Here is a 57,671-nt window from a genome sequence, read left to right as displayed (position 1 = left end):
TGTATCCAAGCTTCGATCGCTTCCCGGATTACGCCTTCTTTGAGAACCGCCAGAATAGCGACGGTTTTGAAACCGAGCTGGAAGACCGAACCACCAACGAGCAGGGCGTGGCGAATATCCCACTGGATCTGAAGTCCTATGCGGATGCCACCTATCAGCTACAACTGCTGTCAGAAGCCTTTGTAGCGGGTGGCGGGCGTTCCGTTGCCGCCACCGCTCGGGTGCTGGTATCGCCGTATGACTATCTGGTGGGCGTGAAGCCAGACGGTGATTTAGGCTATATCAACCGGGGTTCAGCGAGAAATCTGAACGTGATTGCCGTCGATCCTTCCCTGAAACAGATTGCACTCGCCGATCTGAAGCAGGTGTTGATCGAGCAGAAATACATCTCGGTGCTGACCAAGCAAGATTCTGGCGTTTATAAATACCAGTCGAAGATGAAAGAGGTGCAGTTGTCCGAGCAGCCGTTGGCGCTGAGCGAGCAGGGCACCGATCTGACCTTGGCAACCGACACCCCGGGTGACTTTGTTCTGGTGATCGAAGATGCACAGGGCAAGGTGCTCAACCGTATCGCCTATAGCGTGGCGGGCAATGCCAACCTCAGCCGTTCGCTGGATCGCAATGCCGAACTGAAGCTGAAACTGAACCAGGCGGAATATCAGCCGGGTGAAGAAATTGAAGTGGCGATCAACGCGCCTTATACCGGCAGCGGTTTGATCACCATCGAAAAAGACCGTGTCTATGCCTGGCAGTGGTTCCACACCGATACCACCAGCTCGGTGCAGAAAATCCGGGTTCCGGCCGGGATGGAAGGCAACGGGTATATCAACGTGCAGTTTGTGCGCGACGTGAACTCCAGCGAGATCTTTATGAGCCCGCTGAGCTATGGCGTCATGCCGTTTAAAATCAGCACCAAAGCCCGGCAAAACGGCCTGGAAATAGTGACGCCTGAGGTAATTAAGCCGGGTGATAACCTGACGATGACGGTGAAAACCGATGGTCCACAGCAGGTGGCACTGTTTGCCGTAGATGAAGGGATTTTGCAGGTAGCGCGTTACCGCCTGAAAGATCCGCTGGAGTACTTCTTCCGTAAGCGTGAGCTGAGTGTGGAAAGCTCGCAGATCCTCGATCTGATCCTGCCGGAATTCAGCAAGCTGATGGCGCTTTCTGCGGCACCGGGCGGTGATGCGGGTGAAGGGCTGGATCTCAACCTGAATCCGTTCAAGCGCAAGCGCGACAAGCCGGTGGCCTATTGGTCTGGCATTACCGAAGTGAACGGCGAGAAGCAGTTTACCTATCCGGTGCCGGATTACTTCAACGGCAAGATCCGCGTGATGGCCATTTCGGTTACGCCAAGCAAAATCGGCAAGGCCCAAACCTCCGCGACGGTACGTGACAACTTCATCATGACGCCGAATGTGCCTTATATGGTGGCACCGGGGGATGAGTTTGATGTCAGCGTAGGGGTTAGCAATAACCTCGAAGGGTTGAACGGAAAGCCTGTGGCGATCGCCGTGCAGTTGACGCCGCCACCGCAGTTGGAAGTGGTGGGTAAGGCCGAGCAAAGCCTGTCATTGGCGGAGAAGCGTGAAGGCGTGATCAACTTCCGCCTGCGTGCCAAGGCGGCACTGGGTGATGCTCCGTTGGTGTTTGATGCGCGTTACGGTGATAAAACCAGCCGCCGTACCGTTAGCACCTCGGTACGCCCGGCAATGCCTTACCGCACCCAGACGGTGATGGGCCGGATGAGCGGTAGCAGCCAGAATATTGATAATCTGCGGCAGATGTTTGATGCCTATGCGCAGCGTAGCGCGGCGGTATCTCACTCCCCGTTGGTGCTGACCAACGGCCTGGCGCAGTATCTGGCGGATTATCCGTACTACTGTTCTGAGCAGATCGTCAGCCGTTCCATTCCGCTGATCATGCAAAGCCAGCATCCGGAAATGAAAAGCAGCCTGAGCCAGGCCGAAGTCAGCAAACAGCTGAAAAACCTGCTCGGCGTACTGCGTTCCCGCCAGAACGACAGCGGGGCCATTGGTGCCTGGCGTTCATCGCCGGAAACCGATCCTTTCGTCACGCCATACGTGGTGCAATACCTGCTGGAAGCCAAAGCGGCGGGTTATGCCTTGCCGGTGGGGATGCTGGAAGATGCCAACGGTGCGCTGCGTGAACTGGCAGCCAACCGTTATGATGATATGTACCATCTGCGTCTGCGTACCTGGGCGGTCTACCTGCTGACCTTGCAGGGCGAAATTACCACCAACTCGCTGGCCTCGGTGCAGGATACGTTGCAGAAACTGTATCCAGACAGCTGGAAAACCGATCTGAGCGCCCTGTATCTGGCATCGTCTTACCGTCTGCTGAAAATGGACGATGAGGCGAATGCCTTGCTGCAACCTAGCTGGAAGCAACTGAGCAAAGCCTATGACAAAGGCTGGTGGACGCAGAATTACTTCGATCCGCTGGTGCAGGACGCAACGCGTCTGTACCTGATCGCCCGCCACTTCCCGGAGAAGGTGTCTTCCATCCCTCCGCAGGTGCTGGAGAACATGGTCAAGGCGTTGAAAGAAGAGCGCTACACCACCTATTCTTCGGCGATGAGTATCCTGGCGCTGGAAAGCTACTCGGCTCAGGTGGCGGCGCAGGCCAATGCTAGCGATTCGCTGACGATTGCGCAGATCGGCAGGCAAGGTAACGTCGATCCGCAGGTGATTTCAGAGATGATAGGGCTGTTTGCCAAAGGCCAGTTTACGGCCGAGGCCAAGGCTATCCGCTTTACCAACAGCGCCGACGCTCCGGCCTGGTATGTGGTCACTCAGGCCGGTTACGATCTGGCTGCTCCACAGAAAGCCATTGCTCGCGGTTTGGAAATTACCCGTGATTACACCGATGAACAGGGCAAACCGGTCACTCAGGTAACGTTAGGACAGAAGATCAACGTTCATCTGAAAATCCGCGCCAATTCGAAAGAAGGGCAGAGCAACCTGGCGATTGTCGATCTGCTGCCTGGCGGATTTGAAGTGGTGCAGCAAACGGCACCAGAGCCAGAATCGACCGGCGAAGACGGTGAAGCCAGCGAGAATACGGATGCAGGGTGGCAGTCACCACTGGCTGCCTCGGGCTCCACTTGGGCACCTGATTACAGTGATATCCGCGAAGACCGGGTGATTATCTATGGTAGCGCCAGCACCGATGTGCAGGAGTTTGTCTACCAGATTAAAGCGACCAACACCGGTAGCTTTGTGATCCCTCCGGCTTATGGCGAAGCCATGTACGATCGTGAAGTGCAGGCCATGTCGGCCAGCAGCGGTAAACTGGTGGTTGTACCGGCGGAAAGTCAATAAGCCATCGCGATGCCCCGCAGCGTTGAGCTGCGGGGTTCGTGGGTATCGAGACTCCATGAAAATCCTTCCTGTACCTACTGTGGCAAAACGCTGGCTGCAAAATATCCTGATGGCGGTATTTCTGCTGGCGCTGGGCCTGGTAGGTGCCCGGCTGTGGCCGCATCCTCCTCTTTCGCAGGGCGTGCCCTTCTCTACGGTTTACTACGATCGCCACGGGACGCTGATGCGCCTCACGTTGGCCAATGACGACCGTTATCGCCTGTGGACGCCGTTGGAAAAGATCTCGCCGTTGGCGGTGCAGGGTATTTTGCTGCATGAAGATCGCTGGTTCTATTACAACCCCGGATTTAACCCCGTCAGTCTGCTGCGTGGCTTTTGGCGCAGCTACGTAGCCGGCGGCAAAATGCAGGGCGGTTCGACCATCACCATGCAGCTGGCGCGCATGCATTGGCATCTGAATACCCGTACACCCGGCGGTAAACTGATGCAGGTTCTGCGGGCCGTGCAGTTGGAACTCAGCTACTCCAAGCACGATATTCTGGAAGCCTATCTCAATTACGCCCCCTATGGCCGCAATATTGAAAGCATCGGTGCGGCCAGCCTGATCTATTTTGCCAAGGCACCGCAGGATCTGACCTTGCCGGAGGCGCTGACGCTCTCGGTGTTACCACAGTCACCCAGCTATCGTATCGATCCTAAAACCGGCGTGTTGGGGCAAGCCCTGACGCAGGCCCGTAACCGCCTGTTTCAACGCTGGCAGGGCGTGTATAGCACCGACAGTAGTCAGCGTGCCTTGTTTCAACTCCCTTTGGCACTGCGCCAACCAGAACGGATGCCGTACATTGCTCCACACTTTATCGAACAGTTGCGTCAACAGACCCAGCAGTTAGTGCAGTTGGATACCCGTGTGGATACCACGTTGGATGCCGGGCTCCAGCGGCTGATCGAAAGGCAGGTGAACGCGTTTATCGTCCGTAACCAGAGCCGGGGGATCCATAATGCCTCGGTGCTGTTGGTGGATAGCCGTGATATGGGGATAAGGGCGCTGGTAGGCTCTGCCGATTATTACAACCGTGAGATCCAGGGGCAGGTGAACGGGACCAATGCCAAGCGCTCCCCTGGTTCGACCCTCAAGCCCTTTATTTATGCTTTGGGGATGGAGCAGGGCGTACTGCATCCGATGACCATCCTGAAGGACGTGCCTTCATCCTTTGGCGCCTATGCGCCAGAAAACTTTGACCGACGTTTCCTGGGGCCGGTAACGGCGACGGACGCGTTGAATTTCAGCCGTAATATTCCAGCGGTGTACGTAGCTTCACAACTACGGCAACCGACGTTTTACCAGTTTTTAAGCCTGTCCGGCATCGCCAACCTGGCCAGTGAAAATCATTATGGATTGTCGCTGGTGTTGGGGGGCGGTGAAATCACTGCTCAGGAACTGGCGAAGCTGTATGCGCTGTTGGCTAACCGGGGCGCATTGCGCCCATTACGGATGCAAAAGAGTGATGCCTATCCGCCACCAATCCGTTTGCTCAGCGAAGAAGCCAGCTTTACTACGCTGGATATGCTGCGCCAGCACCGCCGGCCTGGTGATACTTTGGCACAACGCTCGTCATCCCTGCCGGTCTATTGGAAAACAGGGACCTCCTGGGGCTTCCGCGATGCCTGGAGCGTCGGGATCTTCGGGCCTTACGTGCTGGTGGTATGGGAAGGGAATTTCGACAGCAGAGGCAACAACGTGTTTGTGGGGGCCGATGCGGCAGCCCCGCTATTTTTCAATATTATCGACAGCATTAACGCCAGCTATCCGGCCTTGCAGGAGCCGAAACACCCCTTCCCGAAACAGTTGAAGCGGGTGGATATTTGCTTGGCCAGCGGCAACCTGCCGACGCAGTGGTGCCAGCAGAAAGGCAAAGCCTGGTTTATCCCCGGCAAGTCGCCGATCAAGGTCGATACCGTCTATCGCCCGGTGGTGTTGGATATTCACAGCGGTGAGGTGGCCTGCCCGCCGTATGATGAAACACAAACCCGCACCGAAGTGTTTGAGTTCTGGCCTTCCGATCTGGCTAACGTGTTTGCGCAGGCTGGATTACCCAAGCGAGCTCCGCCGGTAAACCATTGCAAGGATAATGCGGTGGCGATGGGGGGCAGCCCGCCGCGCATTACCTCGCCGCTGAAAAATACCACCTATACCTTGCGGCAATCGCAGCAGGGGCGTGACAAAATCTCCTTCAATGCGGTGACGGATGCGGACAGTAAAATGGTGTATTGGTTTGTCGATGATATTTATCTTGGCAGCAGCGGCAGTAAAACCGCCATCGATTGGCGGCCGGTCAACAATGGCCAGTATCGCATCCGGGCGGTGGACGATCATGGCCGGGCCGATAGCCGCCTGATCACCATTGAGCTGGTGAACTAAGATGCCTCTCCCCTCACCCTAACCCTCTCCCACAGGGAGAGGGACAGAACGAGCGTGTTTGAAATGGTAGTGACTTACCTTGGATAAAGAAGGTTATTGAGTTTGCTTCTACTTCCAAAACAGCTTTAGAGTTTGCTTGAGATTTTCTCTTTACTGCCAAAAGAGCAGGGCCATCAGCTCGCTATCCTTGCGAAAGAGGGTTGGGATGAGGGGGCGTAAATGCCCGCTTTCTGCGCCATCGTCTGCAAATGACCAAAAACATTACCAACGCGTAAGCCGTTATGCTCATACTCGTTGGTGATCCACGGCGTCAAATTACCCACCTGTTGCGCCGTCGCCAGCGAGAGCTGCAAATCGACATACATATCGCTGAAATAAATGGCGGCGAATACCGGTACCCGATTGTCGAGCAGGCGATCGCTGTTATACAGCGGTGACCACACGCGGCGATCGGCCAGCAACTTAACGGGTTCATTGAAGGGGCGCAGAGCGGCGATCTCGGTGAACATCCAGGGATAGATCATTTCCCCGGTCAGGTAAAGCGGGCGCCGATCTTCGGCGAAAGCATCGAAGTTGCCCCGTTGCCGCTGGGCTGCCCAATTGGTGGCCTTATCCTGTGCGTAGATACTTTCATGCAGCGCGGCAAACAGCGGATTCTCCGCGTAGCTGGTCAACGCCATCACCTGTGACAAAAAGGTGTCGCTGAATTCACCGTCCGGGTTGAAGGCTTCGTCAAACAGCCAAAGTAGCCGCTCGTAACCTTCACTCATGCCAAGATCGATCCCCAGGCTTTGCAGGCGGCGTATGGTCAGTCGGTCGCCATCGGGCAACAACACCTCTTCCTGCTCCAGCTTGTCGGCAATCTGACCGATAAGCGGCTCCAGATGTGGGTAACGCTGATAGAAGATGCGATTTTTGGCGATCACCTGCGGATAGGTATGAGCGTAGACTTCATCGGCATCGGGCTGCAGGCTTGCCAGGCCGCCGGTCATAAAGCAGCAGTGCAGGCCTTCCGGAGCCTGAGAAAGATAGGTCAGCGTGATAAAGCCGCCATAGCTTTGCCCCAGCGTGCTCCACGGGCGATCGCCAAAGCAGTTTTTACGCAGATATTCGGCATCGCTCACTATCGAGTCGGCGCGGAAGCAGGCCAGGTAATCTGCCGCCTGGTGGGCGCTTAGCCCGGCCAGACTCTTACCTTCAATGCGGCTACTGCGCCCGGTGCCACGCTGATCGAGCAGGATCACCCGATAGCTTTTGAGGGCTTCGGCGATCCAACTGCTGCGTGCCGTAGGGCGTGGGCTTTTCCCTCCGGGACCACCTTGTAAAAACAGCAGACAAGGGAGTTGTTCATCACGGCGTAACGGGTCAACCAACTCACGGGCAAAGATCTCAATGGTGCGGGTATCCTTGTTATTGAACCAATTCAGCGGGACCTGGACCAGGTGTTCACGCACCCAGATCGCTGGCAACAAATATTCTCGTTCAACGCTCATGTTTTTCTCTCCCTATTATGGTGTTCTCTTTTTTCTGCCGGTTATTTTAATGCCATATCGGTGTTTACCCGGAGCGTTCAGATCTACTCTATTTTATCGATAAGCAACAATAGTCCGGAGTTTGAAGAGTGAACATCAGCGTAACAGGAGGAATGAACTTAGCAAATGCATGAGTGATTAAATTTTAGTCAAAATGTGCAAGAGTGTGACTGAATAAGTATTCTTGACTGATGAATATAAAGGGAGTGCTGGTGGCAGTGGGAGCCACCAGTCAACATCGAGCGGGCTCAGCCGTTATCTATGACGTCGGCAGCAAGGAACTCAAAGGGAGGGCTGGTTTTAAACTCAGCGGAAACTTCACCGGTAAAATCTGCCATCTCATCTTTACCCAGCGTCAGCTTTTTAACCGGAGCGCCGGCAGCAAAGTTGACCCGTTTCAGGTCTACCCAAAAAGTACTGCTGCCCAGTGCCGATTCAAAGTAGTACAGCTTGTTCTTTTGATCGGCCAGGGTGCGCCAACGAGTGGAAGAAATATTAGGTTCTTCAGGGGTCGTGATGCCAAAGGGCACAGAAACATTGCGCATAACGCTCAGCACGCTAGAGGCTGCCAGCCTGGCCTGATGATATTTCGGGATAGCGTCGATATAAAACTGTGCGCGTACAAAACGGTCGGCAGCACGGTTTGTGCCAGGCAGCATGACGTTACCCCCAATCCCTTGCCAGTATTTGGTGATGGCCAACTGCTGATCGAAGGTAGGGGAATTGGTCAGGACCTGATAGTCGCGGCTATGGTGAATCACTAATTTGCCGTTAATGTATTCGAAAATGGCACTGTCCCCACTGGCATCGGACAACGACAAATGAAGGGAGGCCAAACGTTCCTGGCCAGGCACACCGCCGGTCACAACGATAAAAGGGGCCTTTTCCAGTGAGTTAACCGCTTCTTGCACCGTGGCGAAGTTATCCAACGCATACTGTGCCCATGCTGCCAATGATAAGGTTGGCTGCTCGCCATCGAATGCCGGGTATTGAGATTCCACCAACCACAGCATATTGGCCACCAGACCTTTTTCATTCATACCATCGGTGGTTGCAACACCATAGGCGGAAGTCACGACGCTGCCGTATTTAGATGTCCATTTGATCGAGTTGCTGCCTGCATTACCACTGCGCTCCATTCCTTGCGGGAAAATCCACAGGTCAGAGTGCAGCTGTTCTTTCCAGTCCATAGTGCGGCCGGTGATCACCAGATTACCTTCGCCGTGGTAGACCGCGCGAGTACAGGCCATTGCCAACTGTGGTGAAAACAGAATGCCGCACATGGACAATAAAAGGGGGGTTATCAAAAGCGTTATATTCCAACTCACCGTTATCTCTCCTTGCTACTTTTTGTACAGTGTAGGCACTACTGACCCGTGGGGCAAAAACGAGAGCGCCAAACGGGATTTTCGTTTCGTTATTATTTATGTTTGACGATAGAATCAATCAATTACCTATCTCCTTGCCCCTGCAAACCGGCCAGCAGGCTGCAGCTTGCAGGGGCAAGGAGATAAAATGCATGATTAATCTATGGAAAAAATCACTCTATGAAGGTGTTGTACCAGGACGAACATCTGATCGCCGTTAACAAACCCTCAGGTTGGCTGGTGCATCGTAGCTGGCTGGATCGTCACGAGACGAGGTTTGTCATGCAAACCGTGCGCGATCAGATTGGTCAGCACGTATTTACCGTACACCGTCTGGATCGTCCTACTTCCGGCATATTGCTGATGGCGTTGTCCAGCGATGTGGCTCGGTTATTATCGCAACAGTTTGAACTGCATCAGGTACAGAAAACCTATCACGCGGTGGTGCGGGGCTATGTTTTAGAGGGCGGCACCGTTGACTATGCGCTGACGGAAGAGCTGGATAAGTTGGCGGATAAACATGCCAACCCGGATAAAGCTCCAAAACCGGCGGTAAGTCATTATCAGCCCTTGGCAACGGTGGAGATGCCGGTGGCGATTGGCCGCTATGACACCTCGCGCTATAGCCTGGTTGAGCTGAAACCAGAGACCGGGCGTAAGCATCAGCTGCGTCGTCATATGGTGCACCTGCGCCATCCGATTATTGGTGATACCGCTCACGGCGATCTGCGGCAAAACCGCGGGATGGCCGAACATTTTGGTTGTTCACGCCTGATGCTGCACGCCAGCCATCTTCAACTTACTCATCCGGTCAGCGGCCAACCACTGCATATTTCCGCGCCCTGGGAAGCGGATTGGCAAGGTGTCATGTCACAATTTGGCTGGCATAACGTGCTGCCAGAACTTGAGTTTCCGCAGGCTAACGGTCAGGATAGCTAATCATTTTTTAACGGTCATAAGGGAGCAGCAACGATGGCTCAGGTCGGCATTTTCGTTGGAACGGTCTACGGTAACTCTTTGTTAGTGGCGGAAGAGGCAGAAAATATCCTGCAACAACAGGGCCATGAGGTCAAAGTGTTTGAGGAAGGGACGCTGGCAGAGTGGCAGTTTTACCGCCAGCATTATGCGCTGGTCGTGACTTCCACCACCGGGCAAGGGGACTTGCCTGACAGTATTGCCCCCCTGTTCCAGGCCATTCGCGACCAGGTGGGCTATCAGCCGGAGCTGCGTTATGGCTTGATTGCTCTGGGCGATAGTAGCTATGACAATTTCTGCGGTGCCGGGCGTACCTTTGATGCTTTGCTGCAGGAGCAGGGAGCGACGCGCGTAGGTGAAGTGCTGGAGATTGATGCGATCGAACAACCTGAACCAGAAGTGGTTTCCTGCCCGTGGGTAGAGCAGTGGGGCGCACTGCTGAAAATAACCTCTTGATGCCTGGTGGCGAGCGGCCAGGCATGATTTTATTCCTGCTATCTCCTGTGGTGAAGCTTAAGCAAAAAAAAACCTAATCCCTTACGCACTCAAGGCCGCAGCCAGCAAGCGTTAAAGAATTAGGTTTTGCCTGCCGGAGCAGTAACTACCCTATCGATTACCGATTTACCCTATCACACGGAAAACCGGCAAAATGTGACTCCCCTCACCCTAACCCTCTCCCATAGGGAGAGGGGACTGAACGTGCCACAATTTACCACCTGTACCTGCCTGCGACTCCGGGCTTGCTCCCTCTCCCAATCTCTGTGTTTATGCGATCCCTGGACTCTACAGTGGGAGAGGGCAGGGGAGAGGGGACTTAACGTGCCACAATTTACCACCTATACTTGCCTGCGACTCCGGGCTCGCTCCCTCTCCCAATCTCTGTGTTTATGCGATCCCTGGACTCTACAGTGGGAGAGGGCAGGGGAGAGGGGACTTAACGTGCCACAATTTACCACCTGTACTTGCCTGCGACTCCGGGCTCGCTCCCTCTCCCAATCTCTGTGTTTATGAGATCCCTGGACTCTACAGTGGGAGAGGGCAGGGGTGAGGGGCGACCAATCGTCCTAAACTGACAAATACTAGACTGAGGGTGGCGGTTATTTACCGCGCGTCAGCTTTTCCAGATCGGATTCGATCTCGGCAATCTTGTTGGTGACCACGTTTTGCAGATGCTGCAGGTCATCAAGGATCTTGCGTTTCAGATCCACTTCCACCTGATCGCGCTGGCAGAGTTGATCCAGTTCATCGATCACGTAGCGCAGGTTAGGGTTGATCTCATGGATCTCTTTGTAACCCTGGCCGGCATTGTCTGCCACCACGGTTTTGCGCTGGCGTGGATACTTGAACTTCACGCTCTTGGCAAAGAACTCGCCCTTATCTTTGCGGAAGTAAATCTTGAGGATGTCGTTATTGGCCTCCTGACGCAGGCTATAGCGATCGATATCTTCCGGTTGATTGATACCTAAACTTTTCAGGTTGTCATACATAATAGCGCCACCTTTTAATCAACTATATTTGCCTGATTAGCCAATATGCAGTGTTGTGAGCTGCAAATCGAAACACATCAGGAATATTTCACTGCCAGAGAGTATGGCCAAAACGCCCGACACAGACTGTGACGGCCCGCGTATTGAAGGCAAAAAAATGGCGGGTGATGCACCCGCCGTTCAAGCTTAGTCGATAGTGCGCAATAACTCATTAATCCCGACTTTGCCACGGGTCTTGGCGTCCACTTTCTTGACGATCACAGCGCAATACAGGCTGTAGGAACCATCTTTGGAAGGCAGGTTGCCGGATACGACCACGGAGCCAGCAGGTACGCGGCCATAGTGCACTTCACCGGTTTCACGATCGTAGATGCGGGTGCTTTGGCCCAGATAAACGCCCATTGAGATCACGGAACCTTCTTCCACGATCACGCCTTCAACCACTTCTGAACGCGCGCCGATAAAGCAGTTGTCTTCGATGATGGTTGGGTTGGCCTGCAACGGCTCCAGCACGCCACCGATGCCGACGCCGCCGGACAGGTGAACGTTTTTGCCGATCTGTGCACAAGAGCCTACGGTGGCCCAGGTATCTACCATGGTGCCTTCGTCGACGTAGGCACCGATGTTGACGTAAGAAGGCATCAGCACGGTGTTACGAGCGATAAATGCCCCCTGACGCACGGTAGCCGGTGGCACTACGCGGAAGCCTTCCTTCTGGAAGCGAGCTTCATCGTAGTCAGCGAATTTCATCGGCACTTTGTCGTAATAGCGGGTTTCTGCACCGTCCATTACCTTGTTGTCGTTGATACGGAAAGACAGCAGGACGGCTTTTTTCAGCCACTGATGGGTAACCCATTGCCCCTCGATCTTCTCGGCAACGCGCAGGGCGCCGCTGTCCAGCAGGGCGATCACCTGGTTTACCGCTTCACGCGTTACGGTGTCTACGTTGGCCGGGGTAATATCCGCGCGGCGTTCGAAGGCGCTTTCAATAACGTTCTGTAATTGCTGCATGCTGTTCTCTGTCCTGATTTTATTTACGAAAGGTTACTTTTATCACATTTTATCGGTTGGATTGAGTGCCTCTGTCAACCGTTGTTCTAATTTTCTGCGTGTTTGCGGATCCAGCGCCCGGCGATCGGCATCGGCCAAAATAAACAAATCCTCGACCCGTTCGCCGATGGTGGAGATACGTGCGCCGTGCAGCGACAGGCCCAGATCGGCGAAAACCTCACCCACGCGTGCCAGCAGGCCGGGCTGATCGAGGGCAATTAGCTCCAGATAGCTGCGGCGATCGGTATGAGTTGGCAGGAAGCTGACCTCTGTCGGTACGCTGAAATGGCGTAGTTTGGACGACGGACGCCGAGCGCGCGGCGGTAGATAATCTCGCTGGGTGATAGCTTGCTCCAGCGCATGGCGGATCGCGGCATGACGATCCTGGGCCAGCGGGCTGCCATCCGGCTCCAGCACGATAAAGGTGTCCATGGCCATGCCGTCGCGGTTGGTGAAGATCTGGGCGTCATGCACGCTGAGATTGCGCCGATCCAGCTCACCGGCAACGGCGGCGAACAGGTAAGGGCGGTCCGGGCTCCAGATAAAGATCTCGGTGCCGCCACGCGTGGCCTGGTGGCTGACCAGCACCAGTGGCTTGGTTGAGTCATGGGCCAGCAGGTGGCGGGCGTGCCAGGCGAGCTGATTCGGCGAGTGACGCAGGAAATAGTCGGCGCGGCAGCGGCTCCAGATATGGTGCAGCGCTTCTTCATCGATATTATCCATACGCAACAATGCCAGCGCCTGTAAACGATGGTGGCGCACCCGCTCGCGCAGATCCGGGCTGTTCTGCATACCACGGCGCAGTTGCTTCTCGGTGGCGAAATACAGCTCGCGCAACAGGCTCTGTTTCCAACTGTTCCACAAGGTCTCGTTGGTGGCACAGATATCGGCGACCGTCAGGCAAACCAGGTAGCGTAGACGGGTTTCGCTTTGCACTTCGCTACTGAACTGCTGGATCACGGTCGGGTCCTGAATGTCACGTCGTTGCGCGGTAACCGACATCAGCAGGTGGCAGCGTACCAGCCAGGCAACCAGCTGTGCTTCGCGTGAGTTCAAGCCATGCAATGCAGCAAACTCCAGGGCGTCTTGGGCGCCTAAAATGGAGTGATCGCCCCCGCGCCCTTTGGCGATATCGTGGAACAGCGCCGCTAGCAACAGCAATTCTGGGTGAGGCAGGCGAGGATAAAGCTCCACGCACAGCGGATGGCGTGGGCGAGTTTCCTCATCGGAGAAGCTTTCCAGCTTTTGCAGCACACGCACGGTATGTTCATCGACGGTATAGGCATGGAACAGGTCAAACTGCATCTGGCCGACGATGCTGCCCCATTGCGGCATATAGGCCCACAGCACGCTGTGGCGATGCATTGGCACCAACGCCCGTGAGACCGCGCCTGGGTGTCGCAGAATGACCATAAACAGCTCTCTGGCCTCGGGAATGTTGCACAGTGGCTGTTTCAGGTGGCGGCGCGCATGGCGCAACTGGCGTACGGTGGTGGAGTAGATGCCTTTTATTTCGCGGTTGCGTACCATCAGGTAGAACATGCGCATGATGGCTTCTGGCTGGCGGATAAACAGCGTTTCGTCGCGCAAATCGATCAGATCGCCACGCAGCTGAAAATCATCGTTCAGCGGGCGGGGTTTCTCCGTGGCGTCCAATGCCAGGATCGCTTCATCGAACAGCTGTAGCAGCATGTGGTTCAGCTCGCCGACGCGGCGCGTCATGCGATAGAAATCCTTCATCATGCGCTCTACCGGTTCATTGCCTTCCCCCTCGTAGCGCAACAGCTGGGCCACGCTGAGCTGGCGATCGAACAGCAGGCGGTTGTCATAACGCGGCAGCGCCAGGTGCAGGGCAAAACGAATACGCCACAGGAAGCTTTGGCATTCGTTCAATTCGTTGCGCTCGGCCTGAGTCAGGAAGCCAAAACCGACCATCTCATCGAGCGAGGTGGCGCCGAAATGGCGGCGGGCCACCCACATCAGCGTATGAATATCACGCAGGCCACCGGGGCTGCTCTTGATATCCGGCTCCAGGTTGTAGCTGGTACCGTGATAGCGCTGGTGGCGTTGCTGCTGTTCGATCAGCTTGGCGTCAAAGAATTTGGGCGAAGGCCAGAAGCCGTCGCTGAAAATGTGCTTTTGCAATTGCAGGAACAGGGCGACGTCGCCGCAGATCATGCGGGATTCGATCAGGTTAGTGGCAACGGTCAGGTCCGCCAAGCCTTCCAGCAGGCACTCTTCGAGCGTGCGCACGCTGTGGCCGACTTCCAGTTTGAGATCCCACAGCAGGGTAATGAATTCACCGACGCGAGCGGCCTGTTCATCGTTCAGGCGAGTCTGGCTGAGTACCAGCACGTCGATATCAGACAGCGGGTGCAGTTCACCACGGCCATAGCCGCCGACGGCCAGCAGCGCCGTTTCGGGGATAGTGTCAAAGCCGTAAAACAGCCACAGCCGCCGCAATAGTCGATCGATAAACTTGCTGCGCGCCGCCACCAGGCTTTCGGCACTGGCACCAGCATTGAAGGCCGCTGCCAGCCACTGCTGAAACTGCTCAAGCCGCTGTTTGAGGGCCAGGCAATTGATCTCGTCATCGGCATAGGTGCTGGGAGCGTCCGGCTTCTTGGGTACGGCCGGGGTTTCTAGCTCACGATAATTTTCAGACATGTTTCGCCGCCCATAAAAAAAGCCGGCATAGGCCGGCTTGTCACAAGAACCCTGCGGTTCTTACATCTCGTGCGTAATGATGTTGGGGATGGTGTCATCCTTGCGCAACGTCATTATCTCGCAGCCGTTATCAGTCACCACAATAGTATGCTCATACTGTGCCGACAAGCTGCGATCTTTGGTTTTCACCGTCCAGCCGTCTTTCATGGTGCGGATGCGGTAATCACCGGCGTTGACCATAGGCTCGATGGTGAAGGCCATACCGGCCTGCAGCACCACGCCGCCGTCATCGGCATCGTAATGCAGTACCTGCGGCTCTTCGTGGAAACCTTCGCCGATGCCGTGGCCGCAATATTCGCGCACGACGGAGAACTTCTCTGCTTCAACAAACTGCTGGATGGCTTTACCCAGAGTGCGCAGGCGGATACCCGGTTTGACCATCTTCAAGGCCAGATACAGGCTTTCCTGGGTGATACGGCACAGGCGCTCGCCCAGAATGGTGGGTTTACCGACGATGAACATCTTGGAGGTGTCGCCGTGGAAGCCGTCTTTGATAACGGTCACATCGATATTGACGATATCCCCGTCTTTCAGCACCTTGTCGTCACTTGGGATGCCGTGGCACACCACTTCGTTCACCGAGATACAGACCGATTTTGGGAAGCCGTGGTAGCCCAGGCAGGCCGAGATCGCCTGCTGTTCATTGGTGATATGCTCGTGGCAGATCCTGTCCAGCTCGCCGGTGGTGACGCCGGGTTTAACGTGGGGCTCGATGATTTCCAGCACTTCTGCGGCCAGGCGGCCCGCAACGCGCATCTTTTGAATGTCATCAGGTGTTTTAATTGAAATTGCCATGAAAGTTAGTCCGCAGGTGTCGTTATGGTCGACAAGGTAGAAAGATAAGGCATTGAGTTATGGTATCAGCCCGGCTTGAGGCTGCCAAATTTCATTTGTGAAGGGCCAGGCCAACTGCAACAAAAGTTGGTGTCTGGGGCGGGTTTATGGTATAAAGCGCGCCGGCAGATCCGCATTCGGCCTTGAGTGCCAATGAGGAAATGACCGAAGTAGTTTTAACTGCACTCACATTGTGTAAATAACACACACGTATCGACACATCCGCCGGGGTGCCTTGAGATGGCTCACGTCATTGTCCGGGTCGGCGTTATGGGATACGTGGAGGCATAACCCCAATCAACTCTAATAGAGGTTTTAATCATGGCAACTGTTTCCATGCGCGACATGCTCCAGGCTGGTGTACACTTTGGTCACCAGACCCGTTACTGGAACCCGAAAATGAAGCCTTTCATCTTCGGCGCACGTAACAAGGTTCACATCATCAACCTGGAAAAAACCGTACCAATGGCCAACCTGGCTTTGGCTGAACTGACCAAGATCTCTTCCCGCAAAGGTAAGATCCTGTTCGTTGGTACCAAGCGCGCAGCAAGCGAAGCGGTAAAAGAATATGCTAACGGCTGCGATCAGTTCTTCGTGAACCATCGCTGGTTGGGCGGCATGCTGACTAACTGGAAAACCGTTCGTCAGTCAATCAAACGTTTGAAAGATCTGGAAATCCAGTCCCAAGACGGCACCTTCGACAAGCTGACCAAGAAAGAAGCGCTGATGCGCACTCGTGAACTGGCCAAGCTGGAAAACTCCCTGGGTGGTATCAAGGACATGGGTGGTCTGCCAGACGCTCTGTTTGTTATCGATGCCGATCACGAACACATCGCGATCAAAGAAGCCAACAACCTGGGTATCCCGGTATTCTCTATCGTTGATACCAACTCCGATCCAGACGGCGTTGACTTCATCATCCCTGGTAACGACGACGCAATCCGTGCAATCAAATTGTACCTGACCGCCGTTTCTGCCGCCATCCGTGAAGGTCGTTCTCAAGATCTGGTCGTTCAGGCGGAAGAAAGCTTCGTAGAAGCTGAATAATAAGGTCAAGCCCTTATTAACCAGGTATTGAATATGTTGGTTAGGGGGGCCTTTAAGGGCCCCCTTTGCTTATCTGAATGAGAACTATCTCCGAGCGAGATAACCGAGGAAAAAGAAATGGCTGATATTACCGCTGCCCTGGTAAAAGAACTGCGTGAGCGTACCAGCGCAGGTATGATGGATTGCAAAAAAGCGCTGATCGAATCTAACGGCGACATCGAGCTGGCAATCGAAAACATGCGTAAATCTGGCGCGATCAAAGCGGCGAAAAAAGCAGGCAACGTAGCTGCTGACGGCGTGATCAAAACCAAGATCGAAGGCAACTTCGGCATGATCGTGGAAGTTAACTGCCAGACCGACTTCGTTGCTAAAGACGGCGGTTTCCAGGCTTTCGCTGACAAAGTGTTGGATGCGGCTTTTGCTGGCAAAATCACTGACGTTGACGTGCTGAAAGCGCAGTTCGAAGAAGAGCGCGTTGCTCTGGTGGCAAAAATCGGTGAGAACATCAACATTCGCCGCATTGCTGCCCTGGAAGGCGACGTGTTGGGTAGCTACCTGCACGGTGCTCGCATCGGTGTTCTGGTTGCCGCTACCAAAGGCGCGGATGAAGAGCTGGTTAAGCAGCTGGCAATGCACGTTGCCGCTAGCAAGCCTGAATTCGTCAAGCCTGAAGATGTGTCTGCTGAAGTGGTAGAGAAAGAGTACCAAGTTCAGTTGGACATCGCCATGCAGTCTGGCAAACCGAAAGAAATCGCAGAGAAGATGGTTGAAGGCCGCATGAAGAAATTCACCGGCGAAGTCTCTCTGACCGGTCAGCCTTTCGTGATCGAACCAAGCAAGAGCGTTGCTCAGGTGCTGAAAGAGCACAACACTGACGTAACCAATTTCATCCGCTTTGAAGTGGGTGAAGGCATCGAGAAAGTTGAAGCTGACTTTGCTGCTGAAGTTGCAGCAATGAGCAAACAGTCTTAATGCTGTTAATGGAGCCGCCGCGAGGCGGCTCCATTTTATCCAGCCAGAGAAACGCCGATGATGGGCCCCGCGTGCCCAGGCTAATCGGTTGAAAACCCCAATACTATTACTACTGCTTCTTAGGACAGAACACCATGGCAACCAATGCAAAACCCGTTTATCAGCGTATCCTGCTCAAACTGAGTGGTGAAGCCCTGCAAGGTGCAGAAGGCTTTGGGATCGACGCTAGCGTTTTGGATCGCATGGCTCAGGAAGTAAAAGAGCTGGTCGAGCTGGGCATCCAGGTCGGTGTAGTTATTGGCGGTGGCAATCTTTTCCGTGGTGCAGGTCTGGCACAAGCCGGCATGAACCGCGTAGTGGGCGACCACATGGGAATGCTGGCTACCGTGATGAACGGCCTGGCTATGCGTGATGCACTGCACCGTGCCTATGTGAACGCCCGCCTGATGTCTGCCATTCCGTTGAATGGCGTATGTGACAACTACAGCTGGGCAGAGGCGATCAGCCTGCTGCGTAACAACCGCGTGGTGATTTTCTCCGCCGGTACGGGTAACCCGTTCTTTACCACGGATTCTGCGGCCTGCCTGCGCGGCATCGAAATTGAAGCCGATGTGGTATTGAAAGCGACTAAAGTGGATGGTGTATACTCCGCTGACCCGGTGAAAAACCCGGACGCAACGCTGTACGAACAGATCACCTACCAGGACGTGTTGGAGCGTGAGTTAAAAGTGATGGATCTGGCGGCGTTTACGCTGGCCCGCGATCATGGCTTGCCGATCCGCGTATTCAACATGAACAAGCCGGGCGCACTGCGTCGCGTGGTGATGGGTGAGAACGAAGGTACTCTGATCACCAAATAACGGCTGTTTGGCCAAATTTCGCAGGAGTGGGTAACGCCAGGCGTTGTGTGCTTCTGATAAGTAAAATTCACGGGCTATACTTTTCAGTACAGCCTGCCAAGTAACCAGCTTCCAAGGGTTCGCAACGTGATTAATGAAATCAGAAAAGATGCTGATTCACGCATGGAAAAAAGCGTCGAAGCATTTAAAAACCAAATCAGCAAGATCCGTACTGGCCGTGCTTCTCCAAGCATCCTGGACGGCATCATGGTGGAATACTACGGTACAGCAACGCCGCTGCGCCAACTGGCCAACGTCACGGTAGAAGATTCCCGTACGCTGGCGATCAACCTGTTTGACCGTTCTCTGGGGTCGGCGGTAGAAAAAGCCATTATGTCTTCCGATCTGGGCCTGAACCCAAGCTCGGCTGGCACCGTGATCCGCGTTCCGCTTCCTCCGTTGACGGAAGAGCGCCGTAAGGATCTGATCAAGGTCGTACGTGGTGAAGCCGAGCAGGGCCGTGTGGCCGTGCGTAACGTGCGCCGCGATGCCAACGATAAAGTGAAGGCACTGCTGAAAGACAAAGAAATCAGCGAAGATGAAGATCGCCGTTCACAAGACGATATCCAGAAAATGACCGATGCCTACATCAAACTGCTTGATGCGGCATTGGCCGATAAAGAAAAAGAACTGATGGATTTCTAATCTCCATCGCCTTGAAATAAAGCGTCGCCTTGGCGGCGCTTTATTTTTTGTGGTGCAGATCTCGTTTTATCGTACGCACAGAGCGTAAACCAGCCGTGATGCAAGTTACACTGTGGTGTACATCCGATCTCATCACGCAGTAGATTCAGAGCGATCTCATGAAGCAACTGACAATTCTGGGTTCCACCGGTTCCGTGGGCACCAGCACCCTGGCCGTGGTCAGGGAAAATCCCGACCTTTTCGCGATCAAGGCACTGGTAGCTGGCCGTAATGTAGCGGTCATGGCGCAGCAGTGCATAGAGTTCCGCCCGAGTTATGCGGCAATGGCCGATGAGCAGGCCGCCAATGAGTTACGCGCCGTGCTGGCAGAAAACGGTGTGAAAACCGACGTGTTGGCCGGTGAAAAGGCAGCCTGCGAGCTGGCCGCATTAGACGACGTCGATCAGGTGACGGCCGCTATCGTCGGGGCCGCTGGGCTGTTGCCCACCCTGGCCGCTATTCGTGCCGGTAAGCAGGTGCTGCTGGCGAACAAAGAGTCTCTGGTCACCTGTGGCCGCCTGTTTATGGACGCGGTGCAAAAGAGCCAGGCACAGTTGCTGCCGCTGGACAGCGAGCACAACGCCATCTTCCAGAGCCTGCCAGAAAGCATCCAACGCCAACTGGGGTATAGCTCGCTGGAAGCCCACGGCGTTTCGCGCATCGTGCTGACCGGTTCCGGTGGCCCGTTCCGTACTACGCCGATGGAACAGTTCGCCACTATGACGCCGGATCAGGCCTGTGCGCATCCCAACTGGTCTATGGGGCGCAAAATCTCGGTAGATTCCGCCACCATGATGAACAAGGGGCTGGAGTATATCGAGGCTCGCTGGCTGTTCAACGCCTCGGCAGAGCAGATGGAAGTGATCCTCCATCCGCAGTCGGTGATCCACTCCATGGTGCGCTATGCCGATGGTAGCGTGCTGGCCCAACTGGGTACGCCGGATATGCGCACGCCTATTGCCCATGCCATGGCTTACCCGCAGAGGGTCCACTCCGGGGTGGCTGCACTCGATTTCTGCCGTATCGGGGCGCTGACCTTCTCCGAGCCGGAGCGTGAGCGCTATCCTTGCCTGTATTTGGCGATCGAAGCCTTCGATGCGGGCCAGGCGGCGACCACCGCGCTCAACGCGGCCAATGAAATTGCCGTAGCGGCATTTTTGCAGCAACAAATTCGTTTCACTGATATTTCAGCCGTGAACCAAAAGGTTGTTGAATGTATGGCGCTGGCGGAGCCAACCAGTATTGAGATGGTGTTGGAGATCGATCGTCAGGCGCGTGAGGTGGCTCGAGGTCTGGTTCATAACCTGCGGGTTTAATCACTTGGGCGGGGTGTACCGAGGGCAAATTCGGCTCTGCTACATTGTCTGAATTTGCTGGTAAACTCGCCAGGCCGCCGTGTGGCCGTTTGTTCAGGCTTCACGGAGGTGTTATAGTCTGCGCCATAATCACCGGTTATACCGTTGAATAATGGCCGGATTGGCAGCTCTTTTTACCTGACAAACGCGGCCAATAGGGCAGTGCCAAGCCAGAAGACGGGGAAAACTTACGCCAATCTTTGCCGGGAGCCCCTTGGGGCACCAGGCAGGCAGACTGAAAAGCTGTGTCAGGCACACGGCTTTTTTTGCGCGTAAGGTCCGATATTCCGGCAAGGCTGTGGTGTTTCTACCGAGGAAATAAGTACGAGTTATGTCGTCCGCAAACCAACAAGAAGCTAATCTTTCTGCTCATGGGCCACGTCATGTCGCGATCATTATGGACGGCAATGGGCGTTGGGCTAAACGCCAGGGCAAGTTACGTGTCTTCGGTCATAAAGCAGGGGTGAAATCGTTACGCCGCGCGGTCAGTTTTGCCGCCAGTCACCATTTAGATGCACTCACGCTTTATGCCTTCAGCAGCGAAAACTGGAACCGTCCGGCGCAGGAAGTCTCCGCGCTGATGGAGCTTTTTGTCCGCGCACTGGACAGCGAAGTAAAAAGCCTGCATAAACATAATGTCAGGTTGCGTGTGATCGGCGATGTCAGCCGGTTCAGCGCACGTTTGCAAGAGCGTATCCGCCGCTCGGAGCAACTGACAGAAAATAACGATGGCCTGACGCTTAACGTTGCCGCCAATTACGGTGGCCGTTGGGATATTATTCAGGGAGTGAAGGATCTGGCTGAGCAAGTGCAGCAGGGTACGCTGTGCGTGGACCAGATCAGCGAGGAGTTACTGGGTGAGCGCGTCTGCATGAGCGATTTGTCTCCGGTGGATCTGGTGATCCGTACCGGTGGCGAACATCGCATCAGTAACTTTTTGTTGTGGCAAATTGCGTACGCCGAGCTTTACTTTACTGATGTACTCTGGCCAGATTTTGATGAACTTGTCTTTGAAGGTGCGCTGAATGCATTTGCACAACGCGAGCGTCGCTTCGGAGGAACAACACCTATCGACGCCAATGCGTCCTAGGGGGAACTTTTGCTGAAGTCTCGCATCATAACGGCTCTGATTTTAATTCCGATTGTTATCGCAGCGCTGTTCTTACTGCCGCCGATGGGCTTTGCCCTGGTAACACTCGCTGTGTGCATGTTAGCCGCCTGGGAATGGGGGCAGTTGGCTGGCTTTGCTGCCCGCCCCCAACGTATCTGGCTGGCGATATTGTGCGGTTTCCTATTGGCGCTGATGATGCTCAGCGTGCCTGCCTACCATCAGTCTGTTCACCAATTGCAGATCGCTGGCCCGCTATGGTTGTCGCTGGGATGGTGGCTGGTGGCTCTGCTGCTGGTGCTGTTCTATCCAGGCTCGGCGGCGCTGTGGCGAAATTCGCGCACCTTGCGGCTGGTCTTTGGCCTGTTGACCATCGTGCCGTTTTTCTGGGGCATGCTGGCACTGCGTCAGTTCGGCTATGAAGAGAATCATTTTACCGGTGCCTGGTGGTTGCTGTACGTTATGCTGCTGGTCTGGGGCGCTGATTCCGGCGCCTACATGTTCGGCAAGCTGTTTGGCAAACACAAGCTGGCACCGAAGGTCTCCCCAGGCAAAACCTGGGAAGGGCTGGTCGGTGGGCTGGTCACGTCTGCCGTGATTTCGTGGCTGTTTGGCCGCTATGCGCCGCTGAACGTGGTGCCTATGACCCTATTGGTCTGTTCGGTAATTGCGGCCCTGGCTTCGGTGTTGGGCGATCTGACGGAAAGCATGTTCAAACGTGAAGCCGGTATCAAGGACAGTGGTCATCTGATCCCGGGGCACGGCGGCATTCTGGATCGTATCGATAGCCTGACCGCAGCGGTACCGGTATTTGCCTGCTTGATGCTGTTAGTGTTTTAATCCGTCATCGGCGGGGGGAGTAAAGGGATTCTATGGTCAGCGTACTCTGGAACTTGGTCGCGTTTATTATCGCTCTGGGTATATTGATCACCGTGCATGAGTTCGGGCACTTTTGGGTGGCCCGCCGCTGTGGCGTCCGCGTGGAGCGCTTCTCTATCGGCTTTGGCCGTGCGCTATGGCGCCGCACCGATCGCCAGGGCACCGAATATGTCGTCGCCATGATCCCCCTTGGCGGCTATGTCAAAATGCTCGATGAGCGCGTCGAAACGGTAGCTCCCGAGCTGCGTCATGAGGCGTTCAATAATAAAACCGTCTGGCAGCACGCGGCGATTGTCAGCGCGGGCCCCATTGCCAATTTCCTGTTTGCCATTCTTGCCTATTGGGTCGTCTTTATCATCGGCGTGCCGAGTTACCGCCCGGTCATCGGTGAAATTACTCCGCAATCCATTGCCGCTCATGCCGAAATTTCTCCGGGAATGGAACTTAAGTCCGTTGACGGTATCGAAACGCCTGATTGGGAATCTGTTCGTCTGGCGTTGGTGACCAAAATCGGTGATGCGCAAACCGAGGTAGAAATTGCTCCGTTTGGTACCTCACAAAAGGTGAGCAAGACCCTGGATTTGCGCCACTGGAGCTTTGAGCCGGACAAAGAAGATCCCGTGCGTTCTCTAGGCATGATCCCGCGTGGCCCGCAGATTGAATCCGTGCTGGCGGAAGTCCAGACCGGGTCGGCTGCGCAAAAGGCAGGTTTACAAGCGGGGGACAGGATCGTTAAAGTCGATGGTCAGCCACTTGGTCGTTGGGTTACGTTGGTTAAACGTATCCACAATGCTCCAGGGCTTCCGCTGGTTTTAGAGATAGAAAGAAACGGCGCCCCCTTGTCTTTAACGCTGATACCAGATACAAAGCCGGTGGGAAAAGACAAAGCGGTGGGGTTTGCCGGGATTATACCTAAAGTTATCCCTCTGCCGGATGAGTACAAGACCATCCGTCAATATGGGCCGTTCTCTGCGCTGTATCAGGCGGGGGACAAAACCTGGCAGCTGATGCACCTTACGGTCAGCATGATAGGTAAATTAATTACCGGTGATGTAAAGCTGAACAACCTGAGTGGCCCGATTTCCATTGCACAGGGAGCAGGGGCATCAGCAGAGGTGGGTTTTGTGTATTATATGATGTTCCTGGCGTTGATTAGCGTCAACTTAGGGATCATCAACCTCTTCCCATTACCGGTATTAGATGGTGGGCATCTCCTCTTCCTGGCGATAGAAAAGCTGAAGGGGGGGCCAGTTTCTGAGCGAGTACAGGACTACAGCTACCGCATTGGTTCGATCTTGTTGGTACTGCTGATGGGTCTTGCACTTTTCAATGATTTTTCTCGTCTTTAGGGGCGGGGACAGGTTAGGAAGAACGCATAACAACGATGGCGATGAAAAAGTTGCTCATAGCGTCGCTGCTGTTTGGCAGCGCCACCGTATACGGTGCAGACGGGTTCGTAGTGAAGGATATTCATTTCGAAGGCCTGCAACGAGTCGCCGTCGGTGCGGCGTTACTCAACATGCCGGTTCGCGTAGGCGATACCGTCTCTGATGATGATATCGGTAATACCATCCGTGCGTTGTTTGCCACTGGCAACTTCGAGGACGTTCGCGTCCTGCGCGATGGTGATACGCTGATTGTTCAGGTTAAGGAACGCCCTACCATTGCCAGCATCACTTTCTCCGGTAACAAATCGGTGAAAGATGACATGCTCAAGCAAAACCTGGAGGCCTCTGGCGTCCGGGTTGGTGAAGCACTCGACCGCACCACCTTATCCAGCATTGAAAAAGGGTTGGAAGACTTCTACTACAGCGTCGGTAAATACAGTGCCTCGGTGAAAGCCGTTGTCACGCCGTTGCCGCGCAACCGTGTTGACCTGAAACTGGTGTTCACGGAAGGGGTTTCCGCCAAGATTCAACAAATCAACATTGTCGGCAACCATGCCTTCACCAACGATGAGCTGATCGCGCACTTCCAGTTGCGTGATGATGTGCCGTGGTGGAACGTAGTGGCCGATCGCAAATACCAGAAGCAAAAGCTGGCGGGGGACCTTGAAAGCCTGCGCAGCTTCTATCTGGATCGCGGCTATGCCCGTTTCAATATCGATTCGACGCAGGTCAGCCTGACGCCAGATAAAAAAGGCATCTATATCACCGTTAACATCACCGAAGGCGATCAGTACAAGCTTTCCGGCGTGGTGGTCAATGGCAACCTGGCCGGTCATTCGGCCGAGGTGGCCCAGTTGACCAAGATTGAGCCAGGTGAGCTGTTTAACGGCACCAAAGTGACCAAAATGGAAGATAACATCAAGAAGATGTTTGGCCGTTATGGTTACGCCTATCCTCGCGTACAGACTCAGCCTGAAATCAACGATGCGGATAAGACCGTGAAGCTGAACGTCAACATCGACGCGGGTAACCGTTTCTATGTGCGTCGCATCAAGTTCGAAGGCAACGACACCAGTAAAGATTCCGTTCTGCGCCGCGAAATGCGCCAGATGGAAGGGGCGTGGCTGGGTAACGATCAGGTCGAGCAGGGTAAAGAGCGTCTGAACCGACTGGGTTACTTCGAGACGGTCGACGTTGAAACCCAACGTGTACCGGGTTCCCCCGATCAGGTTGATATCACCTATAAGGTGAAAGAACGTAACACCGGGACGCTGAACTTTGGTGTGGGTTACGGTACCGAAAGTGGCGTCAGCTTCCAGGCGGGTGTACAGCAGGATAACTGGCTGGGCACGGGCTACTCTGTTGGCATCAGCGGTACCAAGAACGACTACCAGACCTATACCGAGCTGTCGGTGACCAACCCGTACTTCACCGTTGACGGTGTGAGTCTGGGCGGCCGTATCTTCTATAACGACTTTAAAGCGAATAATGCCGATCTGTCTGACTATACCAACAGCAGTTATGGTGTTGACGGCACGCTGGGCTTCCCAATCAACGAGAACAACTCGCTGCGAGCTGGCCTGGGTTACGTCCATAACTCCCTGTCAGAAATGCAGCCGCAGATTGCCATGTGGCGCTATCTGAACTCGATGGGCGATTATCCTGACTTTAAGGATCGCGCCAGCTTTACAGCCGATGACTTCACGCTGAACCTGGGCTGGACCTATAATAATCTGGACCGTGGCTATTTCCCTACCCAGGGTAACCGCACTACGTTCAACACCAAGGTGACCGTGCCGGGTTCCGACAACTCATACTACAAGATGACGTTGGACACCGCGCAGTATATGCCGCTTAACGATGACAAGACCTGGGTGTTGCTGGGTCGTGGCCGTGTGGGCTATGCCGATGGATTGGGCGGTAAAGAAATGCCGTTCTATGAAAACTTCTATGCGGGTGGTTCAAGTACCGTACGTGGCTTCCAGTCCAACACCATTGGTCCAAAAGCCGTGTACTACAACTCCAACTCGTATCAGTGTCAGTTTAAAGTCGGTAGCACAACGGATCGTCAGGATATCTGTAATTCGAACGATGCGGTGGGCGGGAACGCCATGGCCGTGGCAAGTATGGAGTTGATCACGCCTACGCCGTTCCTTAGCGAGAAATACGCCAACTCGGTACGTACTTCACTGTTTATCGATGCCGGTACCGTGTGGGATACCCACTGGGAAAACACCGATCAGACGCTGATGTACGGGGTACCAGACTACAGCAAAGCGAGCAACATTCGCGTGTCTGCCGGTCTTGCGCTGCAGTGGATGTCTCCACTGGGGCCGTTGGTCTTCTCCTATGCGGATCCGATCAAGAAATACGACGGCGACAGGTCGGAGCAGTTCCAGTTTAACATCGGTAAAACCTGGTAATAACCGGTTTCACCCGTGGGCATAGCGGTACAAGAATCGCAAATGCCAGGCTTAAACCCGCTCATAGCGAGAGAAATCTCATTGTGTAATGTGATAAGTCTGGCAGATTGTGTACTTTCAAAAGTGTCATGTGACACAAATGGGTGATGGTAAGGAGTTTATAGTGAAAAAGTGGTTATGTGCCGCAGGCCTCGGTTTAGCAATGGCTGCTTCTGCAGGCGTTCAGGCAGCTGACAAAATTGCTGTTGTTAACGTTTCTAGCATTTTCCAACAGTTGCCAGCTCGTGAAACCGTAGCCAAGCAATTGGAAAGCGAATTCAAAGGCCGTGCAAGCGAACTCCAGAACATGGAACGCGATCTGCAAACCAAAATGCAGAAACTGCAGCGTGATGGTTCTACCATGAAAGCCAGCGATCGCACCAAGATGGAAAAAGACGTGATGGCTCAGCGTGAGCAGTTCTCTCAGAAAGCGCAGGCTTTCGAGCAGGACAATCGTCGTCGCCAGATGGAAGAGCGTAACAAGATACTGAGCCGTATTCAGGATGCAGTGAAAGTCGTTGCCAGCAAAGAAGGCTATGACGTCGTCGTCGATGTTAACGCTACTGCTTACTTCGCGGCAGGCAAAGATATTACTGCAGACGTGCTGAAACAGGTTAAATAACGCCATGCCTTCAATTCGACTGGCTGATTTAGCGCAGCAGTTGGATGCACAATTGCACGGTGATGGCGATCTCGTCATCACCGGCATTGCTTCTATGCATTCCGCACAGCCTGGCCAAATCACGTTTTTGTCAAACAGCCGCTACCAAGAGCAGTTGTCTTCCTGCCAAGCGAGTGCCGTGGTACTTACCGAAGCAGACCTATCACACTGCCGTAGCGCAGCGCTGGTGGTGAAAAACCCTTACCTGACCTATGCGCGTATGGCGCAGTTGATGGACACCACGCCAGCACCCGCAGCAGATATCGCGCCAAGCGCGGTGATCTCTCCGCAGGCCAAGCTGGGACAGAACGTTGCTATTGGGGCGAACGCGGTTATCGAATCCGGTGTTGAACTGGGTGATAACGTGGTCATCGGCCCGGGTTGCTTTATCGGCAAGCAGGCACGCATCGGCGCAGGTACGCGTCTGTGGGCCAACGTGACGATTTATCATGAAGTGGAAATCGGCCAGCACTGCCTGATCCAATCGGGAACGGTGATTGGTGCGGACGGTTTCGGCTACGCCAACGAGCGTGGCAACTGGATCAAGATCCCGCAGCTTGGCACGGTGATTATTGGCGATCGCGTTGAGATTGGGGCCTGTACCACCATCGATCGCGGCGCGTTGGATAACACCCAGATTGGGAATGGTGTTATCATAGATAACCAGTGTCAGATTGCACACAACGTGGTGATTGGCGAGAATACCGCCGTCGCGGGCGGTGTGATCATGGCGGGTAGCCTGAAAATCGGGCGCTATTGCCAAATTGGCGGCGCCAGTGTGATCAATGGTCACATGGAGATTGCTGACCAGGTAGTTGTCACCGGGATGGGAATGGTTATGCGACCAATCACCGAACCTGGGGTATACTCCTCTGGCATTCCGTTACAACCCAACAAAGTTTGGCGTAAAACCGCGGCGTTGGTGATGAATATCGATGAGATTAGCAAGCGCTTGAAAGCTGTCGAACGAAAAGTCGGAAAAGACTAATCACCACGGCCCGGGATGCTGGGTATAAAACGAAACGCGTTGGCAATGATGCCAAAAGCGCAAAGAGTTGTTAATTTGCGGCCTGCCTGATGATCTCCTTTTTGGGGTCAACGCAGGCCGTGTTGTTGATGCCATCAGTTTTTAGAGACAGGAAGAGTATTTTGACTACTGACACTCATACTCTAGATATTGCAGAAATTCTGGAACTGCTTCCTCACCGTTATCCATTCTTGCTGGTTGACCGTGTATTGGATTTCGAAGAGCATAAATATCTGCGTGCAGTGAAGAACGTATCCGTTAATGAGCCGTTTTTCCAGGGGCATTTCCCTGGTAAACCGATTTTTCCAGGCGTGCTGATTTTGGAAGCTATGGCTCAGGCCACGGGTATCCTGGCATTTAAGAGCGTGGGTAAACTGGAACCGGGCGAGCTGTACTATTTCGCCGGTATTGACGAGGCTCGCTTCAAGCGCCCTGTGGTGCCTGGCGATCAGATGATTATGGAAGTCACTTTCGAAAAAACCCGTCGTGGTTTAACCCGCTTTAAAGGCGTGGCGACCGTCGACGGAAAAATTGTCTGCGAAGCAACCATGATGTGTGCCCGCAGCCGGGAGGCATAATCCGTGATTGATAAAACCGCCTTTATCCATCCAAGTGCGATCGTTGAAGAAGGCGCCGTCATCGGCGCTGGTGCGCATATAGGTCCCTTCTGCTACGTCGGCTCCCAGGTGGAAATCGGCGCGGGTACGGTCCTCAAATCGCATGTGGTGGTGAACGGTATCACCAAGATTGGCCGCGATAACGAGATCTATCAGTTTGCCTCTATCGGTGAAGTGAATCAGGATCTGAAATACGCTGGCGAACCGACTCGGGTTGAAGTCGGCGATCGTAACCGCATTCGTGAGAGCGTCACCATTCATCGCGGTACTGCGCAGGGAACGGGCCTGACCAAAGTCGGTAATGACAACCTGCTGATGGTCAACGTGCACGTTGCTCATGACTGCGTGGTGGGTAATTCCTGCGTGTTGGCCAACAACGCCACGCTGGCTGGTCACGTGGAGATCGACGATTTCGCCATCATTGGCGGCATGACCGCGATCCACCAATTCTGTGTGATTGGTGCCCATGTGATGGTCGGTGGTTGCTCCGGTGTCGCTCAGGACGTACCGCCTTTTGTCATCGCGCAGGGTAACCACGCAACGCCATTTGGTATTAACGCCGTAGGCCTGAAACGCCGTGGTTTTGATAAGGATGAAATGCAGGCGATCCGCAACGCCTACAAAATCCTCTATCGCAGCGAGAAGACCTTCGACGAGGCTAAAGCAGAGATCGAAACCCTGGCGCAACAGCAGCCCGTGGTGCAGCAGTTCCTCGATTTCTTTGCGCGTTCTACCCGTGGGATTATTCGCTGAGTTATGCCAAATCGTCCATTGACTATCGGATTGGTCGCCGGGGAAACTTCCGGTGATATTCTGGGTGCCGGTTTAATTCGTGCGCTTAAGACGCACTATCCAAGCGCCCGCTTTGTCGGTGTCGCTGGCCCGCTGATGCAGGCCGAAGGGTGTGAAACCTGGTACGAAATGGAAGAGCTGGCGGTGATGGGCGTGGTAGAGGTGCTTGAGCGTCTGCCACGCCTGTTGAAGATCCGCAAGGATCTGACCCGCCGGTTCAGTGAGCTGAAGCCTGACGTGTTTGTCGGTATTGATGCGCCAGACTTCAACCTCACGCTGGAAGGCCGCCTGAAACAGCGCGGTATCCGCACTATTCACTATGTCAGCCCGTCCGTATGGGCCTGGCGTCAGAAACGCGTTTTCAAAATTGGTAAAGCGACCGACCTGGTGTTGGCGTTCCTCCCTTTCGAAAAAGCGTTTTACGATCGTTTCAACGTCCCTTGCCGCTTTATCGGTCATACCATGGCCGATGCGATGCCATTGCAGGCGGATAAGCTGGCCGCACGCGCTACGCTGGGCATTGCCCCGGGCGCTCGCTGTTTGGCATTGCTACCCGGCAGCCGTAATGCCGAAGTGGAAATGCTCAGTGGTGACTTCCTGCGTACCGCACAACTGCTACGCGAGCATTATCCCGATCTGGAAGTGGTGGTGCCTTTGGTCAATGCCAAGCGCCGTGAGCAGTTTGAGCGCATCAAGGCCGAGGTTGCGCCGGAGCTCAAGGTTCACCTGCTGGATGGCAAAGGGCGTGAGGCAATGGTGGCCAGCGATGCGGCACTGTTGGCTTCCGGCACCGCAGCGCTGGAATGCATGTTGGCAAAATGCCCGATGGTGGTGGGCTACCGCATGAAGCCATTTACCTTCTGGCTGGCGGAGCGGCTGGTGAAAACCCCGTATGTCTCATTGCCTAACCTGCTGGCGGGGCGTGAAATCGTCACCGAACTGCTGCAACACGATTGTGTACCGGATAAGCTGGCCGCGGCGTTATTGCCGTTGCTGGAAGACAGCCCGCAGACGGAGCTGTTGAAACAGACCTTCCTTGAACTGCATCAGAGCATTCGCTGTGGTGCCGATGAACAGGCCGCTCAGGCTGTATTGGAGCTGGCGAAAGCATGATGGAACCCTTTGTTTACCCTGCCGCCCGGCTGTTTGCCGGTGTGGATGAAGTGGGGCGCGGGCCTTTGGTGGGCGCCGTTGTGACCGCAGCAGTGATCCTCGATCCTGCACGGCCGATTGTTGGCCTGGCGGATTCCAAAAAGCTCAGTGAGAAGCGCCGCCTGGCGTTATACGACGAGATCCTGGAAAAGGCGCTGTCCTGGAGCCTGGGGCGGGCTGAACCGGTCGAGATCGACCAACTGAATATCCTGCATGCCACCATGCTGGCGATGCAGCGTGCGGTGGCGGGTTTGCATATCGCACCGGACATGGTGTTGATTGACGGCAACCGTTGCCCCAAATTGCCGATGCGTTCGTTAGCGGTGGTGAAAGGGGATAGCCGGGTAGCGGAAATCAGTGCTGCATCGATTCTGGCGAAGGTGACCCGCGATCGCGAGATGACCGAGCTGGATGCGATTTTCCCGGATTACGGTTTTGCCCAACACAAGGGCTATCCCACCGCGTTCCATCTGGAAAAGCTGGCCGTACTGGGGGCTACCGAGCATCATCGCCGCAGTTTTGCCCCTGTCGCAAGAGTGCTGGAGCAGTAATTACCTCTTGGCCTCGTTGGGCTACATAAGTTGAGTTAACCCTGGTCCAGCTTGCTGGACCCCAACACGTTGGTATCTGGATATGGCCGAACCTCGTTTTATTCATCTGCGCGTCCACAGTGACTACTCCATGATTGATGGATTGGCCAAGATCGGCCCGTTGGTGAAAAGAGCTGCCGCGTTAGCCATGCCAGCCTTGGCCGTCACTGACTTCACCAATATGTGTGGTCTGGTGAAGTTTTATGGCAGTGCGCACGGTGCCGGGATCAAACCGATCATCGGTGCGGATTTCCATGTGCAAAGCGAAGAGCTGGGCGATGAGCTGGCACAGCTTACCGTGCTGGCAGCCGATAACGTTGGCTATCAAAATCTCACCCTATTAATCTCCAGGGCGTATCAGCGCGGCTATGGCCCGGCCGGTCCGGTGATCGATCGCGACTGGCTGATAGAACACCGCAGCGGGTTGATCCTGCTTTCCGGTGCACGCATGGGCGACGTCGGCAAGTTTCTGCTGCGTGGCAACCAGGCCCTGGTCGATCAATGCCTGGAGTTTTACCAGCAGCATTTCCCGGACAGCTATTATCTCGAACTGATCCGCACCGGCCGTGCGGATGAAGAAAACTATCTGCACGCCGCCGTAGCCCTGGCGACCGAACGTGGGTTGCCGGTAGTTGCCACCAACGACGTCCGTTTCCTGGTGGAAGATGACTTTGATGCCCATGAGATCCGCGTAGCGATCCATGATGGCTTTACGCTCGACGATCCCAAACGCCCGAAAAACTACAGCCCGCAACAGTACATGCGCAGCGAAGAGGAAATGTGCGAGCTGTTTGCCGACATCCCGGAAGCGTTGCTAAACAGTGTGGAAATTGCCAAGCGCTGTAACGTCACCATCCGTTTGGGCGAATATTTCCTGCCACAGTTCCCCACCGGCGATATGACCACCGAAGATTTCCTGGTGCTCAAGTCCAAAGAGGGGTTGGAAGAACGTCTGGAGTTCCTGTTCCCAGATCCGGAGGTCCGTGCCGAGCGCCGCCCTGAATACGATGAGCGTCTGGATCTGGAACTGAAAGTGATCAACCAGATGGGATTCCCGGGTTACTTCCTGATCGTCATGGAATTCATCCAGTGGTCGAAAGATAACGACGTGCCGGTAGGCCCGGGGCGTGGTTCCGGTGCCGGTTCGCTGGTGGCCTATGCGCTGAAAATCACCGATCTCGACCCGTTGGAGTTTGACCTTCTGTTCGAACGCTTCCTGAACCCGGAACGTGTCTCGATGCCCGACTTCGACGTCGACTTCTGCATGGAAAAGCGTGACCTGGTCATCGAGCACGTGGCGGACATGTATGGCCGTGAGGCGGTATCGCAGATCATCACCTTCGGTACCATGGCGGCGAAAGCGGTGATCCGCGACGTGGGTCGCGTGCTGGGGCATCCTTATGGCTTCGTTGACCGTATCTCCAAGCTGGTGCCGCCCGATCCGGGCATGACGCTGGAAAAAGCCTTTGCCGCAGAGCCGCAGCTGCCAGAAATCTATGAGGCAGACGAAGAGGTCAAAGCGCTGATCGACATGGCGCGCAAGCTGGAAGGCGTGACGCGTAACGCCGGTAAGCACGCCGGGGGCGTGGTGATTGCGCCAACCAAGATCACCGACTTTGCCCCGCTTTATTGCGATGCCGAAGGTAACCACCCGGTCACCCAGTTTGACAAGAACGACGTGGAATACGCCGGGCTGGTGAAGTTCGACTTCCTCGGTCTGCGTACCCTGACCATCATCGACTGGGCGTTGGAGATGATTAACGCCCGTCGCGCCAAGACCGGGTTGGAACCGATAGATATCGCGGCCATTCCGCTCGATGACAAGAAAAGCTTCGACATGTTGCAACGCTCGGAAACCACTGCGGTATTCCAGCTTGAATCGCGCGGCATGAAGGATTTGATCAAACGTCTGAAGCCTGACTGCTTCGAAGACATGATCGCACTGGTAGCGCTGTTCCGCCCCGGCCCGTTGCAGTCCGGCATGGTAGATAACTTTATCGACCGTAAGCACGGGCGCGAAGAGATCTCCTATCCTGATATCCAGTGGCAGCATGAATCGTTGAAACCGGTGCTGGAGCCGACGTATGGCATCATCCTGTACCAAGAACAGGTAATGCAGATCGCTCAGGTATTAGCTGGCTATACGCTGGGCGGTGCGGACATGCTGCGTCGCGCCATGGGTAAAAAGAACCCGGTCGAGATGGCCAAGCAGCGCGGCGGTTTTGAAGATGGTGCGAAATCGCGCGGCATTGACGGCGAACTGTCGGTAAAAATCTTCGATCTGGTAGAGAAGTTCGCGGGTTATGGCTTTAACAAATCGCACTCCGCTGCCTATGCGTTGGTGTCTTACCAGACGCTGTGGCTGAAGGCCCACTATCCGGCCGAATTTATGGCCGCGGTTATGACCGCCGATATGGATAATACCGATAAGGTGGTGGGGCTGGTGGATGAGTGCTGGCGCATGGGCCTGAAAATCCTGCCGCCGGACATCAACAGCGGGCAGTATCACTTCCACGTTAATGATGAGGGCGAGATCGTCTATGGCATCGGCGCCATCAAGGGCGTGGGGGAAGGGCCGATCGAAGCAATTATCGAAGCGCGTAATTCCGGCGAGCAGGGGTATTTCAAAGATCTGTTCGACCTGTGCGCCCGCTCCGATATTAAAAAGCTCAACCGCCGTATCCTGGAAAAGCTGATCATGTCTGGGGCGTTCGATCGCCTGGGGCCACACCGCGCCGCGTTGATGAACTCCCTGGGGGATGCGCTTAAAGCGGCCGATCAGCACGCCAAAGCCGAAGCCATCGGCCAGGCGGATATGTTTGGCGTGCTGGCGGAAGCGCCGGAACAGGTGGAGCAATCCTACGCCAACGTTCCCCCTTGGCAGGAACAGGTGGTGCTGGATGGTGAACGGGAAACGCTGGGGCTGTATCTTACCGGCCACCCGATCACTCAGTACCTCAAAGAAATCGAGCGCTATGCCGGTGGCCAGCGCCTGAAAGATATGCATCCGACGGATCGCGGCAAGATGACTACTGCCGTCGGGTTGGTGATTGCTTCCAAGATCATGATGACCAAACGCGGCAACCGCATCGGCATTTGTACGCTGGATGACCGTTCTGGGCGTCTGGACATTATGTTATTCACCGATGCCTTGGAAAAATACCAGCATTTGTTGGAAAAAGACCGTATCCTGATCGCGACTGGACAGGTCAGCTTTGATGACTTTAACGGCGGGCTTAAAATGACCGCTCGTGAATTAATGGACATCAGTGAAGCACGTGAAAAATACGCTCGCGGGCTTGCTATCTCGCTGACGGACAGGCAAATTGATGACCAGCTTTTGAACCGTCTCCGTCAGTCTTTGGAACCCCATCGCTCGGGGACGATTCCAGTGCATCTCTACTATCAACGGGAAGATGCACGGGCAAGATTGCGCTTTGGTGCAACTTGGCGCGTGACGCCGACCGACCGCTTGTTGATAGATTTGCGGACCTTGGTAGGTAATGAGCAGGTGGAACTGGAATTTGACTAAAATAGGAATGCTATGAGTCTGAATTTTCTTGATTTTGAACAGCCGATTGCAGAGCTGGAAGCGAAAATTGACTCGCTGACCGCAGTCAGCCGTCAAGACGAAAAATTAGATATTAATCTGGACGAAGAGGTTCAGCGCCTGCGTGAGAAGAGCGTTGAGCTGACGCGCAAGATTTTTTCCGATCTTGGGGCCTGGCAGATTGCCCAATTGGCACGCCACCCGCGCCGTCCTTATACCCTGGATTATATCAAACACATCTTTACCGACTTTGAAGAGCTGGCAGGCGATCGCGCCTATGCCGATGACAAAGCCATTGTCGGTGGTATTGCGCGCCTCGATGGCCGCCCGGTGATGATCATTGGTCATCAGAAAGGGCGTGAAACCAAAGAGAAAATCCGCCGCAACTTCGGTATGCCAGCACCGGAAGGCTATCGCAAAGCGCTGCGCCTGATGGAAATGGCCTCCCGCTTCAAGATGCCGCTGATCACCTTCATCGATACCCCAGGTGCTTATCCTGGCGTGGGTGCGGAAGAGCGTGGCCAGTCTGAGGCGATCGCCCGCAACCTGCGTGAAATGTCTCGCCTGAATATCCCGGTGATCTGCACCGTGATCGGCGAAGGCGGCTCCGGCGGGGCATTGGCGATCGGCGTGGGCGATAAAGTGAATATGCTGCAGTACAGCACCTATTCGGTGATCTCGCCGGAGGGCTGTGCCTCGATCCTGTGGAAAAGTGCCGATAAGGCACCGATTGCCGCAGAAGCGATGGGCATCACTGCACCGCGTCTGAAAGAGCTGAAGCTGATCGATTCTGTGATCCCAGAGCCTTTGGGCTCCGCTCACCGCGACGTACCGGCAATGGCGGCTTCGTTGAAAGCCCAACTGTTGGCGGATCTGGCGGATCTGGATGGTCTGAACAACGAAGAGTTGCTCAACCGTCGCTATCAACGGCTGATGAACTACGGTTACTGCTGAGTTTGTTCGCCTGATGACTAACCGCCTTTCGGGGCGGTTTTTTTATGCGCGTAAGACAGCCCCGGCTTTTTATGTTGTTATAAGCTATTGGTAGTTAACTGAAGGATAGCTGCGATGAATATCATTGCGATCATGAGCCCGATGGGCGTGTATTACAAAGACGAGCCTATCCGCGAACTGCACGTGGCGCTGGCCTCAATGGGTTTCCAACTGGTGTTCCCGAAGAACAGTGGTGACCTGCTCAAGCTGATCGAACACAATGCGCGTATCTGTGGGGTGATCTTCGACTGGGATGAATACAGCCTGGAGCTGTGCAGCGAAATCAATGAGCTGAATGAATACCTGCCGCTGTATGCGTTTATCAACACTCACTCCACCTTTGACGTCCACCTGCACGAAATGCGTATGGTGCTCTATTTCTTCGAGTATGGTCTGAACGCTGCCGACGATATCGCCCAGCGCATTCGCCAGTATACCGATGAATATATGGATACCATCACTCCTCCGCTGACCAAGGCGCTGTTCACCTATGTGAAGGAGGGGAAATATACCTTCTGTACGCCGGGCCATATGGCGGGCACCGCGTTCCAGAAAAGCCCGGTGGGCTGCCTGTTCTACGATTTCTTTGGTGCCAACACCCTGAAGGCGGATATTTCCATCTCGGTGACGGAGCTCGGCTCGCTGCTGGATCACACTGGCCCGCATCTGGAGGCGGAGGAGTACATTGCCCGCACGTTCAACGCGGAGCAAAGCTATCTGGTGACCAACGGCACCTCTACCGCCAACAAGATTGTCGGCATGTATTCGGCACCTGCCGGAAGTACGGTACTGATTGACCGTAACTGCCATAAGTCGCTGTGTCACCTGCTGATGATGTGTGACATCGTGCCGATTTATCTGCGCCCGTTGCGAAATGCGTACGGTATTTTAGGCGGCATTCCCCAGCGCGAATTTACCCGCGACAGCATTGCCAAGCGGGTGGAAGACACAGCCAACGCCAGCTGGCCGGTGCATGCGGTGATCACCAACTCCACCTATGATGGCCTGCTGTATAACACCGATTACATCAAGCAAACGCTGGACGTGGCGTCGATCCACTTCGATTCGGCCTGGGTGCCTTACACCAATTTCCACCCGATTTATGACGGCAAAAGCGGCATGAGTGGCGATCGCATCCCAGGCAAGGTGATCTATGAAACTCAATCAACCCACAAGCTGCTGGCGGCGTTCTCTCAGGCTTCGATGATCCACATTAAAGGGGATTATGATGAGAACACCTTTAACGAAGCTTACATGATGCACACCACCACTTCGCCGCATTATGGCATTGTGGCTTCAATGGAAACCGCTGCGGCGATGCTGCGTGGCAATCCAGGGCGGCGCATGATTAACCGTTCGGTGGAGCGAGCCCTGCATTTTCGTCGTGAAGTGCAACGCCTGCGCGCTGAGAGTGATACCTGGTTCTTCGATATCTGGCAGCCGGAAGAGATTGATGAAGCACGGTGCTGGCCGCTGAATCCGGACGACAACTGGCATGGCTTTGGCCAGACCGACAGCGATCATATGTATCTGGATCCGATCAAGGTCACCATTTTGACGCCGGGGATGAACGAACTGGGTGAGCTGGAGGAAAGTGGGATCCCTGCCGCGCTGGTAGCGAAATACCTGGATGAGCGTGGGATCGTAGTGGAGAAAACCGGCCCGTACAACTTGCTGTTCCTGTTTAGCATTGGTATCGACAAGACCAAGGCGATGAGCCTGCTGCGCAGCCTGACGGATTTCAAACGAGCTTACGATCTTAACCTGCGGGTGAAGAACATGCTGCCGGATCTGTATGCTGAAGATCCGGACTTCTACCGCCATATGCGCATTCAGGATCTGGCCGCCGGGATCCACCAACTGATCCGCCAGCACGATTTACCGGGCCTGATGTTGCGTGCGTTTGACGTATTGCCAGAAATGAAGCTGACGCCTTATGAGATGTTCCAGCAGCAGGTACGCGGCAATGTGGAAACCTGCGAGATCGATCAGTTGATCGGCAAGGTGGCGGCGAACATGATCCTGCCTTATCCGCCGGGCGTACCGGTCGTGATGCCGGGGGAGATGATCACCGAAGAGAGCCGCGCGGTGCTCGATTTCCTGCTGATGCTGTGCTCGATCGGTGAACACTATCCAGGTTTTGAAACCGATATCCACGGCGCTAAACTGACCGAGGATGGGCGCTATCTGGTGAAGGTGCTGAAAACCAGTTAGGTAATAATGGCCCCTCACCCTAGCCCTCTCCCACTGGGAGAGGGGACCGATCGTGCCACATCCTGACTTTGGTATCTGGCTGCGACTCAGGGATCGGAGGGGAAATAAAACGGGCTACAGATCAACTCTTCAACCTGATTACGGCTCTGAATCAGCTCCCTCTCCCTGTGGGAGAGGGTTGGGGTGAGGGGTCACTAAATAACTTACGGAGTCCATCCATGTTGGCATTACGACAGGTTCACCATATAGCGGTGATTGGTTCTGATTACGTCGCCAGTAAGCGCTTTTACTGCGATATCCTGGGGTTCACCCTGTTAGCGGAATATTACCGTGAAGAACGCGACTCCTGGAAAGCCGATCTGGCGCTGAATGGCCAATACGTCATTGAACTGTTTTCTTTCCCATCCCCTCCAGCCAGGCCGAGCCGCCCGGAAGCCTGTGGCCTGCGTCACCTGGCATTCAGCGTAGAGGATATCGAGGCATCGATCGCGCATTTACAGGCGGCAGGGGTCGTTTGCGAGCCGGTTCGGGTCGATCCCTATACCCAATCCCGCTTTACCTTTTTCAGCGATCCTGACGGATTACCGCTCGAATTATATGAACTATGAATGCTTAATCTGCTGAGAACGGCCCAAGTTATGGGTCGTTATGCTATCATCGCGCCCTTGCCCTCAGTGTCCACAGAGTTATTTCCGCCATGCAAGAGCCTGTTTTCCGCGTCGGGGAGTGGCTGATCACCCCGGCCGACAACCGCATAAGCCGTGATGGGCGTCAACCGACGCTGGAACCGCGCCTGATCGATATGTTGCAGTACTTTGCTCAGCACCCGGACGTGGTGCTCAGCCGCGACGAGCTGATTGATAACATCTGGAAGCGCAATATCGTCACCAACCATGTGGTGACCCAATGCATTTCCGAACTGCGCAAATATCTGAAAGACGGCGATCCAGACAGCCCCGAATACATCATCACCGTCCCCAAACGCGGTTATAAACTAACGGCACCGGTCATGTGGTGTGAAGAGGGGGAGGACGCGCCGCCGTTGCTACCCCAGGTGGCCGTGGTAATGCATGAGCCGGAAGATGGCAGCGAGGAAGAGGCTCCCGCCTATATACCGCCGCGCCCGCCCACCAAGCCAAAGACCCTGTTACCTAGTGCGGCAGGTCGTTTTTATCAACGCTCACCCTTTTGGGTGTGGCTGGCTTTCCTGGCGGCGCTGTCTGCCTGCGTCGCCTTTGTTGGCATTGCGACCCTGTCTCAGCGCATACCGGTGTCCACTATGCCGGTGTTGCTCAACCCACGTGATATCGATATTCGTATACAGGGTGGCAACAGCTGCAGCAACTGGACGCCACAGCTCTCTTACGTAGTTGGCGTGAGTGAGCTGGTTACCGACGCGCTGAATACCTATTCCACGTTTCTGGTACACGATCAGACCAACTATAACTTTGCCGGGCCGAGCAGCTCCGGCAAGTCGCTGTATATCGAGTTCGTTAACCAACGCCATTACCGTGCCCAGCAATGCTTCCTGTCGGTGCGGCTGGTGGATAATGCCGACAGCTCGATCATGCTGGATAAGCGCTACTTTATTACCACCGATAATCAGCTAAAAATTCAGCAGGATTTCCTTGCCAGCCTGTCGGCGGCGCTGAAACAGCCTTGGCCGCAGCAACTGGCGCAGCGTTTGGCGCAGCTGCTGCCGCAAAATGGCCCGGCGCTGCAGCGTTTCTATCAGGCACATCAGTTGCTGGTACAGGGAGATGCGGACTCACTGACCCGCGCCAGCAGCCAATTGGAGGCAATAATCAAAGCCTCGCCGGACTTTGAGTATGCCGTTGCCGAAAAAGTGCTGGTGGATTTGTTGCGTAACTCCTACCAACCCCTTGATGCGGCCGAACTCGCACAGCTACGAACGGATATTACCCGGCTGGGGACGTTACCAGCATTGGTAAATTCACCCATCTTGCAGCAGATAGTTACCGTCGATGCCTTGTCGCAAGGAAAAACCGATGAGGCTTATCGCGCCATTAATAAAGCTATCGATCTACAGATGTCATGGTTGAACTATGTATTACTGGGCAAAGTCTACGAAATGCAGGGCCATAACCATCAGGCTGCGGATTCTTATATTACGGCTTTCAACCTTCGCCCCGGTGAAAACACGCTGCATTGGATCCGTAATGGCGTATTCCAAACCTCAGTCACCGCCGTTGTTCCTTATTTGGACAATTACGACACCCAAAAATAGCCCCATTACCGACCCGTGGCATAAATATAGCGACACCAAAAGCTTGATACCGGAGGGAGTCATACAGGTTAGCCGACCGTTGAGCGCAGGGATGCGCGATTGCGAGCCCCCAGGGACGGGTTTACGGCGTGTCGGCGTTCTGTATGGCTCCCTCCGGTTACATCACTGATTACAGCTATTTTATAAATTTATATTATTGTTTTTAAATGATATTTATCTTTTCTTTAGCTTATCCTGCCTTCTTGATAAGTGAGTCAAAAACCTCCGGATATCATTTGTAAGATCATGAGCGTAATTTCACCTTATCTTTAGGACTTTATTTTGGCCGATCGTTAGCATCCTGATTATCAAGTCTGTTCATTAATCTCGCCTCTTAATGCTCAGCACTTACCAGCATCGATAATCAGGAGAAACTGACCATGGCTTCATCCAAGAAAATAGGGCTTATTGCCTGCACCGGCGTCGTCGCCGGTAATATGATGGGGAGCGGGATTGCCTTATTACCGGCAAACCTGGCAAGTCTGGGATCTATCGCCATCTGGGGATGGGTAATTTCTATCATCGGCGCGATGTCATTGGCTTATGTTTACGCCCGCCTGGCGACCAAAAACCCGCAGCAGGGTGGGCCAATTGCCTATGCGGGGGAAATCTCCCCGGCGTTCGGTTTCCAGACTGGCGTACTTTACTACCATGCCAACTGGATCGGTAACCTGGCAATCGGCATTACCGCCGTTTCTTATCTCTCTACTTTCTTCCCCGCGTTGAATAATCCGGTACCGGCCGGGATTGCCTGTATCGCCATCGTCTGGATATTCACCTTTGTCAATCTGCTGGGGGGCACCTGGGTCAGCCGCTTGACCACGCTGGGCCTGGTACTGGTCTTGATCCCGGTAGTGGTCACCGCCGTGGCCGGTTGGCACTGGTTTGATGTTGCCACCTATCAAGCCAACTGGAATACCTCGGGTACCACCGACAGCCATGCCGTGGTGAAAAGTATCCTGCTCTGCCTGTGGGCGTTTATCGGCGTTGAATCCGCCGCCGTAAGCACCGGGATGGTAAAAAACCCTAAACGTACCGTACCACTGGCTACCATGCTGGGTACCGGCCTGGCTGGGATTATCTACATTGCCGCCACTCAGGTGATGAGCGGGATGTTCCCAGCGGCGCAAATGGCCGCCAGCGGTGCGCCATTCGCCATCAGCGCTTCCGCCATTATGGGTAACTGGGCCGCTCCGATGGTATCCGCCTTCACCGCCTTTGCCTGCCTGACCTCGTTGGGTTCCTGGATGATGCTGGTAGGCCAGGCCGGGGTGCGTGCGGCCAACGACGGCAACTTCCCGAAAGTGTATGGCGAACTGGATAAAAACGGCATTCCGAAGAAGGGCCTGCTGTTGGCAAGCTGCAAAATGACCGCGCTGATGGTGTTGATCACCGTGATGAACTCCAGCGGTGGCAAGGCTTCCGACCTGTTCGGCGAACTGACCGGTATCGCGGTGCTGCTGACCATGCTGCCTTACTTCTACTCCTGCGTTGACCTGATCCGCTTTGAAGGCGTCAACGTGCGTAACCTGCTGAGCCTGGTGGCGTCGGTACTGGGCTGTGGATTCTGCTTTATCGCCCTGATGGGCGCCAACTCCTTCGAGCTGTCCGGCACCTTTATCGTCAGCCTGATCATCCTGATGTTCTATGCCCGCAAAATGAATACCCGCCAGGTTGCCAAAGCAGCCGCAGCGGTCAACGACAGCACCACGGCCAAAGCGCACTGAGATTGCGTGCTCTGACCCACTGAATTTACCCAGCCCCTTTCTTTCCGACCTGTCAGCCGCGACGGGAAGGGGCCCGCTTTGCCTGGAGAAATGATTATGAACGTTATTGCCATCATGAATCACATGGGTGTCTACTTCAAAGAAGAGCCGATCCGCGAACTGCATCAGGCGCTGGAAAGCCTGGACTTCCGCATCGTCTACCCTAATGACCGTGAAGATTTATTAAAGCTGATCGAAAACAATGCCCGCCTGTGCGGCGTAATTTTCGACTGGGACAAATACAACCTTGAGCTGTGCGAAGAGATCAGCCAGCTCAATGAATATATGCCGCTGTATGCCTTTGCCAATACCTATTCGACGCTTGATGTCAGCCTCAACGATCTGCGCATGCAGGTGCGCTTCTTCGAATACGCGCTGGGCGCGGCAAAAGATATCGCCGCCAAGATCAAACAGAACACCGACGAGTATATCGATGCCATCCTGCCACCGCTGACCAAGGCGCTGTTCAAATACGTGCGTGAAGGCAAATATACCTTCTGTACTCCAGGCCATATGGGCGGCACCGCCTTCCAGAAAAGCCCGGTAGGCAGCCTGTTCTATGACTTCTTTGGCCCGAATACCATGAAGTCTGACATCTCCATTTCGGTTTCCGAACTGGGTTCGCTGTTGGATCACTCCGGCCCGCACAAAGAGGCCGAAGAGTACATTTCCCGCGTGTTCAATGCCGAACGCAGCTACATGGTGACCAACGGCACCTCCACCGCCAACAAGATTGTTGGTATGTATGCCGCTCCGGCAGGCAGCACCGTGCTGATCGACCGTAACTGCCACAAATCATTGACCCATCTGATGATGATGAGTGACATCACGCCGATCTACTTCCGGCCAACCCGCAATGCCTACGGTATTCTCGGCGGTATCCCGCAGAGCGAATTCAGCCGCGCCACCATCGCCAAGCGGGTGAAAGAAACGCCGAACGCCAGCTGGCCAGCGCACGCGGTGATCACCAATTCCACCTACGACGGCCTGCTCTACAACACCGATTTCATCAAACAGACTCTGGACGTTAAATCGATCCACTTTGATTCTGCCTGGGTGCCTTACACCAACTTCCATCCGATCTACAAAGGCAAATGCGGTATGAGCGGGGGCCGGGTTGAAGGTAAGGTGATCTATGAAACCCAGTCGACCCACAAACTGCTGGCGGCGTTCTCGCAGGCTTCGATGATCCACGTTAAAGGGGACATCAACGAAGAGACCTTTAACGAAGCCTATATGATGCACACCACTACCTCGCCTCATTACGGCATCGTGGCGTCCACCGAAACCGCCGCTGCGATGATGAAGGGCAACGCCGGTAAGCGCATGATTAACGGTTCCATCGAGCGTGCCATCAAGTTCCGCAAGGAAATCAAACGGCTGAAAGTGGAGTCCGAAGGCTGGTTCTTTGACGTCTGGCAGCCTGAGCATATCGATGAGCCAGAATGCTGGCCGCTGCGTTCCGACAGCGCCTGGCACGGCTTCAAAAACATCGATAACGAACACATGTATCTCGACCCGATCAAGGTGACCATCCTCACCCCCGGGATGAGCAAAGAAGGTGAGATGCAGCCGTTCGGTATCCCAGCCAGCCTGGTAGCCAAATACCTGGATGAGCGCGGCATCATCGTGGAGAAAACCGGCCCGTACAACCTGCTGTTCCTGTTCAGCATTGGTATCGATAAAACCAAAGCGTTGAGCCTACTGCGCGCGATGACCGATTTCAAACGCTCGTTCGATTTGAACCTGCGGGTGAAAAACATGCTGCCATCGCTGTATCAGGAAGCGCCTGAGTTCTATGAAAACATGCGCATCCAGGATCTGGCGCAGAACATCCATCGCCTGGTCGAGCATCACAACCTGCCGGACCTGATGTACCGTGCGTTTGAAGTGCTGCCAACCATGGTGATGAACCCTTACCACGCCTTCCAGAAAGAGCTGCACGGCGAAGTGGAGGAAGTCTATCTGGAGGATATGGTCGGCAAGGTCAATGCCAATATGATCCTGCCTTATCCTCCAGGCGTGCCGTTGGTGATGCCGGGGGAAATGCTGACCGAAGAAAGCCGCCCGGTGCTGGAGTTCCTGCAAATGCTGTGTGAAATCGGCGCGCATTATCCGGGCTTTGAGACCGATATTCACGGGGCGTACCGCCAGCCGGATGGCCGCTACACGGTGAAAGTGTTGAAAGCGGAATAATGGCATCACAGGGGAAAGCACAGACGCTTTCCCCTTGCTTATCCTGATGGGAGTACACCATGAAAACACCCTCACAGCCGCGCGCTATCTACTATGTCGTTGCAATCCAAATCTGGGAGTATTTTAGTTTTTACGGCATGCGCGCGTTACTGATCCTCTATCTGACCCACCAGTTAGGCTACTCCGATAGCCACGCCATCACCCTTTTCAGCGCTTATGCCTCTTTGGTTTATGTCACCCCCATTCTGGGCGGCCTGCTGGCCGATCGCCTGTTGGGTAACCGCGTCTCGGTGATTGCCGGGGCGGCCTTGATGACCGTGGGCCATATCGTATTGGGGCTGGGTTCGGTCTCTGCCAACTCTCTTTACCTGGCGCTGGGCATAATCATCTGCGGCTACGGCCTGTTTAAATCCAATATCAGCTGCCTGCTGGGAGAGCTGTATCAGGCGCAGGATCCACGGCGGGAAGGCGGGTTTTCTCTGCTGTATGCGGCGGGGAACGTTGGCTCTATCCTGGCTCCGATCGCCTGTGGGTTGGCCGCTGAACGTTATGGCTGGCACGTCGGCTTTGCGCTGGCGGGAATAGGGATGTTTGCCGGGCTGATGATCTTCCTGTCGGGAAGTAAACATTTTCGGCATACGCGCGGGGTGAATATCCCGCTGATACAGGCCACCACGCTACGCTTGCCGCATTGGTTCTGGCTGGTGGCTGGGGTGCTGTGTGCTCCGCTGTTTTTCGCGCTGTTGTTTATTCACAACTGGGCCGGCTATCTGCTTGGCGTAGTGTGCGCCGCTGCGGTGATGATCGTCATGCGTATCCTCTGGCGGGTGAGCGGTGAACAACGGCGGGCGTTATGGCAAATCATCATCTTGATGCTGCTGGGGACGCTGTTTTGGGCCTTTGCCCAACAGGGCGGCAGTTCGATCAGCCTGTTTATCGATCACTTTGTCGACCGGCAATGGTTCTCCTGGTCGGTACCTACGGCGCTGTTCCAGTCGGTAAACGCCTTTGCGGTCATGCTGGGCGGCGTACTGCTGGCCTGGCTGATGCGTAGCAGCCAGGGAAACGCTCAGACGGTGCGCATTTGGTGCAAGTTTGCCTTTGGCCTGCTGTTGATTGCGGTGGGCTTTATGCTGATGGCGCTAAATGCGCGCTGGGGGGAACTGCATGGCCAGGCCTCGATGGGGATGATGGTGGCCGGGCTGGCGGTGATGGGATTTGCCGAACTGTTTATCGATCCGGTGGCGATGGCCCAAATCACCCGGTTGGATATTCCTGGCGTCACCGGCGTGTTGACCGGTATTTATATGCTGGCGACCGGCTCGGTGGCTAATTATCTCGCGGGCCTGATTGCCAACCAGACCACCGAAAGCCAACTGGGTAATGCGATGATCGAAGCTTATGGCAAGGTTTTCACCCAGATAGGCTGGGGAGCCGCAGGCTGCGCCGCCTTGGTGCTGGCGGCTCTGGGACTGTGGTGGGGAATGACTCGGCGCAATGATAGCGCGGTTAATGCTTGATTGATGGCGGTGGGCTGGTTAACGTGCAGCTATGTAGATGTCACTAAGCTCAATTGATGAAGACCCACCACCTCCTGACACAGATTGCCGACCATCTAGGGGCTGAGCGCCAACTGCTGCTGGCGTTCAGCGGCGGCCTGGATTCCAGCGTGCTGTTGCATCTGCTGATGCTGTTGCGCCAGCAGCAACCGGACATTGCCCTGCGCGCGGTGCATGTCCACCATGGCCTGAGCCGTTTTGCCGACGATTGGGTGGCCCATTGCCAGCAGCAATGCGAACGCTGGCAGGTGCCGCTGGTGGTGCAACATGTGCAGCTTGAGGGACGGCCAGGGGGCATTGAAGCCGCTGCCCGTTTGGCCCGCTACGCCGCCTTCGCAGAAACGTTGACCACAGACGAGACTTTGCTGACGGCGCAGCATCTTGACGATCAATGTGAAACCTTCTTGCTGGCCTTAAAACGGGGCAGCGGCCCTGCGGGGCTGTCTGCCATGGCGGCACAAACCCGTTTGGGGAACAATCTCTTGTTACGGCCGCTGTTGGGGATCTCGCGCCAGCAGTTGGAGGCCTACGCACACCAACATCAACTGCAGTGGATCGAGGATGACAGCAATCAGGATCCCCGCTTCGATCGCAACTTCTTACGTCTGAACGTTCTGCCGATAGTGAATCAACGTTGGCCTCATTTTGCTGCCGCCACCGCCCGCAGCGCTGAATTATGTGCCGAGCAGGAGCAACTGCTGAATGAGCTGCTGGCCGAGCAATTGGCCCAACTGCTGGATGGCGAAAACTCGCTTGCTATCGCCGAATTGGCTACCTGTTCTGCGGCCAGGCGCTATGCTTTGCTACGGCGCTGGATTGGGCTGTTTGGCGTCACCATGCCCGCGCGAGATGGCTTGCATCGGCTATGGCAGGAAGTAGCGTTAAGCCGGGAAGATGCCGAACCACAGTTGCAACTCGGGAACTACCAGATCCGCCGTTTTCGTCAGCGCTTGTACCTGCTACCGCTGATGGCTGATCTGAGAGGCACACAATTGCCCTGGCCTGACGAGGCTCCACTGGTGTTACCCGACGAGCTGGGTACTCTGTACGTGGGAGTAGGTGAATGCCAGGTACGGGCTCCTTCAGAGCATGAGTCGGTCAGCGTGCGCTTTACCGCCAAGGGCAGGGCGCGGATTGTTGGCCGTGCCGGTTCACGTCCGATAAAAAAACTGTGGCAAGAGTTGGCTATTCCACCGTGGCAGCGTGAACGTATCCCGTTGCTCTACTATGATGAGCAGTTAATCGCTGCCGTGGGCGTATTTATTACTGAGGAAGGGCAAGCGTCTGCGGGGCAACCGGCCTGGCGGCTTGGCTGGAAAAAAAATAATAACAATCTGCTGTGAGGAGTGGGTAATGAAATTGGTGAGCTTGATGGTAGTGATGGCCAGCGTGCTGAGTTTTTCCGCCATGGCGGCGGGTGATGCGGCGGCAGGGAAGAATAAATCGGCCAGCTGCATGGCTTGCCACGGCGCGGAAGGCAAGGTTTCGGTACCAATGTATCCGAACCTGGCCGGGCAGAATCAGATGTACCTCGAGCACTCTTTGCAAGCTTACAAGAAAGGAGATCGCTCTGGCGGGCAGGCTGAAGTGATGAAGGCCTATGTCTCGGGTCTGTCGGATGAGGATATTGCCGACCTGGCGGCCTATTACGCCAGCCTGAAGCCTTAAATGACGAGGGCAGCCCGTGGGCTGCCCTGTGGAGATGGCGTTACCGCAAAGTCAGTCTGACAGGCTGACAACCACGGTACCGATTTCCGGATGACTGAAACTGAGGATGTGATCCAGACGCAAGCTGAGAGCACTACCGGCCTGATCGACAATCAGGTACTCAACGCCCTTGGTAAATTTCAACTCGGTGGCAATGCCTTCGAACTTCTCTCCGTCGCGTAACTCTAGCTTCAGAATGTAGTTATGCTGACAGGCGAGTTCCAGGCTTTCATAGTCATCGCAATTGATGGATTGGTACTCATCATTCATCAACATGGTCGCTCACCAATAAGTTAGCGGCGGCAAATGCCGCCTGTTCCCTAACGGAGGACGGTAGCTCGCTATTCGCGGCAACCTCGTCCAATGCCTTTAACACACATGCTAGTGCATCCGGCACGTAGCCTAGATCTCCACTGCCGATCTGAGCGTAAAAACGTCGTACTAACTCACAGTATTGTTGCACAATGGCCTCCCTTTAGGATCTCTGCATTATTGCCACGCAGGCTGCAACAAGGCACAGACACTCGGGGTTAAATCCTATCTAAAGGACTATAGCACAGGTGTTAGGGAGTTATTAGCTCCTCTTTTTGGGCATTAGTCCACTTCTGGCGCTCCCCGTGCTGGCTGCGGGCTGCCCTGATCAAGTACAATGTGGCCTGTTAATAAAGAGGTTACCCATGGCGCTGAAAGCAACAATTTACAAAGCCACGCTCAATATCGCTGATATGGACCGTCACTTTTACTTTGATACCACACTCACCCTGGCCCAGCATCCTTCAGAAACCGAACAGCGCATGATGCTGCGCCTGCTGGCCTGGATCTGCCATGCCGATGAACGCCTGGTGTTTACCAAAGGCCTGAGTGCGGAAGACGAGCCGGAAATCTGGCGGCGCAACGACCATAACGGGCTGGAGATGTGGATAGAGCTGGGGCTGCCGGACGAGAAACGCATCAAGAAAGCCTGCAATCAGTCACCTCGGGTGGTGCTTTACGCCTATGGCGATCGCGCCGGGCATGTCTGGTGGCAGTCTATGCAGAGCAAAGTTGCCAACCACAAGAACTTGAGCATTCGCTTTCTCGATGATGAACAACTGTCCCGCTTGACCGCGTTAGCCAGCCGCAATATGACGCTACAGGCCACGCTGCAGGAAGGTACCATCTGGCTGTCAGACCTTCAGAATAGTCTGGAAATTCAATTTGCCGAATGGCAGCAGGCGCAGGTATAACCGGTGCTGGAACTGTCAAGAAACGTAGCCATACCGGACAACGAAATAGAATTAACGGCGATCCGCGCGCAGGGTGCGGGTGGCCAGCATGTGAACAAAACCTCAACGGCGATCCATTTGCGCTTTGACATCCGGGCGTCCAGCCTGCCAGAGTACTATAAAGAACGGCTGCTGGCGCTTAATCATCATTTAGTGACCGGTGAAGGGGTGGTGATTATCAAAGCGCAGGAATATCGCAGCCAGGAAATGAATCGTGAAGCGGCACTGGCCCGGCTGGTGGCGCTGATCCAGCAGGCGATGGTGGTCGAAAAGACGCGCAGGGCAACCAAACCCAGCAAAGGGGCCAAATTACGCCGTCTTGAAGGCAAGGTGCGCAAAGGTGCCACCAAGGCACTGCGCGGCAAGGTTCAGCCTTAACCTACGCCGTGGATATCAATGGATGACAACAGGAGAATAACTTGAAGCAAATAACTATCGCCCTGTTTTTAGCGGCAGGAGCCCTTTCATTGCTGGGATGTAACAATCAATACCAGCCAAAAGAACAAGCGCTTCAGCCGATGCAGCAGAGCTATCAGGGCTTATTGCCTTGTGCGGATTGTACTGGGTTGGACACTTCGCTGTTCCTCGATGAGGACGGCACCTTTGTTTTGCAGGAAACCTATCGCGGCGCTAATGATGGCGATCGAACCTTTGCCAGCTACGGCACATGGGCGCGTACGGCAGACAAGCTGGTGCTGACCGAGAGCAATGGTGAAAAACGTTATTTCCATCCGGAAGGCAAGCAATTGAGAATGCTGGACCGCAGTGGAGCACCGATTGTCTCTCAGCTTAATTATGTGCTGTCGCCGGTGACCAAAGCCTTGCCGAAAACGCCGATGCCGTTGACCGGGTTGTATACCTATATGGCCGACGCGGCGGTATTCCAGGATTGTGCCACCGGCAAAACCTTCCCGGTAGCGAATAATATCGCGCTGGAGCAGGGCTATCTGAAAGCTCAACGGGCGCCGGGCGAACCGGTATTCCTGATGTTGAACGGGCATTTCAGCGTGCAGCCTTCCATGGAGGAAGGGCAGATGCAAAAAGCGCTGATCCCGGAGCCGGGTGGCAAGATCGCTTTCGACAATAACAAGAGCTGCGCTAATTAATCAACGAATTATGGCCTCATCATTTGATGATGGGGTCGTTATTGTTGTCCGTTGCAGATGTCAGTGTGGGCTGGTTTTTAGCTAACGCCCGGGAACGTAAATAGATCCCCGGCTTGATATGACCAACGTAAACCAGCGCTTTGCTAGGTGCCAGCGTGGCAATATCCCCTTCGCGCATATGCAGTAAATCGCCCGGGCTGACCCAGCCAGGAGCGGCCAACGTCAACGGATGCCCGGCGTTTTCAAACGCGGCAATCACAAACTCCGAACAAAAATAGGACGACTCTGTGCCGGTCGGTGCCTTGAGCTGGGCTGCGGCCAAGCCTTGTACACATTGCTGGCGGAAATCGGCAGAGAAGGGGTTCAGTGAACACAGTTGCTTGGTCATCATAAAGGGCACCATCTCGGCAATACCCAGATAGTTATACCGGCTGCCGGCCTTTTGGCTGGCGAATTGGCGGATCTGGCTAGCCTGCTCCGGTGTCAGATCGGGGATGCGCAAAGCAAACATCTTGTCGCTATGGGTCAGTGCGTCTTTCAGGCTGATAATCTGCACGCCTTCCCCTACCGCTTCGGCAACCTGGCCTTCACCAATATACACGGCAACATGGCTGACTGACGAAGTACTCAAGATACGGATCCCGAGTGATTTCAAACCAATCGTTGAGGAGAACAGCAGGTCACCCTCTTGCAGGTCGGCCTGATTGATTTCGCGCAGCGTTTTTCCTGGGGCGGAGCTTAACGATTGGAACTGAACGTTGACGGGATTGATGGAGTGTTTTTCACGGTCGGATATGCCTACGTTCATCGTGCAACCGGTCAAAAACACCGAAAGCAAAGCATACAGGCAGGTAGCCGAGGGGCTGCGTAATGGCATAAGTTAATCCTTTAACAACAATATCCATTAATAAAGCCCCCCATCTGGGGGGCTTGGTCTATCAATTAACGTTGGATCTGGCCCAGCAGGAAATCAACGATTTCGCTGGTTTTGATCATCTGCTTCTCGCCAACACGGCGATTTTTATACTCAATCTCTTCGCTGTCGAGGTTACGATCGCCAATCACGATGGAGTGAGGCACGCCGATCAGTTCCATATCGGCAAACATCACGCCTGGGCGCTCTTTACGATCGTCGAGGATCACGTCGATGCCATGCGAACGCAGGGTATCGTACAGTTCCTCAGCCAGAGCCTGCACGCGGAATGATTTGTGCATGTTCATTGGCAGAATAGCTACCTGGAACGGGGCAATCGCGTCTGGCCAGATAATGCCACGGTCATCGTGATTCTGTTCGATGGCAGCAGCTACCACGCGCGTCACACCGATGCCGTAGCAACCCATGGTCAGCACCTGATTACGGCCATCTTCACCCTGTACGGTGGCTTTCATCGCTTCCGAGTACTTGGTACCCAGTTGGAAGATGTGGCCCACTTCGATACCGCGCTTGATCAGCAGCGTACCTTTACCATCTGGACTGGCATCGCCTTCCACCACGTTACGGATATCGGCGCTCTGTGGCAGCGGCAGATCACGCTCCCAGTTGATGCCAAAGTAGTGTTTGCCATCGATGTTAGCACCCGCGCCAAAGTCACTCATGGCCGCTACGCTGCGATCGACAACCACAGGGATCGGCAGGTTGACTGGACCAAGGGAGCCAGGGCCTGCGCCGACGATTGCACGGATTTCTTCTTCCGTGGCGAAAGTCAGTGGAGCCGCGACCTGTGGCAGTTTCTCGGCCTTGATTTCATTCAGCTCGTGATCGCCGCGCACCAGCAGGGCAACCAGCTTGTGGCCACTCTCTTCACGGGCGTGCACCATCAAGGTTTTCACCGTTTTCTCTACTGGCAGTTGGAATTGCTCTACCAGCTCGGCGATGGTTTTGGCGTTCGGCGTATCGATTATGCGCAGTTCTTCGGTTGCCGCAGCACGTGGCTGAGCAGGGGCAACCGCTTCGGCCAGCTCGATGTTGGCAGCATAGTCGGAACCGGTTGAGAACACGATATCGTCTTCGCCGCTGTCTGCCAGCACCTGGAACTCATGTGAAGCGCTACCGCCGATAGAACCGGTATCGGCCAGCACCGGACGGAAATCCAAGCCCATGCGGTTGAAGATCTTGCTGTAGGCCTCGTACATTGCGTCGTAGGTGACCTGCAAGGATTCCTGGGTGGTGTGGAAGGAATAAGCGTCCTTCATCAGGAATTCACGCGAACGCATTACGCCAAAACGTGGGCGAACCTCGTCACGGAATTTGGTCTGGATCTGGAAGAAGTTCAGCGGCAGCTGCTTGTAGGAGCTGATTTCGTTGCGGATCAGATCGGTGATCACTTCTTCATGGGTTGGACCAAGTACAAACGGACGTTCGCCGCGATCGACAAAGCGCAGCAATTCCGGGCCATACTGCTCCCAGCGGCCGCTTTCCAGCCAGAGGTCTGCGGGCTGAACGACCGGCATGGAAACTTCGATCGCGTTAGCATTGTTCATTTCTTCGCGAACGATGTTTTCAACCTTCTTCAGAACGCGCAGGCCGGTCGGCAACCAGGTGTAAAGACCGGAGGCCAGCTTGCGGATCATCCCGGCGCGTAGCATCAGCTGGTGGCTGATCACTTCGGCGTCGGCAGGTGTCTCCTTCAGTGTGGAGAGCAGATATTGGCTTGTACGCATGGTGTTTTGGTTCCGTTAGAACTGCAAATTGCATCGGGCTGCCAGGGTTGGCCGCCAAAATTTTCAAAAGTGGCTTAGTTTACCAGCGCAAGCCGGTTGTCAAAAGAGAGCGGGCGGAATTTTAACGGGCGTCGAGCGACAACACTTCGCTTTGACTATCAACGATCCGCCAGCGCACGTTGAACTCCAACAACCATACCGCATATTCGCGCCCGCTGGCTTCTTCTTTTCGATAGGCGGGGCGAGGATCTTGCGCCAGAACCTGAGTGATAAAACGGCGCAGGTTGGGGTAGCGCCGCACATGTTGCTGCAGCTGTTGTTCCGCTTCGGGCGAGAAATACACCGGCATATCACCGGCCGGAGCCGCCTGAGCAAACCCGGCCCGCGCTTGCGGATGGCTTTCGGCAAACGGCAAATAAGGTTTGATATCGACCACCGGCGTACCGTCAACCAAATCCAGGCTGCCCAGCTCCAGTACCACCTCGCCCCCTTGAGTCCGTATGCCTTTCAGTTCGATCAAGGACATACCCAACGGGTTTGGGCGAAAGGTCGAACGGGTGGCGAACACGCCCATACGCGCATTGCCGCCCAGACGAGGAGGCCGCACGGTAGGACGCCAGCCTCCTTCCATGGTTTGATGAAACACAAACATCACCCACAGATGGCTGAACTCGCTGAGGCCACGTACCGCTTCGGGCTGATTGTAAGGCGGCAACAGCACCAGTTCACCGCCGCCGTCTTCAACTAGCCCTGGCTGACGGGGAACCGCGAATTTCTCTTTATACGGAGAACGGATGGTGCCGATCTGCTCAAAAACAAATTCGGTCATTTGGCTGAGACGTTAAGCGCAGAGCCTTGACAGATGGCCTGCTGGTAACAACCGGCGACGCCGCTGACAATCTGACAGTCATGCAGTAGCACCGCATTGGCCTTCATGTAGGAGGCTCGGGTCTGCATACGCTTACGTGCGGTATTCAGATTTGGCGGAGAGTCCTGAACCGTGGTCTGACAGGATTCGCCAGAAACCTCACCTAAATCGCGGAAAGGTTTGCCGACCAGTTCTTCTGCACTCTTGTACAGTTTTACCGGGGCCGGGCGGGCTGCTGGGGGGGCTTTTACCGGAGCGGGAGCGGCCGTAGTTGTTGTGCTGTTTGTTGTGGATGGAGCCGTGTGCTGCGTTGAGCATCCAGTCAGCGCGAGCGCTAACAAACAGAGAGGTAAAACACGCATTGAGAGTCCCTGCCATTTTATAATCAAAGTGGCGCTATTGAAGCAATCTCTGGCACAAATAACAAGACGGGCCGTAGCCCGTCTTGCAATTATCGGAATAAAATGGCTAAGGAATGATTACCAGCCTTTTACTGCGCCACCGTTAAAGATCTTGTTGGCTGCTTCGTTAACTTCGTCAGACTGGTAAGCCTGAACGAATTTCTTCACGTTTTCCGCGTCTTTGTTATCTTCACGGGCAACCATGATGTTGACGTAAGGTGAGTCTTTATCTTCAACAAACAGACCGTCTTTGGCTGGCGTCAAACCAATCTGGCTGGCGTAAGTGGTGTTGATGATGGCCAGAGCGATTTGCTGATCGTCCAGTGAACGTGGCAGCTGTGGTGCTTCCAGTTCAACCAGCTTCAGGTTTTTCGGGTTCTCGGTCACATCCAGCACGGTTGGCAGCAGGCCAACACCGTCTTTCAGCTTGATCAGACCCTGTTTTTGCAGCAGCAACAGTGAACGGCCCAGGTTGGTGGGATCGTTAGGCAGTGCTACCTGTGAACCATCTTGCAGCTCATCAATGGATTTGATCTTTTTGGAGTAACCGGCGATCGGGTACACGAAGGTGTTACCCACCGTAACCAGCTTATAACCACGATCCTTGATCTGCTGATCCAGGTAAGGCTTGTGCTGGAAGGCGTTGACATCGATATCGCCTTTGCTCAGGGCTTCGTTTGGCAACACGTAGTCGTTGAAGGTGACCAGCTCAACGTCCAGGCCATACTTATCTTTTGCTACTTTTTGTGCCACTTCAGCTACTTGCTGTTCAGCACCAACAATAACACCCACTTTGATATGGTTTGGATCTTTTTCATCCTGGCCACAACCGGCCAGAGCCAGAGTACCGATCAGTGCGCCGATTGTTACGATGGATTTAAACTTTAACGACATATCCCTTCCTCAATTAGACTCGCATATGAAATACGCCTTACTCTTTATCCTGCCAGATGCAGCAAAGCTATCGAGTAGATGTCAGCGCGTGGGTAAAACTATTTGTGGGTAACGGCCTTCACGATACGGTCGCCACCAAACTGGATCAGATACACCAGCACCACCAGTAATATTAATACCGTATTCATCACGGTAGCGTTATAACCAATATAACCATACTGATAACCAATTTGACCTAAGCCACCGGCACCGACGGCACCGCCCATTGCAGAATAGCCCACCAGGGTGATCAGCGTGATGGTAGCGGCATTCACCAAACCTGGCAGCGCTTCAGGCAGCAGCACTTTGGTGATGATTTGCATTGGGGTCGCACCCATGGCACGAGCAGCTTCAACCAGACCTGACGGAATTTCCAACAGGGCGTTTTCTACCATACGGGCAATAAAGGGAGCGGCGCCCACGGTCAGTGGAACGATAGCTGCCTGCAAACCGATAGAGGTGCCAACGATCATGCGAGTGAACGGGATCATCCAGACCAGCAGGATAATGAACGGGATGGAACGGAAAATGTTCACCAACCCGGACAACACCTTATAGACGGTATTGTTGGCAATGATTTGTCCAGGGCGGGTCACATATAACAGTACGCCAACCGGTAAGCCAAGAACAAAGCCAAAGAAGCCGGAGACAAAGGTCATCGTAACGGTTTCCCACACGCCACGCGCCATTAACCACATCATTGCCTCAGACATAACCCAGAACCTCTACTTTTACCTGATTTTCTTGTAGGAACTTAATCGTTGCCTGTGCATCTTCATCGGAGCCGTGCAGTTCAGCCAGCATCACGCCGAACTTTACGCCGCCAGCGTAATCCATCTGTGCGCTGATAATATTGTTGTTCACGTTAAAGCGACGAGCCGCTTCTGACAGTAACGGTGCATCGACCGAGCGGCCGGTAAACTCCAGGCGTAACAGCGGTTGACGGCCTCCGGTACGCTCAGGTACCAGACGTGCGGCATAATCATCCGGAATATCCAGATGCAGCGTAGCCTGGATAAACTGCTGTGCCAGCGGCGTCTTGGGATGGGAGAACACTTCGCTAACGCTATCTTTCTCAATCAATTGACCTTGGCTGATAACCGCGACCTGATCGCAGATACGTTTCACTACGTCCATTTCATGGGTGATCAGCAGGATGGTCAGCCCCAGACGGCGGTTGATATCTTTCAGCAGTTCAAGAATGGAGCGGGTGGTGGCAGGGTCCAGCGCACTGGTCGCTTCGTCGCACAACAGCACTTTAGGATTGCTAGCCAGCGCACGGGCGATGGCCACACGCTGCTTTTGGCCGCCTGACAGATTGGCAGGGTAGGCATCGTGCTTATCCGACAGACCAACCAGCTCCAGCAGTTCGACCACGCGTTTTTTGATTTCCGCGCGTGGGGTGTTGTCCAGCTCCAACGGCAGGGCAACGTTACCGAAGACCGTACGTGAAGAAAGCAGGTTAAAGTGTTGGAAGATCATGCCAATCTGGCGGCGTGCGCGCGTCAGCTCACCTTCAGACAGGGAGGTCAGATCCTGGCCATCAACCAGAACGGTACCTGACGTTGGGCGCTCAAGCATGTTGGCGCAGCGGATCAGCGTACTCTTACCGGCGCCTGAGGCACCGATGACGCCATAAATCTGTCCGGCAGGAACGTGAAGAGTCACGTCAGAGAGTGCGCTAATGGAACGCGACCCCTGCTGGAACACTTTGGTGATGTTGGAAAGTTTAATCATATTCTTCTTATTTTTAGCTTGGTTGCCGTGGCCTAATAAAGAGAGACCTTGATCAGCGCCAAGGTCTGGATCAGATGTTAAGGCGTCTAGACGTCCAAGTCAACGTTAACGCTATTCTTCATCATTCTCAGTCTCGGCGAAAACATGCGATACTGTGGCGGTTTTCAGGCTTTCAGGAGCATACCGGTGACACAACGCGTTCCAGCAATTTTCTTAGATCGTGACGGCACGATTAATATCGATCATGGCTACGTCCATGAAATAGATGATTTCCAGTTTATCGATGGCGTGATTGACGCCTGCCGTGAACTGAAAAGTATGGGCTTCGCACTGGTGCTGGTCACCAACCAGTCTGGCATTGCCCGTGGTAAATTCAGCGAAGACCAGTTTATGCGTCTGACAGAATGGATGGACTGGTCGATGGCTGACCGCGACGTCGATCTGGACGGCATCTATTTCTGCCCACATCATCCCGAAGCAGTAATAGAAGAGTATCGCCAGGTTTGTGATTGCCGCAAACCGCAGCCGGGCATGTTGTTGCAGGCGCAGAAAGAACTGAACATCGATTTGGCCGCTTCTTATATGGTTGGCGACAAAATCGAGGATATGCAGGCGGCCGCAGCTGCAGGGGTAGGCACTAAAGTGTTGGTGCGCACCGGCAAGCCAGTGACTGAAGAAGGTGAGAAAGCGGCGGATTGGGTACTAAACAGCCTGCAAGAGCTGCCGGCAGCGATTAAAAAGCGGGTTTAAGCAGCGTTATGCATGAATAGTGAGCGGTCGGAAGAAAAGTGCATATTATCCCTTGTCATTCTGAACCAGCTCCCTATAATGCGCCTCCATCGACACGGAACATGTGAACAACTTCACAGAGTCTCCGGGGGGCGCAGAGAAAAAACCTGAAATTAAGGTTGACTCTGAAAGAGGAAAGCGTAATATACGCCACCTCGAGTTAGCAAGCGAAAGCGCGTAACTCACTGCTCTTTAACAATTTATCAGACAATCTGTGTGGGCACTCACAAGACGATATCCAGCTACTTCGGTAGCAAAAAAATATCAAGTC

The 57,671-nt window shown here is 54.6% G+C and carries 48 protein-coding genes (1 of these 48 running past the window's edge); 33 read left to right on the top strand and 15 right to left on the bottom strand.

Annotation, left to right across the window (positions count from 1 at the left end; all coding sequences use genetic code 11):
* Together ACMV5H_RS13050 and pbpC are read left to right on the top strand one after the other, a co-directional pair.
* Positions 1-3,344, top strand: the 3' portion of a protein-coding gene (locus ACMV5H_RS13050; RefSeq protein ID WP_414821951.1) for an alpha-2-macroglobulin family protein. It extends 2,653 nt beyond the left edge of the window; only the last 3,344 of its 5,997 coding nucleotides appear in the window; its start codon lies beyond the left edge, outside the window; its stop codon occupies positions 3,342-3,344.
* Positions 3,345-3,399: 55 nt separating this feature from the next.
* Positions 3,400-5,763 (top strand): penicillin-binding protein 1C, encoded by a 2,364-nt coding sequence (gene pbpC, locus ACMV5H_RS13045; protein WP_414821950.1) that lies wholly within the window; start codon positions 3,400-3,402, stop codon positions 5,761-5,763.
* Positions 5,764-5,936: 173 nt separating this feature from the next.
* On the opposite strand, the gene ACMV5H_RS13040 is transcribed toward pbpC, so the two are convergent.
* Positions 5,937-7,256, bottom strand: coding sequence for an alpha/beta fold hydrolase (locus ACMV5H_RS13040; RefSeq protein ID WP_021806113.1), 1,320 nt, complete (start codon positions 7,254-7,256; stop codon positions 5,937-5,939).
* A gap of 287 nt (positions 7,257-7,543) precedes the next feature.
* On the bottom strand, positions 7,544-8,578 hold the full coding sequence (locus ACMV5H_RS13035) for a linear amide C-N hydrolase (protein WP_414821965.1): 1,035 nt from the start codon (positions 8,576-8,578) through the stop codon (positions 7,544-7,546).
* Between the two features lie 264 nt (positions 8,579-8,842).
* Between ACMV5H_RS13035 and truC the strand changes: the two genes are divergently transcribed.
* Together truC and ACMV5H_RS13025 are read left to right on the top strand one after the other, a co-directional pair.
* On the top strand, positions 8,843-9,601 hold the full coding sequence (gene truC, locus ACMV5H_RS13030; protein WP_115159684.1) for a tRNA pseudouridine(65) synthase TruC: 759 nt from the start codon (positions 8,843-8,845) through the stop codon (positions 9,599-9,601).
* Between the two features lie 33 nt (positions 9,602-9,634).
* Positions 9,635-10,093: a flavodoxin gene (locus ACMV5H_RS13025; protein WP_414821949.1), complete on the top strand. Its 459-nt coding sequence runs from the start codon at positions 9,635-9,637 to the stop codon at positions 10,091-10,093.
* Between the two features lie 641 nt (positions 10,094-10,734).
* On the opposite strand, the gene ACMV5H_RS13020 is transcribed toward ACMV5H_RS13025, so the two are convergent.
* From ACMV5H_RS13020 to map, 4 genes are all read right to left on the bottom strand, one after another.
* Positions 10,735-11,124, bottom strand: a complete 390-nt coding sequence (locus ACMV5H_RS13020) for a DUF3461 family protein (protein ID WP_021179904.1) — start codon at positions 11,122-11,124, stop codon at positions 10,735-10,737.
* 186 nt (positions 11,125-11,310) lie between these two features.
* Positions 11,311-12,135 carry a 2,3,4,5-tetrahydropyridine-2,6-dicarboxylate N-succinyltransferase gene (dapD, locus tag ACMV5H_RS13015; protein WP_021179905.1) on the bottom strand — a complete coding sequence of 275 codons (825 nt, stop codon included), beginning with the start codon at positions 12,133-12,135 and terminating at the stop codon, positions 11,311-11,313.
* A 42-nt stretch (positions 12,136-12,177) separates the two neighbouring features.
* Positions 12,178-14,841, bottom strand: a complete 2,664-nt coding sequence (gene glnD / locus ACMV5H_RS13010) for a bifunctional uridylyltransferase/uridylyl-removing protein GlnD (protein ID WP_414821948.1) — start codon at positions 14,839-14,841, stop codon at positions 12,178-12,180.
* A gap of 60 nt (positions 14,842-14,901) precedes the next feature.
* Positions 14,902-15,696: a type I methionyl aminopeptidase gene (gene map / locus ACMV5H_RS13005; protein WP_021179907.1), complete on the bottom strand. Its 795-nt coding sequence runs from the start codon at positions 15,694-15,696 to the stop codon at positions 14,902-14,904.
* A gap of 360 nt (positions 15,697-16,056) precedes the next feature.
* Between map and rpsB the strand changes: the two genes are divergently transcribed.
* The 25 genes from rpsB (at position 16,057) to ACMV5H_RS12880 (ending at position 47,601) form a co-directional block, all read left to right on the top strand.
* Complete coding sequence (gene rpsB / locus ACMV5H_RS13000) at positions 16,057-16,782, top strand: 30S ribosomal protein S2 (RefSeq protein ID WP_414821947.1); 726 nt, start codon at positions 16,057-16,059, stop codon at positions 16,780-16,782.
* A 117-nt stretch (positions 16,783-16,899) separates the two neighbouring features.
* Positions 16,900-17,754, top strand: coding sequence for a translation elongation factor Ts (gene tsf, locus ACMV5H_RS12995; RefSeq protein WP_021179909.1), 855 nt, complete (start codon positions 16,900-16,902; stop codon positions 17,752-17,754).
* A 134-nt stretch (positions 17,755-17,888) separates the two neighbouring features.
* The gene (gene pyrH, locus ACMV5H_RS12990) at positions 17,889-18,614 is read left to right on the top strand and encodes a UMP kinase (protein WP_021179910.1); all 726 of its coding nucleotides are present in this window, start codon (positions 17,889-17,891) and stop codon (positions 18,612-18,614) included.
* 126 nt (positions 18,615-18,740) lie between these two features.
* Complete coding sequence (gene frr / locus ACMV5H_RS12985) at positions 18,741-19,298, top strand: ribosome recycling factor (protein WP_021179911.1); 558 nt, start codon at positions 18,741-18,743, stop codon at positions 19,296-19,298.
* A 158-nt stretch (positions 19,299-19,456) separates the two neighbouring features.
* Complete coding sequence (ispC, locus tag ACMV5H_RS12980; protein WP_414821946.1) at positions 19,457-20,653, top strand: 1-deoxy-D-xylulose-5-phosphate reductoisomerase; 1,197 nt, start codon at positions 19,457-19,459, stop codon at positions 20,651-20,653.
* A gap of 370 nt (positions 20,654-21,023) precedes the next feature.
* Positions 21,024-21,782: a (2E,6E)-farnesyl-diphosphate-specific ditrans,polycis-undecaprenyl-diphosphate synthase gene (gene ispU / locus ACMV5H_RS12975; protein ID WP_414821945.1), complete on the top strand. Its 759-nt coding sequence runs from the start codon at positions 21,024-21,026 to the stop codon at positions 21,780-21,782.
* Positions 21,783-21,791: 9 nt separating this feature from the next.
* Entirely contained in the window at positions 21,792-22,640 is an 849-nt protein-coding gene (cdsA, locus tag ACMV5H_RS12970; RefSeq protein ID WP_021179914.1) for a phosphatidate cytidylyltransferase, read from the top strand.
* Between the two features lie 32 nt (positions 22,641-22,672).
* The gene (gene rseP, locus ACMV5H_RS12965) at positions 22,673-24,028 is read left to right on the top strand and encodes a sigma E protease regulator RseP (protein WP_414821944.1); all 1,356 of its coding nucleotides are present in this window, start codon (positions 22,673-22,675) and stop codon (positions 24,026-24,028) included.
* 35 nt (positions 24,029-24,063) lie between these two features.
* On the top strand, positions 24,064-26,490 hold the full coding sequence (bamA, locus tag ACMV5H_RS12960; protein WP_021179916.1) for an outer membrane protein assembly factor BamA: 2,427 nt from the start codon (positions 24,064-24,066) through the stop codon (positions 26,488-26,490).
* A 163-nt stretch (positions 26,491-26,653) separates the two neighbouring features.
* Positions 26,654-27,151 (top strand): molecular chaperone Skp, encoded by a 498-nt coding sequence (skp, locus tag ACMV5H_RS12955; protein WP_115159680.1) that lies wholly within the window; start codon positions 26,654-26,656, stop codon positions 27,149-27,151.
* A 4-nt stretch (positions 27,152-27,155) separates the two neighbouring features.
* Positions 27,156-28,178, top strand: a complete 1,023-nt coding sequence (lpxD, locus tag ACMV5H_RS12950) for a UDP-3-O-(3-hydroxymyristoyl)glucosamine N-acyltransferase (protein ID WP_115159679.1) — start codon at positions 27,156-27,158, stop codon at positions 28,176-28,178.
* 161 nt (positions 28,179-28,339) lie between these two features.
* Positions 28,340-28,795, top strand: a complete 456-nt coding sequence (fabZ, locus tag ACMV5H_RS12945; RefSeq protein ID WP_021179919.1) for a 3-hydroxyacyl-ACP dehydratase FabZ — start codon at positions 28,340-28,342, stop codon at positions 28,793-28,795.
* Positions 28,796-28,798: 3 nt separating this feature from the next.
* Entirely contained in the window at positions 28,799-29,587 is a 789-nt protein-coding gene (gene lpxA, locus ACMV5H_RS12940) for an acyl-ACP--UDP-N-acetylglucosamine O-acyltransferase (protein WP_021179920.1), read from the top strand.
* Between the two features lie 3 nt (positions 29,588-29,590).
* Positions 29,591-30,739, top strand: a complete 1,149-nt coding sequence (gene lpxB, locus ACMV5H_RS12935) for a lipid-A-disaccharide synthase (protein WP_059201635.1) — start codon at positions 29,591-29,593, stop codon at positions 30,737-30,739.
* A complete protein-coding gene (gene rnhB, locus ACMV5H_RS12930) occupies positions 30,736-31,329 on the top strand; it encodes a ribonuclease HII (protein ID WP_414821943.1) in 594 nt (197 codons plus the stop codon). Before lpxB ends, rnhB begins: the two co-directional genes overlap by 4 nt.
* 82 nt (positions 31,330-31,411) lie before the next feature.
* The gene (gene dnaE, locus ACMV5H_RS12925; protein WP_071682796.1) at positions 31,412-34,900 is read left to right on the top strand and encodes a DNA polymerase III subunit alpha; all 3,489 of its coding nucleotides are present in this window, start codon (positions 31,412-31,414) and stop codon (positions 34,898-34,900) included.
* A gap of 12 nt (positions 34,901-34,912) precedes the next feature.
* A complete protein-coding gene (gene accA, locus ACMV5H_RS12920) occupies positions 34,913-35,872 on the top strand; it encodes an acetyl-CoA carboxylase carboxyl transferase subunit alpha (protein WP_021806103.1) in 960 nt (319 codons plus the stop codon).
* Between the two features lie 114 nt (positions 35,873-35,986).
* Positions 35,987-38,125 (top strand): lysine decarboxylase LdcC, encoded by a 2,139-nt coding sequence (locus tag ACMV5H_RS12915; RefSeq protein ID WP_115159676.1) that lies wholly within the window; start codon positions 35,987-35,989, stop codon positions 38,123-38,125.
* Positions 38,126-38,343: 218 nt separating this feature from the next.
* A complete protein-coding gene (locus ACMV5H_RS12910) occupies positions 38,344-38,733 on the top strand; it encodes a VOC family protein (RefSeq protein WP_094983125.1) in 390 nt (129 codons plus the stop codon).
* A gap of 89 nt (positions 38,734-38,822) precedes the next feature.
* On the top strand, positions 38,823-40,373 hold the full coding sequence (gene cadC / locus ACMV5H_RS12905) for a lysine decarboxylation/transport transcriptional activator CadC (RefSeq protein ID WP_414821942.1): 1,551 nt from the start codon (positions 38,823-38,825) through the stop codon (positions 40,371-40,373).
* A gap of 419 nt (positions 40,374-40,792) precedes the next feature.
* Positions 40,793-42,139, top strand: a complete 1,347-nt coding sequence (cadB, locus tag ACMV5H_RS12900; protein WP_021806100.1) for a cadaverine/lysine antiporter — start codon at positions 40,793-40,795, stop codon at positions 42,137-42,139.
* A 96-nt stretch (positions 42,140-42,235) separates the two neighbouring features.
* Positions 42,236-44,374 (top strand): lysine decarboxylase CadA, encoded by a 2,139-nt coding sequence (gene cadA / locus ACMV5H_RS12895; protein ID WP_021806099.1) that lies wholly within the window; start codon positions 42,236-42,238, stop codon positions 44,372-44,374.
* A gap of 59 nt (positions 44,375-44,433) precedes the next feature.
* Positions 44,434-45,894 carry a dipeptide permease DtpD gene (gene dtpD / locus ACMV5H_RS12890; protein WP_094983122.1) on the top strand — a complete coding sequence of 487 codons (1,461 nt, stop codon included), beginning with the start codon at positions 44,434-44,436 and terminating at the stop codon, positions 45,892-45,894.
* 56 nt (positions 45,895-45,950) lie between these two features.
* The gene (tilS, locus tag ACMV5H_RS12885) at positions 45,951-47,276 is read left to right on the top strand and encodes a tRNA lysidine(34) synthetase TilS (RefSeq protein ID WP_414821941.1); all 1,326 of its coding nucleotides are present in this window, start codon (positions 45,951-45,953) and stop codon (positions 47,274-47,276) included.
* A 10-nt stretch (positions 47,277-47,286) separates the two neighbouring features.
* Positions 47,287-47,601: a c-type cytochrome gene (locus tag ACMV5H_RS12880; RefSeq protein ID WP_414821940.1), complete on the top strand. Its 315-nt coding sequence runs from the start codon at positions 47,287-47,289 to the stop codon at positions 47,599-47,601.
* A 51-nt stretch (positions 47,602-47,652) separates the two neighbouring features.
* Here ACMV5H_RS12880 and rof read toward each other — a convergent pair whose 3' ends face one another.
* Positions 47,653-47,910: a Rho-binding antiterminator gene (rof, locus tag ACMV5H_RS12875; protein ID WP_223499701.1), complete on the bottom strand. Its 258-nt coding sequence runs from the start codon at positions 47,908-47,910 to the stop codon at positions 47,653-47,655.
* Positions 47,903-48,103, bottom strand: a complete 201-nt coding sequence (locus ACMV5H_RS12870; RefSeq protein ID WP_024529521.1) for a YaeP family protein — start codon at positions 48,101-48,103, stop codon at positions 47,903-47,905. The genes rof and ACMV5H_RS12870 overlap by 8 nt, the downstream gene beginning before the upstream one ends.
* A gap of 214 nt (positions 48,104-48,317) precedes the next feature.
* Between ACMV5H_RS12870 and ACMV5H_RS12865 the strand changes: the two genes are divergently transcribed.
* Genes ACMV5H_RS12865 through nlpE form a run of 3 tightly spaced genes read left to right on the top strand, consistent with a single transcriptional unit; the run spans position 48,318 to position 50,011 of the window.
* Positions 48,318-48,866 (top strand): YaeQ family protein, encoded by a 549-nt coding sequence (locus ACMV5H_RS12865; RefSeq protein ID WP_021806096.1) that lies wholly within the window; start codon positions 48,318-48,320, stop codon positions 48,864-48,866.
* A 3-nt stretch (positions 48,867-48,869) separates the two neighbouring features.
* On the top strand, positions 48,870-49,283 hold the full coding sequence (gene arfB, locus ACMV5H_RS12860) for an alternative ribosome rescue aminoacyl-tRNA hydrolase ArfB (protein ID WP_414821939.1): 414 nt from the start codon (positions 48,870-48,872) through the stop codon (positions 49,281-49,283).
* Positions 49,284-49,324: 41 nt separating this feature from the next.
* Positions 49,325-50,011, top strand: coding sequence for an envelope stress response activation lipoprotein NlpE (nlpE, locus tag ACMV5H_RS12855; protein ID WP_414821938.1), 687 nt, complete (start codon positions 49,325-49,327; stop codon positions 50,009-50,011).
* A 19-nt stretch (positions 50,012-50,030) separates the two neighbouring features.
* On the opposite strand, the gene ACMV5H_RS12850 is transcribed toward nlpE, so the two are convergent.
* The 7 genes from ACMV5H_RS12850 to metN form a co-directional block, all read right to left on the bottom strand.
* Positions 50,031-50,888: a YaeF family permuted papain-like enzyme gene (locus ACMV5H_RS12850; protein WP_414821937.1), complete on the bottom strand. Its 858-nt coding sequence runs from the start codon at positions 50,886-50,888 to the stop codon at positions 50,031-50,033.
* A 65-nt stretch (positions 50,889-50,953) separates the two neighbouring features.
* Entirely contained in the window at positions 50,954-52,672 is a 1,719-nt protein-coding gene (proS, locus tag ACMV5H_RS12845) for a proline--tRNA ligase (RefSeq protein ID WP_414821936.1), read from the bottom strand.
* A 121-nt stretch (positions 52,673-52,793) separates the two neighbouring features.
* Positions 52,794-53,501: a tRNA (N6-threonylcarbamoyladenosine(37)-N6)-methyltransferase TrmO gene (tsaA, locus tag ACMV5H_RS12840; protein WP_021179939.1), complete on the bottom strand. Its 708-nt coding sequence runs from the start codon at positions 53,499-53,501 to the stop codon at positions 52,794-52,796.
* Positions 53,498-53,902, bottom strand: coding sequence for an Rcs stress response system protein RcsF (gene rcsF / locus ACMV5H_RS12835; protein WP_037375662.1), 405 nt, complete (start codon positions 53,900-53,902; stop codon positions 53,498-53,500). Before rcsF ends, tsaA begins: the two co-directional genes overlap by 4 nt.
* A 117-nt stretch (positions 53,903-54,019) precedes the next feature.
* A complete protein-coding gene (locus ACMV5H_RS12830) occupies positions 54,020-54,835 on the bottom strand; it encodes a MetQ/NlpA family lipoprotein (RefSeq protein ID WP_179253206.1) in 816 nt (271 codons plus the stop codon).
* A gap of 98 nt (positions 54,836-54,933) precedes the next feature.
* Entirely contained in the window at positions 54,934-55,587 is a 654-nt protein-coding gene (locus ACMV5H_RS12825; protein ID WP_021179942.1) for a methionine ABC transporter permease MetI, read from the bottom strand.
* Positions 55,580-56,611: a methionine ABC transporter ATP-binding protein MetN gene (metN, locus tag ACMV5H_RS12820; protein WP_021806092.1), complete on the bottom strand. Its 1,032-nt coding sequence runs from the start codon at positions 56,609-56,611 to the stop codon at positions 55,580-55,582. Before metN ends, ACMV5H_RS12825 begins: the two co-directional genes overlap by 8 nt.
* 186 nt (positions 56,612-56,797) lie before the next feature.
* On the opposite strand from metN, the gene gmhB reads away from it, so the two are divergent.
* Positions 56,798-57,361 carry a D-glycero-beta-D-manno-heptose 1,7-bisphosphate 7-phosphatase gene (gmhB, locus tag ACMV5H_RS12815; RefSeq protein WP_021179944.1) on the top strand — a complete coding sequence of 188 codons (564 nt, stop codon included), beginning with the start codon at positions 56,798-56,800 and terminating at the stop codon, positions 57,359-57,361.
* The last annotated feature ends 310 nt before the right edge of the window (positions 57,362-57,671 follow it).

Origin of the sequence: Serratia sp. N21D137 (genome assembly GCF_047530005.1) — a bacterium.
Lineage (GTDB): Bacteria > Pseudomonadota > Gammaproteobacteria > Enterobacterales > Enterobacteriaceae > Chania > Chania fonticola_B.
The sequence above is the reverse complement of the archived record's forward strand: the minus strand, read 5'-3'. Positions and strand labels throughout refer to the sequence as shown.

Bases quoted from the DNA above. Each gene is read 5' to 3' on its own strand.
- pbpC (WP_414821950.1), top strand. From the start codon at position 3,400: ATGAAAATCCTTCCTGTACCTACTGTGGCAAAACGCTGGCTGCAAAAT.
- ACMV5H_RS13040 (WP_021806113.1), bottom strand. From the start codon at position 7,256: ATGAGCGTTGAACGAGAATATTTGTTGCCAGCGATCTGGGTGCGTGAA.
- ACMV5H_RS13035 (WP_414821965.1), bottom strand. From the start codon at position 8,578: ATGTGCGGCATTCTGTTTTCACCACAGTTGGCAATGGCCTGTACTCGC.
- truC (WP_115159684.1), top strand. From the start codon at position 8,843: ATGAAGGTGTTGTACCAGGACGAACATCTGATCGCCGTTAACAAACCC.
- ACMV5H_RS13025 (WP_414821949.1), top strand. From the start codon at position 9,635: ATGGCTCAGGTCGGCATTTTCGTTGGAACGGTCTACGGTAACTCTTTG.
- ACMV5H_RS13020 (WP_021179904.1), bottom strand. From the start codon at position 11,124: ATGTATGACAACCTGAAAAGTTTAGGTATCAATCAACCGGAAGATATC.
- dapD (WP_021179905.1), bottom strand. From the start codon at position 12,135: ATGCAGCAATTACAGAACGTTATTGAAAGCGCCTTCGAACGCCGCGCG.
- glnD (WP_414821948.1), bottom strand. From the start codon at position 14,841: ATGTCTGAAAATTATCGTGAGCTAGAAACCCCGGCCGTACCCAAGAAG.
- map (WP_021179907.1), bottom strand. From the start codon at position 15,696: ATGGCAATTTCAATTAAAACACCTGATGACATTCAAAAGATGCGCGTT.
- rpsB (WP_414821947.1), top strand. From the start codon at position 16,057: ATGGCAACTGTTTCCATGCGCGACATGCTCCAGGCTGGTGTACACTTT.
- tsf (WP_021179909.1), top strand. From the start codon at position 16,900: ATGGCTGATATTACCGCTGCCCTGGTAAAAGAACTGCGTGAGCGTACC.
- pyrH (WP_021179910.1), top strand. From the start codon at position 17,889: ATGGCAACCAATGCAAAACCCGTTTATCAGCGTATCCTGCTCAAACTG.
- ispC (WP_414821946.1), top strand. From the start codon at position 19,457: ATGAAGCAACTGACAATTCTGGGTTCCACCGGTTCCGTGGGCACCAGC.
- ispU (WP_414821945.1), top strand. From the start codon at position 21,024: ATGTCGTCCGCAAACCAACAAGAAGCTAATCTTTCTGCTCATGGGCCA.
- rseP (WP_414821944.1), top strand. From the start codon at position 22,673: ATGGTCAGCGTACTCTGGAACTTGGTCGCGTTTATTATCGCTCTGGGT.
- bamA (WP_021179916.1), top strand. From the start codon at position 24,064: ATGGCGATGAAAAAGTTGCTCATAGCGTCGCTGCTGTTTGGCAGCGCC.
- lpxD (WP_115159679.1), top strand. From the start codon at position 27,156: ATGCCTTCAATTCGACTGGCTGATTTAGCGCAGCAGTTGGATGCACAA.
- lpxB (WP_059201635.1), top strand. From the start codon at position 29,591: ATGCCAAATCGTCCATTGACTATCGGATTGGTCGCCGGGGAAACTTCC.
- rnhB (WP_414821943.1), top strand. From the start codon at position 30,736: ATGATGGAACCCTTTGTTTACCCTGCCGCCCGGCTGTTTGCCGGTGTG.
- dnaE (WP_071682796.1), top strand. From the start codon at position 31,412: ATGGCCGAACCTCGTTTTATTCATCTGCGCGTCCACAGTGACTACTCC.
- accA (WP_021806103.1), top strand. From the start codon at position 34,913: ATGAGTCTGAATTTTCTTGATTTTGAACAGCCGATTGCAGAGCTGGAA.
- ACMV5H_RS12915 (WP_115159676.1), top strand. From the start codon at position 35,987: ATGAATATCATTGCGATCATGAGCCCGATGGGCGTGTATTACAAAGAC.
- ACMV5H_RS12910 (WP_094983125.1), top strand. From the start codon at position 38,344: ATGTTGGCATTACGACAGGTTCACCATATAGCGGTGATTGGTTCTGAT.
- cadC (WP_414821942.1), top strand. From the start codon at position 38,823: ATGCAAGAGCCTGTTTTCCGCGTCGGGGAGTGGCTGATCACCCCGGCC.
- cadB (WP_021806100.1), top strand. From the start codon at position 40,793: ATGGCTTCATCCAAGAAAATAGGGCTTATTGCCTGCACCGGCGTCGTC.
- cadA (WP_021806099.1), top strand. From the start codon at position 42,236: ATGAACGTTATTGCCATCATGAATCACATGGGTGTCTACTTCAAAGAA.
- dtpD (WP_094983122.1), top strand. From the start codon at position 44,434: ATGAAAACACCCTCACAGCCGCGCGCTATCTACTATGTCGTTGCAATC.
- tilS (WP_414821941.1), top strand. From the start codon at position 45,951: ATGAAGACCCACCACCTCCTGACACAGATTGCCGACCATCTAGGGGCT.
- ACMV5H_RS12880 (WP_414821940.1), top strand. From the start codon at position 47,287: ATGAAATTGGTGAGCTTGATGGTAGTGATGGCCAGCGTGCTGAGTTTT.
- rof (WP_223499701.1), bottom strand. From the start codon at position 47,910: ATGAATGATGAGTACCAATCCATCAATTGCGATGACTATGAAAGCCTG.
- ACMV5H_RS12865 (WP_021806096.1), top strand. From the start codon at position 48,318: ATGGCGCTGAAAGCAACAATTTACAAAGCCACGCTCAATATCGCTGAT.
- ACMV5H_RS12850 (WP_414821937.1), bottom strand. From the start codon at position 50,888: ATGCCATTACGCAGCCCCTCGGCTACCTGCCTGTATGCTTTGCTTTCG.
- proS (WP_414821936.1), bottom strand. From the start codon at position 52,672: ATGCGTACAAGCCAATATCTGCTCTCCACACTGAAGGAGACACCTGCC.
- tsaA (WP_021179939.1), bottom strand. From the start codon at position 53,501: ATGACCGAATTTGTTTTTGAGCAGATCGGCACCATCCGTTCTCCGTAT.
- rcsF (WP_037375662.1), bottom strand. From the start codon at position 53,902: ATGCGTGTTTTACCTCTCTGTTTGTTAGCGCTCGCGCTGACTGGATGC.
- ACMV5H_RS12830 (WP_179253206.1), bottom strand. From the start codon at position 54,835: ATGTCGTTAAAGTTTAAATCCATCGTAACAATCGGCGCACTGATCGGT.
- ACMV5H_RS12825 (WP_021179942.1), bottom strand. From the start codon at position 55,587: ATGTCTGAGGCAATGATGTGGTTAATGGCGCGTGGCGTGTGGGAAACC.
- metN (WP_021806092.1), bottom strand. From the start codon at position 56,611: ATGATTAAACTTTCCAACATCACCAAAGTGTTCCAGCAGGGGTCGCGT.